Below are 57,671 nucleotides of genomic sequence, written 5' to 3' on the forward strand. Positions count from 1 at the left end.
TCTTTATAATACCGTCTAGATACTCTTTTGGCTTTAGCCCCTTTTTCTTAGCAACCTCCTCTATCTTCATACCATGCTCATCCGTTCCTGTTAGGAATTTGACATCATATCCCTGCACTCTTTTGTATCTAGCTATTGCATCCGCTGCTACTGTGCAATACGTATGCCCTAAGTGGAGATTTCCACTAGGATAATATATTGGCGTTGTAACATAATACTTTTTCTTACTCATTTTATATCCTCCTCTTTACTATAAAATAAAAAAACTTCGTCTCTATATGTCAATAGAGACGAAGTATATTCGCGGTACCACTCTAATTTGTTTTATCTCACGATAAAACACTTAATAGGTTACTATCATAACCTTGCTTTTTTAACGGTCGCAACCGATAAAGCCTACTTTTTTTCAGCCTTACAACTCAGGGGCCATCTTCAATTTAACGTCTGCCACCAGCTTTCACCACCTCTGGCTCTCTAAAGACATATTTTAAATCTACTCTTCCCTTCCATGTCATTACATATTCAGTTGTCAGTTTAAGATAAATATACTGCAATGTAAATATAATGTCAAGGGTAATTTCCTATTTTAGTTATAGATATTTACAAATTATCATAACTTAATAATATTAATAACCAATTTATTTAGTTAATATTCTTTATTACTTCCTTTTCTAATCTTGTGTAATTTTCCATTTTTAATTATGTAATATTGTTCTTTACCATCCATATAAGCTATTATTTGAGATTTATCATTTATATAAACTGATGGACTGTAGTTAAAAATGGTTTCATTTAGGCAACTGTATTCTACACTCTCATTTTCAAAATCCCATTTATATATGGTAGTTTGTACACCAGGTGTACCATATTCAGAAATCGTTTCTAATTTTTTATCATTATCAATATCTTTTTCGTAAGTCATACCATCAATTGTCATTACTATATTTGGAATATTATCTTTGATTGTTAAATATGATGTTCTAACATAATTAGCACCTATAATCTCGTTGAATTTGTACAGGTTCGTATTGCTTCTAAAATCAGTCTTGCTTAACAAAAGATAGCTTTTTGATAAATCATTTATTTTACTATATAACGAACTCCCTAAAATATAACTTTCATCACCTACAGTGATATATGAAATAACATAATCAACACCATCTATTCTATCATAACAGAGAGTTTGCTTTATGTCTTTGAGAGTATATTTGTATAAAATATTATTAAATTTATTAGCATCAGTAATCTTTAAATTTTTATCTAAGAATCCCATTTCCTTATAAGACAAATTATAGACATTATTTGTACAACTAGAAAACACAAATAAGCTTATAACACATAGTAAAAATATAAATATCTTTTTAGGACCTATCGCCATTTTATACACTTCTTGACCCCCTAGAAATTACTTGGTATTTTAATTTAGGCACATATATTCATATTTGTTTTCTTATTGTAAATAATTTTATCACACTAGTACTTTAAAAACACTTTTACTTCTCTTGACTCTACAGTAACTGTAAGCCTTATTATTATAGTCATAGAAAACATAGATTTGTCATAATCAATGTATTTCACACTAAATAATGGAGGTCTTGTTATGAATGAATTAGTTAAAAAAGCTGAAAATTATATAATAACCAACGGAACTACTCTGCAAAAAGCATGTCTTAATTTCATTAAATCAGATAGTGGAAAAGAAGATGTAATCAAGGAACTTAGTAAGTATCAAAATGAAGATGGCGGTTGGGCTAATGGTCTCGAATTTGAGTATCAAGGCAATGTTAGCTCTCCTTTTACAACTGCTGTTGCCCTTAATCTTATGTTAAAATTTGGTCTAAAAGATACGATTTTATATCAAGAAACTTATATGTACTTGAAAAATACTCAAAAAGAAAATGGAATGTGGGATGATGTCAAAGGAATGCTTAAGTTTAAAATACCTGGATACATGGGTCCGGGTATTTACACAGAATATAAGACAGGTATGGTCTTAAAAGGATTAATAAAATTAAATGAAAATGATAGAGGAATGATTGATAGTGCTATTAATTATCTTCTAGTGAATTTTGATGAGATTTCTAAACGTAATGATTTTTGGTCTGCTATTGCATATTCTAGTGCTTTTGCAATGTTACCTCATATTGATCAGTCTAAAAAAATAATGGGTTGGGCTTTGGGGATATTGATGCCTAATACAGAGGAATTTTCATTAACTCAAGTTATTGGAATGATTGACGATGATATTCCTTTACCTAATCAAGCTAAAGATATTGCCATAAAGATGCTTGTTTCAGGTCAAGAATCTGATGGTGGATGGCCACATAAATTTGGCACATACAATAGAGTATGGTCTGCGATATATATTTTAAGGTATTTTAAAAATATACAGGTTATATACTAAAACTATGAGATTGTCAGATTTGACAATCTCTTTTTTATGAATTTTAACCGCTCTATTTAAACAACATATTACATATAACCAAGGATGCTACTACTGCTCCCAAATGTGATACCATAGCTGCTTTTAATGTATGTCTAGTATTTTTAATCCCTACTGCTCCAAAATAAACAGCCATTGTATAAAATATAGTCTCTGCTGATCCCATCATTGTTCCTGCTACTCTTGCTATGAAAGAATCTGCGCCGTATGTTTGTGTGATATTTTTTACTAATGCTAATGAGCCACTTCCTGATATGGGCTTCATCACGATTAATGGCAATAATTCTTTGGGCATACCTATAAGCTTAGTTAATGGAGAACACATATTAGTCAGTATATCCATAGCTGAAGATCTTTTAAATATCCCTATTGCGATAAATATGGCTATTAGATACGGCATTATCTTAATAGTCGTTGTTAGCCCTTCTTTTGCTCCTTCTATAAAGCATTCGTATAGGTTTACTTCTTTGATGTAACCATGTATTAGTATTAGAGATATAATAGCTGGTATTATTGATATTGATATTATATTTAATATACTTATAATTTATCTCCCCTCTCTAATATTTTTACACTAATTATTGCAACTATCGTTGATACTGTCGTTGCTACTAATGCAGACCCTATGATATCTGTAGGATCACTAGCTCCTAAATCTGATCTGATTTTTACTACTGTTAATGGTACTAGCTGTATTGATGACATATTTATTACTAAAAACATACACATAGCATTTGTTGCTGTATTTTTTCTGTGATTTAATTTGTCCATCTCTTGCATAGCTTTAATACCTAATGCTGTAGCTGAATTCCCTGCCCCAAACATATTTGTTATCATATTCATTACTATCAAATTCATCGCTGGATGGTTTTGTGGTATCTTAGGAAAAAGTTTCATTGTGATTGGTTTTAGTAACTTACAAAGAAATGTTATTATTCCCGATTTTTTTGCTATGTTCATAATTCCTAGCCATAGAGACATTATTCCTATTAGGCTTATTGTAAATTTCACTGCCTCTTGCGAGTCATTCAATATTGCCTGGTTTACTGCTTCCATATTTCCAGTCAAAATGGCAGTTATGATTCCTATAAATATTAAAAAAAACCATATTTTGTTTATCAAATTGCCACTTCCTTTTGCCAAATTATTTTTATATATTAAATATATTAATAAAAAAAAAGTTTATAACTTTTTAAAATTTTATTTATGTTTTTGTTTCTATATTTTCATAGCAATAACATTTTCAGATAATATTTTCTATATATTGGCGTGTGTATGACGCATCTTTGATTTTTGTAATATTTTTTAAAATAAATTTTAAGCAATAAAATAAATTGCCTATATTGCATTTTAATGTTGACTTTTATTGGTATATCTGCTAATATTTAATGTGAGTGAAATATGTCGATTCTTGACTGAATATGATAGGGAGGTATGTCGTTATGAAATCCACAGGTATAGTTAGAAAAGTAGATGAGCTAGGCAGAGTTGTTATTCCAATCGAACTGAGAAGAACACTGGACATAGCCGTAAAAGACGCGTTAGAAATTTATGTTGATGGAGAGCAAATCATACTTAAAAAGTATGCTCCTGCATGTATTTTCTGTGGACAAGCTAAAGATGTTACGCAGTTCAAAGGCAAAAACATTTGTCCAGCTTGTTTAGAAGAACTTAAATAATTACTTATTTATCGTAAAATACTAGAACATAATTAAAATAGAAGAGTTGCTGTTAAGGCAACTCTTTTGTTTTGTCGAAAATTAAAAAATAATATCACCTTATATGTCTAAACTTTCTTTATAGATTACATTTTTCTGCACATTTCGTTCTTTTGCAACTTTTTTTATAGCATCCTTTTTTGCAAAACCTTTTTCTATGTACAACTCTATATGTTCCCTTATACTCATGTCTTTCCAAAAGCTTTTTTCTAATTCTTCTAGTTCGTCTTTTGATCTTCCTTCTATTATAATCACGAACTCACCTCTTATGTTTTGAGCGCTAAAATACTCTATCGCCTGCTCTATATTCCCTCTAAATACTTCCTGATATTTCTTTGTGAGCTCTCTTGATATTGATATAGCTCTGTTTCCTAATACGGTTAGTATATCTTTTAACAAATTTAACAGTCTATGAGGGGCTTCGTATAAAATTATCGTTCTATGCTCTACTTTTAACTGTTCTAGTTCTTTTTTTCTATTCTTTTTGGATAAGAAACCTTCAAATACAAATTTTTCTGTTGAGAATCCTGAAAGTGTTAATGCTATTATAAATGCACTTGCTCCAGGTAATGCATCAACTTCTATATTACTTTCTATTGCAAGTTTTACTAAATCTTCTCCTGGATCTGATATAGCAGGCATTCCTGCATCAGATACCAATGCTATGTTCTGTCCAGCTTCTAGCTTTTCTATGATTTTAGGCCCCATTTTTACTTTGTTGTGTTCATGATAGCTAATTAATGGTTTTTTTATATCAAAATAATTTAGTAGTTTTAATGTATGTCTAGTATCTTCTGCTGCTATGATATCAACTTCTTTTAGTGTCTCTAGTACTCTAAATGTTATATCTTTGAGGTTACCTATAGGCGTTGCACATATATATAGCTTGCCAAATTTAATCAATCATATCACCTTTTCTATATTATTATAAGCTGCTGTATATATCTTTAATCTCTTCGGTATACGTCCCGTCATCTTTGTATACATATAGTGGGTCTAATAATCTTAACTCTGGTTTTGCGCCTTTTATACTTTTTATTAATAGTAGATTGGGTTTTTTACCAACTTTAGGGTGTACAAATCTAATAATTTTAGGCTCTAGTTTATATTTTCTTAACATCTCTATTATATCAACTAATCTATGAGGTCTATGAACCATGAAGAATGATCCTCCATTTTTAAGTAGATTATTGGCTGATTTTACTACATCTTCTATTGTACATCTTACCTCATGCCTTGAGATACTCTTACTTTCATTTGGATTTATTATTCCTGTTCCTGCAGGCATGTACGGAGGGTTACTTGTAACCACGTCATATTTATGCATACCTAAGCTTGTATAAGCTTGTTTAAGGTCTATGTTGTGAATCTTTATATATTCAGTAAGCTTGTTCATCACAACCGTTCTATGGGCCATTTCAGCGATTTTAGGCTGTAGTTCTACTGCCTGTATACTCTGTGGTTTTCTTTTTCCCCATAATATTAGTGGAATTATCCCAGTTCCAGTGCCCAAATCAACACATTTTGAATTCATTTTAAATGTAGTAAAATTAGCTAATAATACGGCATCCATTCCAAAGCAAAAACCTTCTTTATTTTGTATTATCTTCAAGCCTTTTAGTTGTAGATCATCTATTCTTTCATTTTCATATAACTGCATATTTACACCTCTTTGTTACTTTATATTTATTATATCCATGTTTATAAAAAAGACCCCCTTAGGGTCTTTCAGACTGTAGACAAAAGCCCAATTTCTGCGTTGACTTCAAATTTCCGTTGCTCACTTACCTCTAAGTAAGCTTTGCTACTCAATTTGAACACGCCTTAAAATTGAACTCTTACTAAAGTCTGCTATCTTGATGACTTTGTCATCAAATCTAAAAGACCCTCATAGGGTCTTTTTTGATGTACATAATTATTCTTGAACTGGTGCATCTACTGGACATACATTAGCACAAGCGCCACAATCAATACAGCCATCTGCATCTATTACATATATGCCATCTCCTTCAGAGATAACTCCAACTGGACATTCAGCCTCACAAGCACCACAACTTATACAAGAATCTTCAATTTTATAAGCCATTAAAGACACCTCCTTAGAAATTTCTTAAAATCTTCTTATTTATTTTAACACGTATCTTATATTTATAAAAGCTTTTTATTTATAAATCTATCCTGTATAAAATATTACTTGTGAGTGATTATTTTAATGTCTTTATTCCTCTATTTCTAGGTCTTCTACTTTTATAGTATGAATCTCATCTGAGCCATCTTGCATCTTTACTTTTACCTTTGCCTGTTCTAATAATGGATTAGTATCAAGTACTACTCCTTTACCTAAACAACACTTTACTTTGCAACCATTGCATGGCATTTTCTTCAATGACTGTTCGTAAGTATCATGCTCATATTTTAAGCAACACATAAGTCTTCCACATATGCCTGAGATTTTAGTTGGATTTAATGATAAACTTTGCTCTTTTGCCATTCTTATTGAAACTGGTTCAAAATCTCCTAAAAACAACGAACAACATAGTGGTCTTCCACATGTTCCTAATCCACCTATCATCTTTGCTTCATCTCTAACTCCTATCTGCCTTAGTTCTATTCTGGTTCTAAATATTGCAGCTAAATCTTTAACTAGCTCTCTAAAATCAACTCGTCCATCTGCTGTAAAATAAAATATAACTTTGTTATTATCGAAGGTATATTCTACATCTATAAGCTTCATATTTAATCCATGCTCTTCTATCTTTTTTAAGCAAACTTCTAGAGCTTCTGCTTCTTTCATCTTATTTTCTTTGTGTTTTTGTATATCTTCATCACTTGCAACTCTTATAACATTCTTGAGTGGAGAAACAAGTTCTTCTTTTGCTATTGTCTTTGGTCCTACTACAACTTGACCAAACTCTATACCTCTGACAGTTTCCACTATTACATAATCTTCTTTTTTTGCTTTTGTGTCAACTGGATCAAAGTAATATATTTTACCTGCTTTCTTAAATCTAACACCTACTACGTTCACCATATAATACCTCCTGTAGCTTCAGAAGCATAACATCTATATTGAGTTTAATATTAACATTTGCTTTTATATTATATTTCGCTTCTTCCACTATATCTATAATATCCGTCAATCTATTCTTTGTTAAACGGTATGACTGTTCATATAGTACTTCTAATTTATCTTTATTTATTATTATATTATTTATGCCCTGATTTGATAAGCTTATTATCAACAAATCTCTTAGCCATATCAAAAGCATATCTAATGTTTGTTCTAAATTATCTTTGTTTTCAACGAAAAATTCTGTTGTTTTAAATATGTTATATTCATTATTAGATATTAATCTCTCTACTAGTGAAATAACATTACTTCTTAACTCTTTAAATTTCTCAGTTCTACATTCATTTAGCGCCATTCCCATTATTCCGTTTGAAAATGATGCTATAAACTTGGCTTCTTCTCTTTCTACTTGATATTTGTTAATTAACGCATGTTCTATCTTCTCTCCTTCTAAGGAAAAAAAAGTGAATATCTGCATCCTTGATACTATTGTTTCTAATAAATTATAACTATTTACACAGGTCATTATAATAATAGCATGTTTTGGCGGTTCCTCTAATGTCTTTAAAAAGCAGTTCTGCGCTTCTACTGTCATGTTGTTAGCATCCTTAATTATATAGATTTTTTTATCTCCCTCATTCGGAAGTAAATTAATGCTACTTTGTATTTTATCTATCTGCGCCTTCTTTATGCTTTTGCCTTCTGCTTTTATGACATGGAAATCAGGATGGTTTAAGCTATCAAATTTAATACATGATGGACAACTATTACATGGAGTATCACCTTTTTTGCTACACAGTAGTGTCTTGGCAAAAATCTTTGCTGTTGTAAATTTACCTAGTGATTTTGTCCCTCTAAATAAATATGCATGTACAACTTTACCGCTCTTTATTATATTTTTAAGCTGGGCTATTATTTTTTCATGTCCTATTATATCATCATAGTTCATTTTTATCTCCTATTTGTTAAGTTTACATGTAGATATCTATTATCAAACCTCGTATATCGTCTAGCCTTTTCATTATATCTATTCTATCTTTCTCATTATTAAGAACTTCTTTTGTCAACTCTTCCATCTGTGTATTAACTTTTTTAACTACTGCGTAGACTCTATGTCTCCCTCTTCTATCTAAAAAACTATTCTTTGAAAATTTAACCATAGAGTCAACAGACTCTCTCAAAAACTCTGATACTAATTTTTTGTATGCTATTACTTCTTTGATATCTACATTTTTAACTATTCTTTCTGATTGTATGTCTATTTGTTCTAAAAGAACTCTAAGTTTTTCTTTTACTGACATATCGCCTAGCTTTGAAAACTCATCTTTAAATGTCTTTTGTATATTCTTTGGTTTTTTATTTGATTCGTTTTGTTTTATTTCCAAGGTATTAGCCTTGCTGACAACGTCACTAACCTTCATATCGGTCTTCTCCCCTTATATGATTTTATTATACTTCTTAAAATTTATTAAATTGTTCAACATCAATAACAAAAACCGTTGCTCCTCCAACCTGAACTTCTACTGGATAAGGCACGTAACTCCCCATAGACCAAGCTGTTGTTGCAGGATATGACGTGACTTGTTTTCTGCTTTTACATAGCTTTTTAATTATCTGTAATACTTCATTTACTTTTTCTTTTTCAACTCCTATAATCAATGTTGTATTGCCTGCTCTCAAAAAACCACCAGTTGAAGCTAGTTTTGTAACTCCAAAGTTATTCTTCATTAATTCGTCTAGCAATCTGTGGGCATCATCATCTTGTACTATGGCTATAACTAATTTCATAATAACACCTCTCCTTTTATAATTGACATAATTATAGGTTGTAAATTTTTATGCTATCTTACTTATATTATATCAGCTATTCTTATAAAATATCAAATTTTTGATATTCTTAACGCTCTTTTAATAGTATGTGTTATTGTCTGCTTTCTATGAGCTTTTTTACATAGTAATATATTTCACTATGTAAATCTTCGATACTTCTAATTTGTTCATCTTTTACACATTCTATCCTTTTCCAATTATAATCTTTAGCTATTTCAACAGCGTTATAATATGATGATTCTAGATAAGATTCATTCCTTTCGTGTATATCCTTGCTTTCTACGCTTCCACTAATTTTATTTGCTCTATCTTTTATTAATTTTTTACTGTATTCTACAGGCATATCTAAAAATATAACACAATCTGGTTTTGGCAAACCATATATATCGTATTCTAGATTGTGAAGCCAATCTAAAAATTCTTTCTTATCTTTTTTATCATTTATTTTTGCTGCTTGATGTACCATATTTCCTGTTGTATATCTATCGGTAAGTATTATTCCACCATTATTGTAATAATCACCCCATATAGTTTTATATGAGGCATATCTATCTGCCGCATAAAATGTTGATGCAATATACGGGCTGATTTCATTTGGATTTTCTCCAAATTCTCCGTTGAGATACATCTTAATTAATGATGATGACTCACTTTCGTAATTAGGAAACTGTATCTTCTTTATGTCATAACCATCTTCTAATAATCTCTCATACAGTTTCTTGCTCTGTGTTTCTTTTCCACTACCATCTACCGCATCTATTGCAATTAATATACCTTTCATAATTCCTCCCATGTGCTTTTATTTATCGTTAGTTATTATTTCAACACTTTTACTTGTAATCCTTCTTCATCTACACCGAGTATTTGTATATTATGTCGGTATAGTTTATTCAAATCTTTTACTATTTCTTGATTTATTTTCTCTCCCGGGCAAAGTATAGGTATCCCTGGAGGGTAAGGTACTATAAAATCAGCAGATATTCTCCCCTCTGAATCTTCTATTTTAATACTTTCGCTATCTGTATAAAACGCTTCGTATGGAGTAACACATATCTCACTTTTCTTATTTTGTAAGTATATAGGTTTTAGGTTATTATTGTGCTTTGCTTTATTTTTTGCTATATCTTGTATTGCATTTTTTAAAGCTAATAAATCACAAATATTATCACTTACAGTAACCATAGCAAGTATATAGTTGGTATCCGACATCTCTACCTGCAATGCGTAGTCTTTATTTAGTATAGCTTCTAACTCAGTCCCTGTTATACCTAAATCTATGAGGCTTATCAGCAGCTTTGTATTATCAAAATCATATATTTTATTTGATTTTTTTTTATCGAATATTTCTACTCCTTTTATCTTTTTTATATCTTTTTTTACTTTTTCTATACTTAATAGAAGCTTTTCTAACTTCTCATTCCCATGTTCGTCCATGTATTCTACTGATTCTTCTATTGATGTCATAAGTAAGTATGATGGGCTTGTGGTTTGATATATTTTTAGCATCTTCTTTAATTTATTGATATCTACTCTATCTGAACACACATGCACGAGTGATGTTTGTGTTAAAGCTGGTAGTGTCTTATGTGTACTTTGTACTACTATATCTGCACCTGCATCTATTGAGGATAGCGGTAACTTTTTATGAAACTTTAAATGTGCCCCGTGTGCCTCATCTACAATCAATATTCTGCCATAGTTATGAACTATTTTAACAACTTCTAGTATATCATTACAAACACCATAATATGAAGGATTGGTAATGATTACAGCTTTGATTTCTTTATCTCTCTTTAGTTTACTTGATAAAACTTCTAAGTTTATATTTCCTACTATTTGATTCTCTTCATCCAACTCTGGATATATATATGTTGGCTTTAACTTTCCTAATATCATTGCATTATATACACTTATATGACAATTTCTCTGAACTAGTACTTTGTCATTTGGATTAGTTACTGAAAGTATAGACGCATAAATACCAGCTGTTGACCCATTAATACAGTAAAATGTCTTTTTTGCACCATACACACTACAAACATAATCTTGGCTATCTTTTATTATGTTCTTTGGGTTGTGAAGATTATCTGTTCCTTCTACTTCTGTAACATCTAGTTTATAAATTTCAGATATTTTATACAGTTGTTTCCCTTTATGCCCAGGCATATGGAATCTATTTTTAACATGCTCGTTATATTTCTCTAATCCTCTTTTTAATGGCCTCATAAATGTCCTCCAAAAAACTGTTTGTATTATAAAAAGGACTGTCCCAAATTATTGTGAGGCGCCCCTTAGTTAAATAATCTTATTTAGCTAAACAAATCTAGCCCATATATGCTTTATGCCTGTTATATAATTTATATAATTTGCATCTTTTTCTGTAACCACTTTACAGATTTCTTTCTCACAGTTAACACATATATAAGACTGTAATATTTTTATACAGTTGACATGTTTTCTTCCACATATTGAACATTTATGTATAACCATATATATCCTCCTTTATTATTTTTGGATAATATTATGATTTTAGACTATATACATTATTTTTATTCAATATGCATGTTTATAGTTACAAAATTAACTTGTATAGTTTTATATTTCTGTTAGCTTTTTTTCCTTTTCTGATCTCATTTTCTTTTCTATCGCGCTTATAAAGCTATCTGTGGGCTGAAATATAACTCCACATTTTTTATTATTTTCTGTAAATTGTACATAGTAGATTGTGTTTTTAACTCCTCTAATTATAAATTTATTTAGCACTATATTCTTTGTATCTTTTATTTCTTTGTATGGTTTTATAAAATCAATATCTTGTAATTTTATTTTTAGAAGCGTTTTACTCTTACTTCCTATCTTCTTCTCAAATATTAAACTCCCTTGTAAAAGAACATAAACATAACTAGATAAAAGTTTTGTAATCAACAAGCTACATGTAACAATAGAAGCTGTAAGCACTATTACTGCTGCTAGCGAAGCATACTCAAGCTTATTACATAGTGTTATAAGATAATTTACACAAACTATAGCTACTAATACTATAATAATAATCTCCCATAATGATTTGTTTTTTTTTGTTACTTCTTCCTTTTTAAAATCAATCATATATTCCACCTCTCGCTAAACAATCACCCCATTATCAAAATGGTGCGACTACCTTTGGCACGTTTTTAAATTTTATACAAACACCGCTTATAAAGCTATATTTAACATTATAATATCATATATATATTAGAGTATTCAAATATATATGCATCTTTTATTTAATCATATATTTCGATACCTCGATATCGTATAGGCTATTCCCTTGTGAATCTATAGCAACTATTGCTGGAAATCTTTCTACTTCAAGCTTTCTTATAGCTTCTGTCTTTAAATCTTCATAAGCTATTATTTCTGATGATTTGATACAGTCAGATATTAAAGCTCCTGCTCCTCCTATTGCTGCAAAATATACCGCTTTGTTTTCTATCATTGAATCTATAACTTCCTTAGACCTTTTTCCTTTCCCTATCATCCCTTTTAACCCCAACGATAATAGCTTATTACTATATGCATCCATCCTATAACTAGTTGTCGGTCCAGCCGAGCCTATTACTTGATTTGGCTTTGCTGGACATGGTCCAACATAATATATTATAGAATCCTTCACATCAAAAGGTAGTTCTTTGCCGTTATCTATTGCTTCTACTAGCCTTTTGTGCGCTGCATCTCTTGCTGTATATATTGTTCCACTAATATATACCCTATCACCTGCTTTTAATTCGTCTACCTTAGAAACACCAAAAGGTGTTGTAATTGTTATATTATCCACTTTCTCACTTCCTCATTATAAGCTTATTTCACTATGTCTTGCAACATGGCAGTTTAAGTTTACTGCTACTGGTAGCCCTGCTATATGCGTTGGATACGTTTCTATGTTTACTGCTAGTGCTGTTGTGCTACCTCCTAGCCCCTGCGGCCCTATCCCTAGATTGTTTATATCTTGTAAAAGCTCCTTTTCTAGTTTTTTGATATGTTCTTCTTTATTATGCACTCCTATATCTCTTAAGAGTGATTCTTTTGCAATCAGACATGCTTTTTCCATTGTTCCACCTATTCCTATTCCAACAACTAATGGTGGACATGCATTTGCTCCACGTTCTCTTATTGTATCTATTACAAATTTTTTTACTCCATCTATACCATCTGAAGGTTTTAGCATTTTTAGCGCTCCCATATTTTCGCTTCCAAAACCTTTTGGTGCAAACTTTATTTTTAAAATATCACCTTTAACCATCTTGTAGTGTATTATTGCTGGTGTATTATCATTTGTATTAACCCTAGCAATCGGATCTGCTACTACTGACTTTCTTAGATATCCATCTTCATATCCAAGGCGTACTCCCTCATTTATTGCATATTCTATTCCTTTGCCTGAGACATATACATCTTGTCCTATCTCCACAAAAAAAACTGCCATACCTGTATCTTGGCATATAGGAACTACTTTTTCTTTTGCAATATCAGCATTGGCAAGCATTTTTTCTAGTATATCCTTCCCTATCGGAGATTGTTCTGCATACAAAGCATCCTTTATTGATTTTAATACATCTCTTGATAGTATGCAATTTGACTGTATGCACATATCTCTAACTGTATTTATTATAATTTGTGGCTTTATTTCTCTCATATTTTCTTCGTTACACAAACTAGAATTGTTCATAGAAAATTAATAACTACAAATAATTTAGATTAACGTAACTACTCCTCTCTTGTCATTATGTATTCATTTTATTTTATCAAATTAAAATAATTTGTACAAACTATACTCCATTAAATGATATAATATTTAATAAATGCATAGGAGTTGATTTCATGGATTATGCTATTTTATCTATGATTGTTTTAATAGTTTTGGTTATTGAAGTAAGTATGTTTATTGATATAAGAAAACATTTCAAGAAATCTCTTATTATAAAAGAACCAAAGAAAAAATCTAAATCTAATCTTAGTAAGTTTAAAAATTTTGCAAAGTAAAAGGGCTGTCTATCTAACTAACAACCCTTTCTTTCTGCAACATTATATATCTTTATCATCTTTATTGTCATCTATATTATTCTCTATATCTACTTGTTTACTCTCTTCTATGCCATAATCGTACTCATCGTCTTCTATCTCTTCGTTATTTTTCGCTCTTGTTATTGATGCTATTATTTCTTCTGTATTAGTTAGTATTGTGATATCTTCCCCTAGCTCAACATCCCCTACCTTGTAGCTTTTATTCATTGCCATTTGTGATATATCGACTAATACATTATCTGGCACTTGATTTGGATAACACTCAACTTCTATTTTTTGAAGTTGTTGCTGTAATATATGATCACTATCTAGACTCTTTCTACCTGCTATTAGTATAGGTATACTTGTTGTTATTTTTTCACCTATATCAATTTTTTGCAAATCCAAATGAATAATTTCATTGGTTAATGAATCTCTTTGTACTTCTTTAATTATTGCAGGAAAACTAGTATTTTCTATTGCAACTTCTACTATAGCATTTTCTCCAAAATTTCTTATTACATCTTTTATATCTTTTTTACTAAATTTGAGTGTATGATTTATAAAATTATGCCCATATATTACGCTCGGTATGAATCCTATGTTTCTAATTCTATTGCAAGCATTGGAACCAATTTCATTTCTCATAATAGAATTAATACTCTTATTATTCACCTCGTAACCCTCCTTTTATTATTTATCATAATTATGTCCAAATATTGTGTTTCTATACTTATGACTTTTATAAAAAGAAGGCCTTTCTTACGCTATAATATATAATTTAATACTAACAGTAATATAACCCCCGGTATCCCCAAAAATCCTACTACTAAAGCTGTTATTGGATTAATCCCTATTGTGAAACCTATGAATTTACCTACAAAATTGAGCGCAAGTAACACTACCCCTCCAATAAGTCCGTTAATCAGTAATTTTATGATGTATTTTAAGGGTATTATCAATATCCATCCTACTAGATATAGCAATATTAACCCAAATGCATACGCTAATATTACATTTAGTTCAACTCCCATTCATCAATCACCTCGTGCTTGTATTTGTTTGTGTCCCATGTTTAACTAATTAAGGCTGTCCTATTACTATCTATATTTATAAATACATCAATTTATTACTTATATTTACTTAGGCATATTCTTGTGCTCTTATTCTTTTTAATAGATAAAAATATTTTATCTTTGCTGCTTCCATATTATATATTGCATAGTCTATCAACTCTGGCTCTGTTACGTTGTTGAAATATATCTGTGCTTTTTCCCATTCATCCTTTGCTTTTTGAAGATTCATTTTATCGGTCTCTTTCTTTTCATCTTCAAAAGCTTCTACTATTTTTTTAAAAAATGCGTTGTCTTTTAATTGTTTAACTTTACTTTTTTTGTTATCAATATTAGCTACTATATTATCCACTCTAACCCCTCCTATTATTTATACAATGATTATTTACTATTTCCTAATTAGTTATACGTGGGTTTTATGGATATTATTACTAAGAAATGATTTATTTTTGTAAGAAAAAAATAAAGAGCTGCCATAAGACAATTATCTCTTTGACAGCTCTTTGTTTATTTCTTTTCTATAGGTATCCATATTTCAAAGTACGCTTTTTCTGGTGTTCCTCCGTAGATTTCAAACTCAGGTCCATCTACTCTTTCGTATTCTGACATTGGAAGCCACTCACTATAAAATCTTTTGTTTATTCGTTTAATCTCTTGACTAGTTTTATCCCATGATGTTTCTTGTGATGCAAATACAACATATGTCTGCTGTGGTATTACAACTTTTGTATATCCTGTGGTGTCACTATCCTTTGTAACGATGCCACACAACATATAACAAAATGTATCTTTTCTTGACTTTCTATGATTCATAACTGCATGCACTTTGCACATGTCCTTTGGTAAAACCTCCGGTTGCTCTTTTACTCTCTTTTGAAGTTCTTCATATGACCCATTTCGCTGACACTCGTTCCAAAATTTTCCTACTTCCTCGACTACTTTATCTGCTGAAGTTGTAGTCTCAATACCAAATACCTCAAATGATTCCTTTTTTTCAATGCGATAATCCATTTCAATCTCTCCTTTTACTGATATATGAAAAGATATTTGTGGGAATGCCTTTAGTATTGCACAATTCTTACGCGCCATAGTTGGAGTTATACCATGTAAAGATACAAACGCTCTTGTAAATGATACTGGTGATTCGTAGCCATATTTTAGTGCTATGTCAATAATTTTTGTGCTACTATTTTTAATCTCCAAAGCAGCAAGTGTGAGTTTTCTCCTTCTTATATACTCTCCTAAAGAAATATCTGCTATAAAAGAAAATAATCTCTGAAAATTATATGATGAACAACATGCCTTCTGAGCAACTATATCCATATCAATTTTTTCTGTGATATTTTCTTCTATATAATCTATTGCACGTTTCATTTTGTTAATACAATCCATTGCCACATCTCCTTTCTAAGTAAATTATATCTAGATATCAATTTATAATCGCAACTTTCCTTGCACAATATCGTCTATATATCTATTACATAAAAAAGGACTGATATGCATATATAACAGTCCATCGATGTGCTTAGTACAAATTCTTATAATTCTAAATTATATCTCTCTTCTATTTTGAAGCGCTTTTGATAATGTCACTTCGTCTGCATACTCTAAATCTCCACCTACCGGTATTCCGTATGCTATCCTTGTCATCTTGATACCTGTTTGCTTTAATAGTCTACTGATATACATAGCTGTTGCTTCTCCCTCTATAGTTGGATTGGTAGCTAGTATAACTTCTTTTACCGTACTATCTTGTAATCTTATTAAAAGCTCTTTTATTTTAATCTCTTCTGGTCCTATACCATCCATTGGTGATATACTTCCATGTAATACATGATACATACCATTGAACTCTCTAGTTTTCTCCATAGCCACTACATCCTTCGGTCCTTCTACTACGCATATAATAGACTTATCTCTTTTTGCTCCTTGGCATATATTACACGGGTCTTTTTGTGTGAGGTTATTGCATATACTACAGTATTTTATATTTCTTTTTGCATTTACTATTGCATTTGCTAGACTCATAGCCTCTTTGTTACTCGCATTGAGTATATGGTAAGCTAGCCTTTGAGCTGTCTTCTTACCAATACCAGGAAGCTTAGATAGCTCTTCTATTAATATTGCTATAGGTTCAGCATAATAATCCATTTTTTCACCCTTTTTCTTTGTTCGTTTGGTAAACTAAACTGTTTATATTATAACATATCTAAACTAAAATATATTAATAAATAAAGAGAGCATTTTAAAATGCTCCCTTACTTACTAAAACATCCCTGGAATATTCATACCGCCTGTTACTTTGCCCATTTCTTTATTTACCATTTCATCTGCTGTTCTTATAGCTTCATTTACAGCTGCTAGTACTAAATCTTCTAGCATTTCTACGTCATCTGGATCAACTACATCTTGGTCAATTTTTATTTCTAATATTTCTTTTTTACCATTAGCCTTAACCTTAACAGCTCCACCGCCTGAGCTAGTTTCTACTTCTCTTTCTTCTAGCTCTGCTTGCATTTTAGCCATCTTTTTTTGCATTTGTTGAACTTGTTTCATCATATTACCCATATTTGGCATTCCTCTAAATCCACCTTTAGCCATTTTATCTCCTCCTAATTTATCTATTATTTTACTTCTACAATATCCTCTGTAAATAATTGTTTTGTCTTATCTATTAGGGATTCTTTTCTTTTATTTTCCTCAGTATCATAGCTTTGACCATCAAGTATATATTTAACTGAAACATCTGTGTTTAAGCTATCTGATAAAAATCCCTCTACATACTTTTTGTTATCGTCTGTTTCTAACGCATTTTTAAAGAATTCACTTTCTTTTTTAAACGAGATTATAACATTATTATTCTTTACATCTTCTACCTCTCCATGACTTATGAGTGTAAATACTTTTATCTTCTCTTTTTTCATCTTGTTAATTATATTCTTCCAGTTTTGTTTTATGTCCTTTAATATATCTACATTTTCGTGTGTCTGCTGTTTTATCTGCTCTTTACTCTCATTTTCTTTTGGTAATACCTTTTTAGCTTCTTTTTTTTCTTCATTTCTTTTTTTAGGTAGTGGTTTTTCTACGGCTTGCCTGTTATTATTGGTTGTTATTTTTATATTTCCACTGGCTATTGTTTGTTCTATTTTGTCTATTCTACTTACTATTCCTTCAAACGATTTATCATCTTCTGGATTGAGTATTTTTATCATCGTCACTTCTAGTATTATCCTAGGTTGTGTTGTCTTTTTAACTTTGTTTTCTGCTTCTGACAACAAGTTTATTATTCTTGTTATCGTTGCTATACTTATATTTTGACTTTGTTCTTTAATCTTGATTTGATTATCTGTTGATATATCTATTATATCTTCTGGTTTATCTACTGCTTTACAGATTATCAGATTTCTATAATGTGCTATTAAGTCTTTTATGAATTGACCTATATCTTTACCATCATTTATTATATCATTAATCTGCTTTAGCGTCATATATATATCTTGATCTATTATACTCTGACTTACGCCAAAGACTGCATCATTGTTTACTGCTCCCATGATTGACAACACATAATCATATGTAAGTGTTTTATCTGTCAATGAAATACACTGATCTAGTATGCTAAGTGCATCTCTCATTGCGCCATCACAATTTCTAGCTATTAATCTAAGTGCTTTTTCTTCAACAGAGATACCTATTTTATCACATATCTCTTCCATATTTTTCACTACATCATCGGTACTTATTCTCTTTAAATCATATCTTTGACACCTAGATAGAATAGTTGCTGGCAACTTGTGTGGCTCAGTTGTAGCCAATATGAATATCAAATACTGCGGTGGTTCTTCTAATGTTTTTAGTAATGCATTAAACGCACCTTTGCTTAGCATGTGTACCTCGTCTATTATATAGACTTTGTATTTTCCATTTGTAGGCGGATATTTTACCTTATCTTTTAAATCTCTTATATCATCTACACTGTTATTTGAAGCCGCATCCATTTCTAATACATCTAGGTTTGTACCACCTAGTAAACTAAGACATGTCTGGCATTCATTGCACGGATTACCATCCTTGCTATTAGGACAGTTAACTGCTCTAGCGAAGATTTTAGCCGTCGTTGTTTTACCTGTCCCTCTGGTTCCAGAGAACAAGTAAGCATGTGCTACGCTTTCATTTATTATTTGATTTTTTAATATTGTAACTATATGATCTTGACCATACATCCCCTCGAAATTTAGAGGTCTAAATTGTCTATATAAAGCTTTGTAACTCATAACATCACCCTATTCTAAATGATATGTATATTATCCCAAATTATCTAGAAAAAATCAAACAAATTAGTTTATATTAAAATAAATCCACAACACTCATAGTCATGGATTTATTTTAGCCGTACACCTAATTTCGACACATCACTCCAAGCGTTACTCAAACAGTTAACTCGGACCAGGCACCCCTACGGCACATGAAAGTGTCTACTTACCGCTGCTTCCTTCCGGACCTGACGGGGTTCATAGATTTTCATTGCGTAAGACCCGATCTTCAACGCCACTTATCTAAGGCAGACCTTACAATAAAGCGCCTCCACTAGGAATTCAACCCTGCTATAGCGGATTGCAGGTTACAGGGCACCGCTACCTCCCCATCTAGTACGGCAAACTTTAAATGGCGGAGAGAGAGGGATTTGAACCCTCGAGACGGTATTTGCCGCCTACCCGCTTTCCAGGCGAGCGCCTTCAGCCAGACTCAGCCATCTCTCCATATTTTTATTTAGTCTAACGAATATTAATTATACCTAAATTTAGCCGTTATGTCAACTTAAATCATGTGTAAATTTATGTCAAACGCTTTTTTTGCTAAATATTGTCTTTATCAATTTTGGATTATATGGCATAATATATTATAATCTATTTTTTAATCATTTTAAAAATAAATAGGAGGCTTTTATGTTAAGTACATCCTGTATTATATTTAGATTAGCCTTAGCTTTACTACTAGGTGGATTGATAGGCTTGCAACGAGAAGGGAAAAATAGACCTGCTGGTTTTAGAACTCATATCTTAGTTTGTATGGGATCTACTCTGGTCATGCTATGCGGTATATATTTATTCAATAATAATTATCACCTTAGTAATATAGATCCTACTCGTATGGGTGCTCAAGTTATCAGTGGCATCGGTTTTTTAGGTGCTGGTACCATTATTAAAGAAGGCTCTACTGTTAAGGGGTTAACTACTGCTGCGGGATTATGGACAGTTGCAGGCATAGGTCTAGCTGTTGGAAGTGGATTTTATATAGGCTCTGTGGTAACTACCTTTTTAATATTGGTTACTCTTGTTATATTTTCCAAGTTTGAGCCATTTATCAACCAATCCAAAATCTATTCTTATGTGAATATAACCACTATTAATACTCCTGGACAAATTGGTAAAATAGGTACTATACTAGGTGATTTGAAGATTTCTATTGATAATATAAGCATGGAAGAAACAAATAAGGACACATTGCTTATAGAGCTGACTATTAGTAACCCTTTGAATATACCAAATTACACTATTATAAAAAATCTAACTTTGATAGAAGGAATTGAATGTATTGATATAACTCCTTCTAAGTAATTTTCACATTTTACCTGATTTCATAATTGATATAACTAACCATACTCCCATCAATGCTGCAATTATATATCCTATCATCCCCAAAAACGATATGCCGTATATCTTAGAGCCTGTATTTGCATTTATAACTAATGAAGACCCTATTATCATAGATGCTATTACAAGACTTACTACTATTCTATTGATCATTTTACTAATATAGTTTATACTCTTCTCTAGCCTTAAGTGCTCTAACTTGATTTTTAACTTTCCTGCATTCACTGCATTTAGTACTTCTAGTGTCTTTGAAGGTATTTTTAGCGTTTTCTTGTAAGATGTATATGCATTGTTGAGTTGCTTAAAAAGCTCTTTTTTGATATCCTTTTTTAAAAGCATATTGGACTGCATATACGGTATTGCTATGTCCATAATACTCATGTCAGGAGCTAATGATTCAATTACACCTTCTATTGTCATCATACCTTTTGCATACACTATAATACTCACAGGCATATTGATGTTGTTTTGTTTTGCTGCTCTTGTCACATCGTTTATTATCTGTACTATATTTATATTAACTAGTGATTCTTCTATATATTGAACATATATTTCTTCTATATCTGAATATAGCTTTCGTACATTAATCTTGCCTTTTTTTATACCTATTTTCATTACTGAATGAGTTATTTTTTGGATATCTCTTGTTCCAACTGCAATCAAAAGATTGTCAAATTCTTTTCTCATATTTTTATCTATTTGTCCTACAAGTCCAAAATCTAAAAATACTATTTTTCTATCACAAATTATTATATTTCCTGGATGTGGATCTCCATGAAAAAATCCATCTTCTAACACTTGTTTTAAGTAATTATGCGCTAATTTACGCCCTATTTCTTCTAAATCATATCCCTGATTTTGTAGTTCTTTAATATTCGTTATTTTGATACCCTGAATATATTCCATTACAAGTATATTATAACTACTATACTCCATAAATACTTTTGGGCATTTTACTATTTTTGAGTTTTTATTATTCTCATAAAATGTCTCTAGATTTTTTGCTTCTTGTACCAAATTTAGCTCTTTTTTTATTACTTCTATGAAGAAATCTATAGCTTCTTTTGCATCAATTACCTGCATCTGTGGAGTTATCTTCGCAAACACAGCTAACTTCCTTAGTATTTTCATATCGCTAAGCATAGTCTCTCTAACATCTGGCCTAAGTATTTTAAGCACTACGTTTTTTCCATTTTTAAGTACTGCTCTATGTACTTGTGCTATAGATGCAGAGGCTAGTGGTTGTTTGTCTATTTTTAGAAAAATATCTTCTATTTCATCATTATAATTATCTGTTAATATACCTTGTACTATTTCATATGGAAGTTGTTTAACATTATCTTGAAGTTTTTCAAACTCTTTTATATATATTTGGGGAATAATATCTGGTCTAGTAGATAAGATTTGTCCAAGCTTTATATATGTAGGTCCTAGTTCTTCTAATGCTTTTCTCAAATTTTCTGGATTTATTCTATCTTTTTTTATTCCGTATTTAACAAATATAGATAGAATTTCTTTTATTCGTCTCTTTTCTTTAATACGACTCATTGGTTAATATCAGAAATAAGCTTTATATAAAAGCTTATTTCTTCTCCAATTCATTTATTTTCTTTTTTACTTCATCAATTTCAGTTTTTGTCATGCTCTGAATATTGGATAATACGCCATTTAATTTATCTTCTGCTACATCCATGCTTTTAAAAGTCTTCTTTTTAAGCTCATCGGTTAGATCCTTGCCTTGTTTTACTGTTATCTCACCTTTTTTGACCATTTCCTCTACTAACTCTGCAGCTTTCTCATATGTGTAAGCAACAGACCCAATCCCCGCTAATAATATGTTTTTTAGACTAATCATAAATCCTCCTTAGAAAAATATTTTAACCTGAAATATTCATAAAGCTTTTATTTATAGTATATTGATCTTATGAATACTTCTAGTTTTAATTAATTCAAATTTATTTATTCCTAAGATTGGAATTTTTTATGCATATATGTCTAATTTATTTTTCTATAATAAAAATTACTCCATGGCTATCAGCTTCAGTTTTAAAACACCATCCATTTTCTCTATCTTTTGCATTATATCATCTAGGCTTTCTATTGCACTAGTCCTATCAAAGGTTACACTGACATTAGCTGTACTATTTATAGGTATATCTTGGTTTATCGTTAGTATATTGCATTTTGAATTTGCCATTACATTAAGTATGTTAGATAGTAAACCAGGTCTATGTGTTAATAACAACGCGATGGTTACTTTCTTTCCAATACTTCCCTCTGAAACAGCAAATACATAATCTTTATACTTATAAAAAGTACTTCTACTTATTCCTGCTTTTCTTACGGCTTCTGTTACTTCTTTCTCACTGCCTGTTCTAAGCAGTTCTTTAGCAAGTATTACTTTATCAAAAACTCCAGGTAATATGCTTTTATCTATTACTAAGTATTTATTATACATAATATATCCTCTCCTGTAAGTAATTAGTACGTGTGTGAAGCACACTTGTTCATCCAACTTTATGTTAACATCTAAATTATTTTAATACAAGTCATCAAATATTAAGTTAATGAAATAAATACATAGAGATTATATATGGGTTTATGATGAAAGTAATCTTTTAAAAATGCTAGTATAATATTTGCTCATCTATGGCTTTATCTGGTGGAACTATTGGTAATACAAGCTCTTGTACGTCTATAATACATTCAATAAAGACAGAATTTTTAGTCTTTAATCTTACTTTGTTCAATACTTTTTCTAAGTCATCTAAATTGTCGACTTGATAACTCTCAAAGCTATATGATTTTGCAAGCATAATATAATCAACATCATTGGTCATTTCTGTTTGTGAATATCTACCATCAGCAAAGTGTTTTTGCAATTGTCTTACTAATCCTAAAGAACTGTTATTTAGCATTATTATAATTATTGGCAAATTATATTTGGTAGCTGTACTCATTTCATTGCAGTTCATTCTAAAACTTCCATCCCCAGTAACCAATATTACTTTTTTGTCTGGTTTACCTAGCTTTGCCCCTAGCGCCGCTCCTAAACCATATCCCATAGCTCCAAGTCCTCCGGATGTCAAGAATGTTGCTGGCTCTTTAAATTTCCAGTATTGAGCAACCCACATCTGATGTTGTCCAACATCTGTTGAAATTATTGTGTCCTTATTATAGTATTTCTGTAATCTATTTAATATATTCTTAGGAGTAAAGTTTATACAATTTTGATTGTGTACGCCATCCCACTTTCTAATTAGAGCGATCCACTCTTTTCTATCTTTATACATTGTTTTTTTAATTAATTGACATAGTATATTCTTCACGTTTCCTGCTAGTGATATGTCACATTTCATATTTTTGTTTATTTCGGTATCATCTATATCTATGTGTATTATTTTTGTGTTTAAATAATGGCAATTTGTCCCTATTGCTCTGTCACTAAATCTTACTCCGATTCCTATAAGTAAATCGCTATTTTTTACAGCTAGGTTAGCTTCTCTAAATCCATGCATCCCAACCATTCCTAGTGATAAATTATCATCTCTTGGGTAACATCCTAGACCCATCAATGTATTAGCAACAGGTATTCCCGTCTTTTTTGCTAACTTTTTTAATTCATTTGAACTACCTGATGCTATTACCCCTCCTCCAGCATATATTATTGGTCTTTCTGCATTATCTATCATATCAGCTATTTGCTGAATACGATTTTCTGGTATTTGCTGCTTATTTTTTATTTCTTTATAAGCCTTTATATCTTCATCAATGTCTATATGCTGAATCAGAATATCTTTTGGTATATCTATTAAAACAGGTCCTCTCCTGCCACTATTAGCAATGTCAAATGCCTCTGCCATTATTTGAGGTAGATTAGTTATGTCTTTAACTAAATAGTTATGTTTAGTTAACGTCATAGTAACTCCTGTTATGTCAACTTCTTGAAAAGAATCACTTCCCAATAACTTCGTTGTTACTTGACCTGAAATAACGACTAATGGAATAGAATCCATATACGCTGCTGCAATACCTGTTATTGCATTTGTCACCCCCGGCCCTGATGTAAGAAAACATACACCAACTTTACCAGTTGTTCTAGCATATCCATCTGCTGCATGAACACATCCTTGTTCATGAGCACATCTGACGTGTTTAATCTCGCTCTTCATTTTATATAATTCATTGTATAATGGTACTACTGCTCCACCTGGATAACCAAATACTGTATCTACGTTTTCTTTTCTTAGATAGTGCAACACGATTTCTGCTCCATTAAGTCTCATATATATTCACCTCTTTCGATAATCTTACTAATATAGTAACTTTAATTACCCGATCCAAGACATCATTTCTCTTAGTTTCTTCCCCACATTTACTATAGAATGTGATAATTCTTGTTGTTTTAATGCACTGTACTCAGGCCTATTTATGCTATTTTCTGTAATCCAATCTTTTGCAAATTTTCCTGTCTGTATTTCTTCTAAAACTTTTTTCATTTCTCTTCTTGTATCTTCTGTTATTATTCTGTTTCCTATCTTATAATCTCCATATTCAGCTGTATCACTGATGCTAGCTCGCATCTTTTCAAAGCCTCCTTCATAGAACAAATCTACTATAAGTTTCATTTCGTGCAAGCATTCAAAATATGCTATCTCTTCTTGATACCCAGCTTCTACTAGAGTATCAAAACCTGCCTTTATCAACTCTGTTACTCCTCCACATAGCACAGCTTGCTCTCCAAATAAATCTGTCTCTGTTTCTTCTTTAAAAGTTGTTTCTATAACGCCTGCTCTAGTTGCCCCTATTCCATTAGCATATGCTAACGCTAGTTCTTTTGCTCTTGATGTATAATCTTGGTATATCGCTATTAAAGCCGGTACTCCTTTACCTTCTGTATATACTCTTCTAACTAAATGTCCTGGTCCTTTTGGAGCTACCATAAATACATCTACGTTTTTGGGTGGTACTATTTGATTGAATTGTATATTGAATCCATGAGCAAATACTAATGCTACTCCTTCTTTTAAATATGGTTTTATACTCTCTTCATATACTCCTCTTTGCTTTGTATCTGGCAAAAGTATCATGATGACATCTGCTTGTTTAACTGCATCTGCTACTTCTACAACTTTCAGTCCTTCTGCCTGTGCTTTTGGCCATGACTTACTTCCTTTGTACAAACCTACTACTACTTGAACCCCACTCTCTTTCAGGTTCAATGCATGTGCATGTCCTTGACTTCCATACCCTATAATTGCCACCTTTTTATCTTTTAATATTTCTATATTAGCATCATCGTTATAATACATTTTTGTCATTTAATTAACCTCCTCGATATCGTATACATCATGAATTTTTTTCATTTGATTTATAATTCTTTTAACTCCAGTATCTTCATCTTCATATATAGTCAGTAGTAAATCCACACAATGGCTGTTTTCATATGATGTCATGTGAATATCTTTAATCCTATATTCTTTTTTTCTTAATATATTTGTCAACCTAACCATAGAATCTAAGCCATTGTTTAAAACAGCTTTTATAGATTTAGTCATTATTGCACCTCCTTTAGACATTGACTTAAGTTTTTACTTTTATAATTTATCTCTGCGCTTTATTAAAGAATAGAGATGTATCAATATAGGTTCAATTTAACTGCATATATAAAAAAATCTTTCATTCCTATATACATACTCGATTTATATATGTACATAGGGACGAAAGATTTCTTACGCGTTACCACCCTATTTGTAGTTAAAACTACCTCTCTATTGTTTGTAATAAACATAGCTATTTAACGCTAGCAACCGTCTTAATCTAATTAGTATAACCTTTCAATTAAGCAACTCAAGAGTGAGTATTATACTATCCTTAACACCTGATTCTCACCACCCATCAGCTCTCTGTAATTAAGATATAGTACTTTTTTCTCTGTCATAGTTTTAATATTCATGATTGTTTGGTTCTTTTAATTTTTAAATTATTCGTATTATATAACCCTATTAAAATTTTGTCAATAGAAATTTTGAATTTTCTGAATTTTTTTCACTAAGAATATATCACTTATCCAATTATTTGTTCGCTTATTGCTACTCCTGCTGGAACTATTGGTAATACCATCTCATCTTTGTCTATAGTACACTCTACTAATACAGCTTCATTATCATTTTGGCAATGTATCTCTATAGTAGTCTGTAAACCTTTTAGGTTGTCTACTTTGTAGCCATTGATTCCATACGCTTTTGCTAACTTAATATAATCCACTTCCCCTGTTATGTCTGTTTGTGAATATCTTTGACCGCTAAAAAGGGTCTGCCATTGCCTTACCATCCCTAAAGTGCTGTTATTAAAAAGTACTATTATTACTGGTAATTTGCATTTTGCAACTGTACTTAGTTCGTTGCAATTCATTCTAAAACTGCCATCACCTGTTATCAATACTACTCTCTTATCTTGTTTTCCTATCTTTGCACCTATAGCTGCTCCTAATCCAAATCCCATTGTTCCTAATCCCCCTGATGTTATAAACGTTCTGGGTTTTGTGAATTTCCAGTATTGAGCTGTCCACATCTGATGTTGACCAACATCTGTTACTACGATTGTATCTTGTTTATAACTATCTCCTAATGTTTTTAATATATTCTTTGGTGTAAAATCTTCATTTTTCACATCTTCTTGTTTATAACTTTGGACCTCTCTTAACCACTGATTTCTATCTTGAGGTTTTATATGTTTCATAACTTGATTTAATACTTCTTTGACATCTCCAATTATTGTCAATAAACTGTCTATATTTTTACTTGCTTCTGTGTTGTCTATATCTACATGTATAATCTTAGCTTGTGGTGCAAATTCATCTGCTTTTCCTATTACTCTATCACTAAATCTTGCTCCTAACGCTATGATTAAATCACTATTATTTACTGCTAAATTGGCTTCTTTAAACCCATGCATCCCAACTATACCTAAAGATAATTTATCATATCTATTAAAACATCCTAATCCCATAAGAGTATTTACTACAGGTATGTTTGAAGTCTTGGCTAAATTAGATAGTTCACTGTGTGCTCCTGATGATATTACGCCTCCTCCAGCATATATTATAGGTTTCTTTGAGTCATTAATCATTTGTGCCACTGCTTTAATTTCTTCACTATTTAAACTCATTAATTTACTATTTTCCAAAGGACAAAATCCTGTAAACTCAATCTGTTTTGTAAATATGTCTTTAGGAATATCTATCAATACAGGGCCAGGTCTACCCTCCTTAGCTATAGTAAATGCTTCTTCTAATATTTTAGGTAATTTCATCACGTCTTTAACAATATAATTGTGTTTAGTTATAGACATCGTTATGCCTGTTAAGTCTATTTCTTGAAATGAATCTCGCCCCAATAACTGCATTGGGACTTGTCCTGAAATGATAACTAACGGGACAGAATCCATATAGGCCGTAGCTATACCTGTGACAGCATTTGTAGCTCCTGGCCCAGATGTAACAATGCAAACTCCTACTTTTCCTGTCACTCTAGCGTATCCATCTGCACCATGCACACAACCTTGTTCATGTGCACACCTAATATGATTAAATTTATGTCTTACTTTGTATAATTCATCGTATAAAGGTATCACCGCTCCTCCCGGATATCCAAATATAGTATCTATTTTTTGTGTTTCTAAGAACTTTAATATAACCTCTGCCCCTGTTAACATCATTTTATTCACCTCTTTTTATATCCATGACATCATTTGTCTTAGCCTTTTCCCAACATTAACTATTGAATGTGACAACTCTTTTTGTTTTAACGCACTATATTCTGGTCTATTTATACTATTTTCTTCAATCCAATCTTTTGCGAATCTTCCTGTTTGTATTTCTTTCAAAACTATTTTCATTTCTTTTCTAGTTTCTTGTGTTATTATCCTGTTGCCTACTTTATAATCTCCATACTCTGCTGTATCGCTGATGCTAGCTCGCATCTTTTCAAAGCCTCCTTCATAGAACAAATCTACTATAAGTTTCATCTCATGAAGACATTCGAAGTACGCTATTTCTTCTTGATACCCTGCTTCTACAAGCGTGTCAAATCCCGCCTTTATCAGCTCTGTTACTCCTCCACAAAGCACAGCCTGTTCTCCAAATAAATCTGTCTCTGTCTCTTCTTTGAAGGTTGTCTCAATAACTCCTGCTCTCGTTGCACCTATCCCCTTTGCATATGCTAGCGCTAACTCTTTTGCACATGATGTATAGTCTTGTTGAACTGCTATTAATGCAGGTACTCCTTTACCTTCACTAAACACTCTTCTAACTAAATGTCCTGGTCCTTTTGGCGCTACCATAAACACATCTACATTTTTAGGTGGTACTATTTGATTGAATTGAATGTTAAAACCATGTGCAAATACAAGCGCATCTCCATCTTTTAGATGTGGTTTTATATTTTCAACATATACTCCTCTTTGCTTTGTATCAGGTAGTAATACCATCACTACATTGCTTTGTTTAACAGCTTCTGCTACCTCCATTACCTTTAAACCCTCTGCTTCTGCCTTGTCCCATGATTTACTTTCCTTGTATAGTCCTACTACAACTTCTAGCCCACTTTCTTTTAAATTTAATGCATGTGCATGTCCTTGGCTTCCATAACCTATAATCGCAACTTTCTTATCCTTTAATAATTCTAGTTTAGCATCTTTGTCATAATACATCTTTGTCATTTTAGTTTACCTCCTTGATATCACATACATCGTGTACTTTTTTCATCTGATTTATAGCTTGTTTTATCCCTAATCTTTCATTTTCGTATATTGTCAATACTAGTTCAGAATGGCAGTCTTCCGTTGAAGATGTCATCTTAATATCTTTTATCTTAAATTCTTTCCTTCTAAGTATGTTTGTTACTCTAACTAATGACTCTAATCCGTTGTCTAATCTAGCACTTATACATTTTGTCATTAATCCACCTCCTTCTATATTGGACTGCTTTATTTGTTTATCTCGCTGTTTTGCTAAAGAACAGAAGTGATAACTATGTCTAATATTATAATAATTTACAAATAAAAAAATCTTCCATCCCTATATACATACCAGATATATGTATATAGGGACGAAAGATTTGTTTCGCGTTACCACCCTATTTGTAACTAAAAAAGCTACCACTCTACTCAGGTCGATCTAGAAATCAACTAAATGAACCCTAGCTTTTTAACGTCAGCACACGGCTTTGCTTAATCGGATGTCCTTTCAACGAAAGCAACTCAAGAGTGATCATTATATATCATTTCTATCACTGGTTTTCACCTTATCACCAGCTCTCTGCAGATATCATTGATATTTTTCTCTCTGTCAAAGTTTTTGAATATTTAATCTTTTTAATTTATTAATGGTTATTATACAGAGATTATTTTGTTTTGTCAATAGGTTTTGAAAAAACAATTCTATTAGTTATCTTTAGTAGTACTATTTGGGCTAACTTGTAGGAAAGATTTCTACTCCCCTACAACCAATACCCTTTTCTCAATTCTTTTATATCTCTGTTAATAATTTGAAATTTTTTTATTCTTGGAGCTATTTTGATTACTATCAATAAAATAATTTAGCTAATAAACGGTCAATTTTTTCATCAATTCATCCATTTACTTCACCCCTGTTTATCTATATACAATCATCCCTACTATAGCTCCCATTGTTATATAAACTATAGGATGTTTTTTATATTTGTAAACTGCTATAAAAAATATAACAGTAAGTATTGCTGATTTTATATCAATTAAAACCAATTTTCCTATGTTACATATAGCAGCTAATATTATACCTATTACTACTATCCTTATACCACTTAACCCATATACAACATACTTATTGTTACTATATGCATTTATAAAATGTGATATTATTACTGCTATTATTGTACCCGGTAATACCACGGCTACAGTTGCAAGTATACCTCCAAGTATCCCAATCTTTGAATATCCTACAAATGTTGCTGTGTTTATGCCTATAGCACCAGGAGTAGATTGTGCTATAGCTATCATGTTGGTAAACTGCTCTGTTGTAAGCCATCCGTACTTTGCCGCTAAATCTTGTATTAATGATAAAACTACTAATCCACCACCTATTGTAAATAATCCAATCTTAAAAAAATTCATTATTATAAGCAAAAACTCCATATTATTATTCTTCCTTTCTATTAAAATACACTATCCCTGCTATAGCTGAAGCAATAATAATATAGATAGTTGATATGTGAAAAAACATCACCAGTGTAAATGCTAAGAGCGAAAGTATTGTTCCAAATGCATTCTTTATATATTTCTCTGACTTTTTAAACAGTCTAATAAATATATTTATCAATATTCCAAGAACTGCTATTTTTATGCCTTTTAATGCACTGCTAACCAATACATTATTTTGAAATTTTATAAGTATATTTGAAACTAGCATTATAATAATTACTGACGGTGTAATAAATCCAAGTATTGATGCTATTGCACCCTTTAAACCATTTATGTTATTTCCTATTATTGCTGATGTATTAGCTCCTATTACACCTGGCGCTGATTGCGCTAATGCATATGCCTGTAACATTTCTTCCTCTGTTATGCATTTCTTATTTTCTATCAATTCTTTTTCTGTCATTGGCAACATTGCATATCCTCCACCAAAGGTAAACATACTTATTTTAAAAAAACTAAAATAACATTGCCAAAAACTCATTTTTTTATCCATGCCTTCACCAACCATTCTTCTGTAACCTACTGTTTTTATCCACAATAAATAGTAAACCATGCGTTTTTTATCCACAGATTCTAGTGAACATGTTTATATTTTTTGGACTTCCTCAATATTAATATTAGCTTTGTACACTTTTCTATTTTCTAATGACCATACTCTTTCGGAGAATTCGCTTTCTCTTGTATTGCCTAAAGCTTTATTCATGTCATACATTCTTGCATCTATTATATCAAGCATATGTAATATCTCACCCTCAGGAATTTGAGGTTTTTTAGGGCTTCCAAACTCTGGTTCATAATGATGAGATAATACCATATGTTGAAGTAACATGGATATTTCGTTATCTATATCTTCCTCTCTTGCAACTCTATCTATGTTCTTTATCCCCATTATTATATGACCTAACAATTGACCTTCTGTTGTATACTCTGAAGCTACACCAAAATCATTAGCATCTATTTCTTGGATTTTAGCCATGTCATGTAAAATGATCCCAGCATACAGTAGATCTTTGTTTAGAAAATCATATATCTTACACACTTGTTCTCCTAAAAGTAACATAGTTTTTGTATGATATAATAATCCTCCTGCTACAGAATGATGATTTTTTGTAGCCGCTGGATAGATTAATAATTTTTGACGATTATCTTGTACTATTCTATTAGTTAATCTTTTAATATCTTCATTGCTCATATTGTTTATATATGTTTCTATACACATAAGCATCTCTTTAGGTTCTTCAGGAGCTACCAACACATAGTCACTAATTTTAATACCATCTTCCTCTTTTAGTAATCTAATTCTATTTATCTTAAGCTGTAATTTCCCTTGATAAACTGATATGATACCTCTAACTTTTATTATTGTGTTGTTTACATATTGTTTTTCATCATTATCTGTTACTTCCCATAGCTTTGCGTTTATTTCTCCAGTCTTATCCATAAGTGTAAAGTCAATGTATTTTTTATTTTTGCTTGATATTTTAACTAGTGATTGTTTTACAAGAAAAAAACTTTCTATCTCATCACCATTATTAAACTCTATAATTGTCTTTGTCAACTCTAATTCCCCCATTTTTAATCTATACACAATTGTGTACTTTGTCTTTATTATTGCACCTATTATAAATATTAACATAATATGATTATATTTTTAAGTCTTATGTTAATTATTTAGTTTCGCTTTAGTGTTCGCTTTAGTACACTAACTTTTTATTGACTTAATTAACCTTCCTAGTTATAATAAAGTAATATCTATTTTTAGACTGATGTATAATATATATCCAATTTATATCTGCCCCCTTGTATACTGTATCCACTCTGGAAACTCTGATAATTTCATAGTTATGTGTACATCATTAATTTTTACAGATAGTTCCTTGTTTTAATTTTAACTTTTCTATATATACTATATTTAACAGTCTAGCAATCATATCATACAAAATACTTTTATGGAGGAATTAATATGGCAAGAGATAGTTTTAAAAGTCGACTGGGAATTTTAGCTGCCGCTGCTGGTTCAGCTATCGGACTAGGTAATATTTGGCGTTTCCCTCATATAACTGGTACAAACGGAGGCGGTGCATTTCTCATTGTTTATTTAGTTTGTATTGTATTAATTGGTTTACCAATTATGATTTCAGAGTTTATAATTGGAAGAAGTACTAAGAAGAATGCTATAGGTGCTTTTAGGGAATTAGCTCCTAAAACACCTTGGTCCATTATAGGATGGATGGGACTATTATGTGCAGTAGTTATACTGTCTTTCTACGGTGTTGTTGCCGGATGGTGCATGCATTATGTATCTAATTCTATTACCAATAGTTTTGCTGGTAAATCAGTAACCGAATTATCTAATATGTTTACTAGCTTAATAAGCAGTAATTGGTTACCTATCATATGGCAACTCTTATTTATGGCTATAACAGGCTATATAGTAGCTGCTGGTATAAAAAATGGTATAGAAAAATACTCTAAGATATTGATGCCTTTAATGTTTTTATTAATTATAATACTAGACATAAGAGCACTAACTTTAGATAATGCAATGGAAGGAATCAACTTTTTATTTAAACCAAAATTTAACGAATTGACTTTAGATGCTGTATTCCTAGCTTTAGGTCATGCTTTCTTTACATTAAGTTTAGGAATGGGAACTATGTTAACATATGGTTCTTATATTAATGATGGTGAGAACTTAAAATCTACTGCTGTCAATGTCAGTATTGCAGATACGGTTATTGCACTGTTAGCAGGTATTGCAATATTTCCTGCTGTATTTTCTTATGGTATAAAGCCTGATACAGGAGCTGGTCTTGCTTTTATTTCATTACCTTTAGTTTTTGAACAAATGCCTTTTGGAAATATATTTGGAATATTGTTCTTCTCATTACTAGCAGTTGCTGCACTTACTTCATCTATATCTATTCTAGAAGTAATTGTTGCCTATTTTACCGAAGAATTTAATATGTCTAGAACTAAGGTTACTGTTTTTAGTACGTTATTTGTATCTATTATAGGAATTTTATGTTCTTTATCTAACGGAATTTTAAAGGAATACACAATTTTCGGCATGACGTTTATGAACTTCATGGAGTACTTATCCGCAAATATATTACTTCCTCTTGGAGGTCTGTTGATTTGTCTCTTTGTAGGTTATTATATGGATAAAAAGATAATAAAAGATCAACTAAGAAATAAAGGTTCTATAAGTTCTACATTTTTGGTGATATTCTTGTTGTTAGTAAAATTTATATCCCCAATTGCTATACTTATAGTCTTTTTGAAAGGTATTAATCTAATATAAATAAATCGGGGATGTCTGCAATGGACACCCCCTTTCTAATTTAAAATATAATTTTAAGCTTTTTCATTAACTTATCAACTTTTATAAATGCTCCTTGTTTTCTAAATAATCCTACTATTGTATTTTTTAGCTCTGGCGTGAGTTTCATGTCTTTATAGGATACACCATCTACTGAAAATACATTCTTTTTATTATTAATTACTATCTCTTTTTCTAATGGTTGCAAGGTACAAAAACCTACTCCATACTTGGTATCTGCTCCTGGTATTCCTAAATCTTTTGTACTCATTTTAAGATTTCTCCAAAGATAATCTTCTGGTATTGATTCACCCAGTGCTATTTGATGCTTACATGCTATTAGTGCTGCTATACCAGCTACTATTGGTGTACTCATACTAGTACCAGACATCTCAGCATATTTATTGTTTGGTGCACATGAAAGTACATTTACTCCTACTTGGCAAACATCTATGTGGTTCCCTTGTGTACTGAATAATGCAGATTTTAAATCTACATCTACAGCACCTACACAGATGATTTCATCAAATACTGCAGGATATCTCACTTCTTCTTTATACGAGTTACCCGCTGAGCATATTACAGCTATATTTGCATTTACTAAATCCTTTATTACTTTATGGAGTTCATCAAGTTTTGCTTTTTCTTCATTTTTTCCATCTGTTGAAATAGACATTGATACTATACTAACTTTTTTACCATCTAATGATCTATAGTTTTTTATCCATTTCATAGCTTCTATAATGTTTTTTATATCTATTTTTCCATTGCTATCGAGGACTTTTATAGGAAGAATTTGCGCTCTTGGTGCTATTCCTACATTAGAGCCTGCTATACTTCCTGCAACATGGGTTCCATGTCCATGTTTATCTGCTGTTATACTTCTGTTTATACTTCTGAGCTGAGTGAAATTTCTACCTTTTAGCACTCTTCCTTTTAACTCTGAATGTTTACTATCTACTCCAGTATCTATTACTGCAACTATTACACCCTGCCCATATATTCCTTGAGAATACATGCATTGTCTACCACTTAAATTCAAAAAGCTAAGGTCTTCTCTTCTTATTCCTCGCCTAATAGCGTTGACTTTAAAATCATCAATTTTAAACATCTTATCCCCTCAAGCTTTCCAATATTATATTATTTATGCTCAAATATTGAGAATAAATTTATGATTTATACTATAAAATATGTAACAAGTACGTATTTTGAAATAGATTTCTCTATATTTTTTAATATAACAGTTAATAAATTGGAAATTACAACTAAAGTATATTAAATAATTTTTTTATGTTTTTAATGTAAATTGTATTATTTTTAATATGTTTAATTTATATATTAATTTTTTTAATTTTTTTATTGATTTTATTGTTTCTATATGCTATTATATATTTATAGAAATCATACGAAAGGATTTGGTGTTATGAGTAAGAAACTATATCGTTCTAGAAAAAACGAGCAAATATGTGGTGTGTGTGCAGGCATCGCAGAGTACTTAGATATAGATGTAACTATTGTAAGAATTATAACTGTCATATCTGCTTTTATGTGGATTGGTTTTATTCCTTATATTATATGTGCGATAGTTATTCCTGTTAATCCGGACGAAGAGTACTCAAATCACACTTATGATGAATTTGACGAAAGAAAATCCAATCCTCACAGAAATAAGAAAATTTTAGGTATTATATTAGTATTTATTGGTGCATCAATTATTCTTGAAAGATTCTTAAGATGGTTCAATTTTAAATTGATCTTTTCAATCATCTTAATATTTGTTGGAATCTCCTTTTTAACTAGTTTAAAAAGAAACAAATAACATAACACCCTGTGTAACGGCATTGTCATTTTGACAGTGCCTTTATTTATAAACTACTAAATTATAGACTTGGTAGCATTGACAATATTTATTTATAGCGTATAATGTATATTATATAAAATATGGGGGTATCGCATGAAAAAATTATCAATAATAATACTTATATTAATTATTACAACATCCTTAATAAGTGGATGTAAAAAATCAGATGACACACTACATATACTTAAAAAGGTAGAAGCCGCTGAAATTTTAAACGCGAGATTTTCTTTTGCACATGATATCAGTTTTGATGATTGCATTAGTCAATTTAAGGAACTGTGTGTAAAGGACTATGATATTTCTGAACTGGAAGCAAGTAGAGAAGATTATGAAAGATATGTTAAAGAAGAAAAAGAATATAAGGAAAAAAATGGGGTGTCAGCTTTTGATTTAGATATGGTAATTGAGTTATCTACTGTTTATCAATCTGATAATAAAGTATATATATTCACTAAATCTGAAGTAAACAAAAATGATAATACTTTGAAACCACAAATTAACATAAAAAAATATATACTTGTTAAGGAAAATGACGATTGGAGAATAATAGGCGTAGATACACATTGGTTTGAAAAAGACGCAAAACATGCTAGTTATCCTACTTACGACAATAAGCCAATTGATTATATAAAAATTATGAAACCTTTTAAAAAATAATTATAACGAGTTTAAATCTCAAGACATTTTAAATGATTGTTCTTGAGTTTTTATTTTTAATTATTCATTAAATCAAATATAGTAATCTGTCTAACTGATGAATCCTCAATGTGAGATACTGTTAATCCGATTAACCTAACTGGTTTCATAAAGTATATGTTATCTATTATATCGCAAGCTATTTGATATATTTCATCTTTGTTCTGTAAGTAATATGGCATTGTTTTGCTTTTTGTATGAGAATTAAAATCAGATGTCTTATATTTTATAGTTACCGTTTTAGCATGAGATTTATCTTTGATAAGGCTTTGTTCTAATTGCAAAGAATAATCCTTTATAATTTTCTTGAATATATCTTTGTTTGTTGTATCTTCAATAAGTGTAGTTTCTCTTCCTATAGACTTTGATGATGTAGTCCTACTTACAATTCTTGTGTCTTTACCTCTTATTCTGTTATATATATCCTCTCCATGTTTACCAAGTACTTCTATAAGGTACTCTTTGGATAATCCATACAAATCTTCTATTGTAAAAACACCAAATTTATTAAACATTTCAACTGATTTTTTGCCAAGTCCATAAACTTTTTTTATTGATAATGGAAATAAAATATTAGGCATATCTTCTTCTTTTATTATTTTTATACCATTTGGTTTATTCCAATCTGATGCAACTTTTGCTAAAAACTTATTGTATGAAATTCCTGCTGATAGAGTTAACCCTGTTTCTCTCAATACTTCTCTTTTTATAGTTTTTACTATATTTATCGGATCATCCTCACTATTACTGACATCTAAATAGGCTTCATCTATTGATAGTGGTTCTATTGATGTCGTTATACTTCTTAGTATTCTAAATACTTTTTTGGACACTTCTTTATATCTACTCATCCTAACTGGCATAAATATGGCATCTGGACATTTTTTCCTTGCTATAAAAGTTGGCATAGCAGAATGTACCCCGTATTTTCTAGCTTCATAGGAGCATGTACTTACAACACCCCTCCCTTTTATACCACCAACTATCACTGCTTTGCCTCTTAGGTTATTATCATGCTGCTCTATCGCTGCATAAAATGCATCCATATCTACATGTATAATTTTTTTCATCAAATAAACCTCCACAAACAAACATTCCCCTTATATTATACCATAGGGGAATGTCTGTTCGCTATATTTATTTCAAATTATATATTTTTTCATACTTGTCTTTTAAATATTCTATGAAGCACTTAGGATTTAATCCTTCTCCAGTTACATCTTTTAATATGTCATTCGGCATTTTTGTACTTCCATATTTGTGTATTTTTTCAGTTAACCAGTCCTTTATTGCTTTAAAATTGCCTTCTTTAAGAGCATTATTAAAATTTATGTCTTTTTTCATAGCATTTACAAACTGCGATGCATATGCATTTCCCAACGCATATGATGGGAAGTAACCTATTAAACCATCTGACCAATGAACATCTTGCAAGACACCATCTGCATCATTATCTGGCGAAACTCCTAGATACTCATTCATTTTTTTATTCCATATTTCAGGTAAATCTTTTACCTCTATCTCTTTATTAATGAGCTTCTTCTCTATTTCGTATCTCACCATGATATGTAATGAGTAGGTAAGCTCATCTGCCTCTATCCTAATTAATGATGGTTTTACTTCATTTACACCTTCGTAAAATTCTTTTAATGTTACATCTTGTAATTTATCTGTGAATAACTCTTTAAGCTTTGGATATATAAAACCACAAAAGTTAATATTTCTACCTATGACATTTTCATATGCTCTTGACTGTGACTCATGTATACCCATAGAAACTCCTGTTGCTACTGATGATCCTACTAAATCTTTATCTATGTCTTGCTCATATAATGCATGTCCACACTCATGTATAGTGCCATAAATACCTGATAATAATATATTCTTAGTAAAATGTGATGTTAGTCTTACATCGTATGGATTGAGATTAAGCGTAAATGGATGTACACTTTCTTTGAACATACCAGCTTCAAAATCAAAGCCTAGTATGTCTAATAAATATTTGCTAAATTCTTTTTGTTTTTCTACATTAAAGCTTCTATTAGTAAAATCTGTTCTTATTTTTTTACCACTTTCTTTTATTCTTTTAACTAAGGGAACTATTTTTTCTCTTAGCGAGTTGAAAAAATCATCTAATATATCTACATTCATGCCTGGTTCATAATCATCTAATAATACATTATAGGGATTACCATCATATCCTCTGTATTCAACAAACTTTCTCTGATATTTAAATATTTTTTCTAAATATGGTTCAAATAATGTAAAATCTGATTTTTCTTTTGCATCCTCCCATACTTGCCCTGCTAAACTTCTGAGTTCACTATACTGAGCAAATTCATCTTTAGGTATTTTAGCCATTTGATCATATTCTCTTTTTATCTTGTTTAATGTTGCATATGTGATTTTGTCTAACTTATCCTTATTTTCATCTAGCAGTTTAAGACACTGCACCATATCATCACAAGTCATTACATTGTGAACCTCTCCCGATAATACACCCAATGTCTTAGCTCTCTCACCAGCCCCTTTTTTTGGTGCTCCTGTAGCCGAATCCCAATAAATAGTTGCACTTGCATATTCTAAAGCTCTTAGTTTTATTAATAACTCTTCAAATCTTTCTTTTGCTATTTTAAAATCCACATAACCACTCCTAGCTTAATGTATATTAGTACAGTAATTCTACATTTAACTTTGATAACCTTTATTTTGAATTGCGAATATTGATTACAATCACCTATAACGTTATTAAAATTAATATCAGCTCAAAGTCTTATTTCACATAACCTTTTTATATAGTCTTCTCAACTATTAACATAAAAACTAAAAAAGACTACCTTATAAGTAAAAAGGTAATCTAAATTATTATTTAATTTTCTTTTAAGTTTAAAACTGCATTTAGTAATACTCCTACTATAGCCGCCAAACTAAGCTCTGTTATTTTAACCGTTTGAGTTATTGGGATACCTATTACATTTCCTGTGTATCTTTTTAATAATGATGTACCTATACCTATAATCAATATTGAACCAATTACAACAATATTTTTTGTATTCATCTTAACTTTATTATTCCTTAGAGTCTTTACTCCTATCAATGCTATCATACTAAATAACATTACACTTATTCCACCCATGACACATTGAGGAATTGTTTTTAGAAAGCCTCCTACTTTTGCTATAAACCCTAATGCTATAGCAAATACAGCTGCTAATCTCAATATTGATGGATCATAATTTTTTGTTATTGCTAAAACTCCTGTATTTTCTCCATATGTTGTATTCGCTGGTCCCCCTATTAAACCTGCAAATAACGTAGCTAATCCATCTCCCAAAAGCGTTCTATTTAACCCTGGATCTTCTACAAAGTTTTTACCAACTACTTGACCATTTGTAGTTATATCTCCTATATGTTCCATGAAAACAGCCAAGATAACTGGTACTATTATCATTATTGCTCCTATTTCAAACTTAGGCAATGTGAAATTAGGAACACTAAAATATGATGCTGTTTTAAAAGCTTCTGCTGCTTCTGCTTCTATTAATCCACTTGCATTTGCTATTATATATCCAACTGTTACTGCAATCAATATAGAAAGTTGTTTTATAAACCCTTTTGCAAATAGTGTTATAGTAAGTGCTATCCCTAATGTTATAAACGCTATGATGTAGTTCGTTGATGCCATACCTATTGCTACTGGAACTAAGTTTAATCCTATTACTATGATCATTGGTCCAACAACTTGAGCTGGTAGATATTTTTTAATCTTGGCTACACCTATTTTTTTAACTAAGAAAGATAATGCTACATATATTAGCCCTGCTATGAATATTCCACCTTGTGCATATGTCAAATCTCCATTGTATGTTTCTTTTACTGTGTTAATAACTGCTATAAATGCAAATGATGAACCTAAAAAAACAGGTACTTTCCTCTTTGTTACTTGATGAAACATCAATGTTCCAACACCAGCAGATACTAATGCTACCGATGCATCAAGTCCTGTTAGAATAGGTACTAATACCGTTGCTCCAAACATTGCTATAAGATGTTGTAAAGCTAGTATTATTTTTTTCACTGGATTTGAATCAAATTCTTTTACACTTGTTATATCTTTTCTGTTTAATATATTTTCTGACATAAAAAAACCTCCTCGTTTTTGTTGTAAAGGAGAATTCTTATCCTCCTTTTTCAGCCTCACGGGACCGATTTAAAAGGCATATTTTATATTTAATCATAAAAAAATCTTGCATTATGGCAAGATGATATAATCATAATTTTGTATCGTCTTGCCAGCCTCACGGGACTGATTTAAAGATTCCTTCATACGATTCTAACATATTTCAGATTAATTTGCAATAAAAAAAGTCAAAGAACCATATATTACAGTTATACAATTCTTTGACTAAGTAATGTGTGGTTTTACCATGATCTCCATATTAGTATTCCTGCATGAAATTTCGTTCGTACATTTCACAACTTTCAAGATTGCATCTCTCTCCCATATTATGAATACAAGTTATTGATCCACATGTTTTAAATTTGAACCTATTTTTCTTATTTGTATCGTTTACTTTCTTTTTTATATTTGCTTTCAAATTCTTCATATTATCAGCCCTTCCATCTTGTTGTGTTTTAATTATAACATTATAAAAATCAAAAAACAATAAAAAACCATCATATTTTGCAAGTTTTTCATTGTTTCTTTCATTTTTAAAAGTTTTCATTCATTTTTGAAACATGATGAAGGATTTGATTTAATTTTAATTGTAATTATTCTGTATTATTTTCCAAGAACATAAAATGATTCTATTTTGACAGAACATTTTCAAAGATTGCATCATTTTTTTATATCTATGTTCATAATTATATCTGTATTTTTGACTACTTTATTTGTAAACTTCTCTATATCTTTTACTATTTCACCATTGGTTATAATAACTGGTGAAACTAATGATTTTGCATTCTTTCTTAGATATTCTACATCCAACTGCATTAGAATATCTCCTGCTTTAACTACATCTCCTTGTTTAACAAAGCTTTCAAATCCTTGTCCCTTCAAATTAACGGTGTCTATTCCTATGTGTATTAGTATTTCTAGTCCATCATTTGATTTAATCCCTACAGCATGTTTAGTAGGGAAAACCTGCAAAATTTCACCATCACATGGAGATACTACTTTATTGTCTAATGGATCTATTGCAACACCATCTCCGAGCATTTTTTGTGAAAAAACTTCATCCTCTACATTTTCTATATCTATTACATTACCCTCAATAGGAGATAATAATTGAACCTTAATATTCTTTTTAAATATACCTAACATTTAATCACCTCTTATAAGTGTTTATAATAATTATTATTTATTAATTACTTCGTTTAGAGCTTTTCTAATATGTCCATTATTTTTATTAACTATTTCTTGTGCAGTCTTTTTATCTAGCTTTGATTTTATCATGAAAATAGACAATTTTACGTCGTAATTAGTTTCTTCTAAATACTCCTTTGCTATACTTTCATCTACTCCTGTTGCCTCTACAACTATATTTTTACTTCTTTGCGTAAGTTTCTCATTTGTGGATTGCACATCAACCATCAAGTTTTCGTATGCCTTACCAATCTTTATCATAGACCCTGTCGTTAGCATATTTAGTACCATTTTTTGAGCTGTACCAGCTTTCAATCTTGTCGAGCCTGTTAATGCTTCTCCTCCTACTACTACAGCAATACCAACGTCTGCAATATTTTGTACTGGTGAATCACTATTATTTGTTACAGCTATAGTCACGGCTCCTATTTTTTTAGCAAAGTTCAATGCCCCTATTACATAAGGAGTTCTACCACTTGCTGTTATCCCTACTAATACATCCTTTTTATCAAAATTAATGTCTTTTAAGTCCTTTTCACCTAAATTAATATCATCCTCTGCTCCTTCTTTTGCTTTAAAAATAGCTTCGTAACCACCTGCTATGATACCATGAACCATCTGAGCCGGTACTCCAAAGGTAGGAGGGCATTCTGATGCATCTAGTATACCTAGTCTACCACTTGTTCCTGCTCCAATATAAATCAATCTGCCTCCATTATTAAAACTCTCTGTTATTAAATCTACTGCCTTTGCAATATGTTTGATCTCTTTTTCTACTGCAAAAGCAACTTTTTTATCTTCTTCATTAATCATACTTATCATTTCCTCTGTTGAGGCTATATCTATTCCAAATGTGTTTGGATTTCTTCCTTCTGTGGTCAAACTTTTTAAATCGATATTCATTTGCTACACCCTTTCTTGAAATATTATTACCAATATAACTATAATATCATGAAATATTATTTCTTTCTATAGTTATTTCTATTTATTTTCTTTTTTATTATAAAACTTTGTTTAATTATAATAAGATAAATGTTTGTTACTATTTTATTAACTTTCTTCTTTATTTTTAACTTTATTTGGTATCATTATAAATCTTTTACTACCTGTGCATACTAATTATTATATTCTTACACTATGAATATTACATTGCTTTTTGTACAAATTATTCGTGTTTTATGATATTATTACTATGTAGTGTTATTTTTAATTCGCTACTTCAAGCTTTAATTTAGGAGGTAAAAATAATGAAATATGACGTGATTATTGTCGGTGCAGGGCCAGCTGGTCTTTTTACCGCTTTAGAACTTGTTAACATAAATAAAGATAAAAAAATACTATTAGTTGAAAAAGGAAAAAAAGTAGAGAATAGAAAGTGTCCTAAAGAAGTAACACGTGAATGTATTGATTGTAAACCTTACTGTAATATAACTTCTGGTGTTTCTGGAGCTGGAGCTTTTTCGGATGGTAAACTTAGCTTAAGTCAAGAGGTTGGTGGTCTCTTGCCTGAATATATTGGTTATGATACTACTAAAGATTTAATAGACTATGTTGATAACATTTATCTTAAATTTGGAGCAGATACAGAGATAAATGGATTAATCGAAAGTAAAATGGTTCAAGATATTAGAAGAAAGGCTATAAGAGCAGGTTTAAAGCTTGTTGATTGTCCAATTAGACATCTTGGAACTGAAAAATCTCAAGAAATTTATAAGAAAATTCAAGATTATATTGTTTCAGAAGGAGTAGAACTAAGAGATAGTACGTATGTCAAAGATTTGATTATTGAAAACAATGAAATCCAAGGCGTTAAACTAATTAAATCACATGATCATATCAAAGGAAAAGATGATTCTATCGTAGATGTATATGGTGAAAAAGTTATATTATGTGTTGGTAGAAAAGGTGCTGATTGGTTAAAACAGATGTGTTTAAAGCATGGAATAAACCACAGTGCTGGAACTGTTGATATCGGTGTTAGAGTTGAAGTTAGAAATGAAATTATGGAACAAATAAATAATGTTCTCTATGAAGGTAAATTAATAGGTTATCCTAATCCTTTTAAAGATAAAGTTCGTACTTTTTGTCAAAACCCCGGGGGCTTTGTATCTGAAGAACGCTATGACAATCAACTATCTATAGTAAACGGTCACTCTTATAAGGAAAAGAAAAGTAAAAACACTAACCTAGCTATTTTAAGCTCTCACAATTTTAGATATCCTTTTAATCAACCTATTGAATATGGCAAAAAAGTAGCTGAGTTATTAAATATGCTTGGTAACAATAAGATTTTAGTTCAAAGATTTGGAGATATATTGGATGGCAAAAGAACTTGGGAAAAGGAATTACTTAGATCAAATGTTAAACCAACATTGATAGATGCTGTTCCTGGAGATCTTACTTCAGCTATTCCTTATAGACCTATGACTAATATAATCAATTTCATAAAGGCAATGGATGTTATTGTTCCAGGATTCGCTAGTACTGAAACACTCCTATATGGGCCAGAAATAAAATTTTATTCAAATAAAGTAACTATAGACAAAGAATTTAAATCAAATATTAAAAACCTACACTTCCTTGGTGATGGCTGTGGTCTAACTAGAGGATTAATGATGGCTTCTTGCTCAGGTGTTCAAATGGCAAGAATTTTGCTTGATGCAATTAAGTAATTATAATATATTTCATTGGAGATGATAAGATGGATTATGATGAAAGACGTCGAGAACTCTATCTAAAGAAAAAACGTAGGAGACAAGCTATGATGAAACGTCGACGTCGATTTTTTGGTACTTTGCTATTTTTAATTATTGTAAGTTGCTTTTTAATTTTTAGAAGTTGTGGAGATGAAAAAGAAGCTACACCTATTAATAAAAATATTACTAATGAAGACAACTCACCTAAAGATAATTTTACTGTATGTATAGATGCTGGTCATGGTGAATATGATTCTGGTGCTACTTCTAAAACATTTGATGTTGCCGAAAAAGACATTGTTTTAAGCGTAGCTCTTTCTACTGGTAAACTATTAAGTGATAAAGGAATAAAAGTAATATACACTAGAGAAAAAGATGAGATACCTTGGAAAGAACAAACAGAATCTCTAGTGGGTAGATCAAAGTTTTCTAATGAAAATAATGCAGATTTATTTGTATCTATTCATTGTAACTACTATAAAAACTCTACTGATGTTAAAGGAACAGAAGTTTATTGTTTTGAAAAAGAAACTAAAGATGAAAAACTCGCTCAAATTATTTCAGATAATTTAGCCAAGCTTAAATTTACTGAAAATAGAGGTATTAAATACAACTCTGATAAAAACCTTTACGTTGTCGAAAACACTAAAGCTACATCTGTATTAGTAGAACTAGGTTATTTAAGCAATACGGATGATACTGTGTTTTTAAAGGATTCTAAAGGACAGGCTAAATGTGCTGATGCAATTTCTAGTGCTATAATTGAATATAAAGATCTAATAACTAAAGAAAAAAAGGAATCTAAGTAGATTCCTTTCTTTTTTTAAACCATTGTTACTTTCAAGACTATATCATCAAAATATACTTTCGTTATTCCTTCATATCCTGAATCAAGTCCTATAACTATATAAGCGTTTCCTTTTGAATCTGTTTTAACTTTACATTTAGTGGAGAAATTTTTATATGCATATGATCTATCTAAAGAACCATTATCTTTTGCTATATTTCCTAGTAGAGGTAATTCACTTCCTCCTACGCTTTGATTGCCTTTGTCTATATTCATTCTGTAGTAGTTGCTATCATCTACTATAGGACATGGTTTTTTGCCAACTACTCCCCCTTTGACAAATACTGATTCTCCAGGTGCGCCTCCCACACCCATCATACTTTCTGCCTCGTTTGTAGCTATTTTAAAGCTAAGTTCTATCTCATACTCTGTATTTGGTTTTAACTCTATATCTTCTGCTATATTTTTAGTAATATACATGAATAAATCATCACTATGGTTATTACCTGCAAGATATGCACCCATACTTTCGTTGTTTGCTACGGGTATTTTTTTGTAATCGTAATCTAATTCATAAAAATCATATACATCTTTTTCTGCTGGCAAATCTGCAAATCCTGCTTGAAACCCTTGTAAATCATTATTAAAGTTGTACTCAATTGTCTGAGTAATTGACTGCTGTAAGTTATATTTAGAAATATTCATTTTTTCTGTTATTGCTGCAAATGACGAACTACTAAGTGCTAATATTCCTGCTAATGATACTGCTAATAACTTCTTTTTCATTTTTATTCTCCTCTCTATTATTCAAATAAAAACTACTACATTGATAACTCTTATGTCCAACCAAGTATAACAGGAACTTTTTATAAAGTAAACGTTAAAATGTTTTCATTTTTTGAAATTAATGGTATTGTAGCAATTAAAAAGAAGCGTCTGCCGTTGATGCAGCGCCCCTTGTATTCATTTTACTAATTAATCTTAGGTAATGCCATATAAATTGTTTTACTATCATAAAAACCTTCATAATATACTAGCTCTTTACTACCATCACTCTTTGTTATAAAATAAGGCATGTCCCATCTGAATGTACTAGGATTTATATTGCCTAGCTTTTCTGAAACCTGACTACCTGGCTTATGACACCATTGACCATCGCTACATTGTAATAAAAAATGATAGTCCCAACGTGTTTTACCACCTAATTTGTGCTTTCCTACACGTAAAGCAATCCTATACTCATCATCATTTACTGGTGACGTACTTGATGTTATAATACGTGCAGTTTTGTACAATCTTTGAAAATCTTTTTTAACATATTCTGCTATCTCATCTACTGATTTTCCAAAGTGATTTAAATCTGTTTCATAATATTGCTCTCCCGGATCTGATGCATTGTTAAATCTTGTTACATACCCATAACAATTCACATTCATGTGATACTCAAACCTATACGGCCAAGCTGCTCCATATGGTGAGCTTGCGATAACTATAGCTCCTAATGCTAGAATTGTTGCAATAACCAATACCAAACAAATCGCCTTTTTAAGATTTCTCATATTCGAACCCCTTTTCACAGTATAATATTTCAAATTATATCATATACTTTATGGTTTATCAAATATTTATGTTATTTCTTTTTATTTCTTAAATCGCTAAAAAATTGTTTTATCACTCTTGAACATTCTTCTTTCAAGACACCTGTTTTAACCTCAACTCTGTGATTTAATCTATAATCTTCTACTATGTTGTATATTGAGCCACATGCTCCGGCCTTCAAATCCATTGCACCTATTACTAATCTATCTATTCTAGCATTTACTATAGCTCCAGCACACATAGGGCAAGGTTCTATTGTCACATACATTGTACAGCCACTAAGCCTCCAACCCCCTAGTATTTTACATGCTTCTTTTATTGCCATAATTTCTGCATGTGTAGTTGCATCCTTAGATGTCTCCCTTAAATTATATCCTGTTGATATAATTTGATTATCTTTTACTATTATTGCACCTATAGGAACTTCTTCTTTTTTATATGCTTTTTTTGCTTCTTCTATTGCTTTTTTCATGTAGTATTCGTCCATATTTCTACCTCTTAGCTATATAACTTTAATCATCACTTGCTACTTTATTGCCATCTCCATCATATAATTGCGCTTCATCTGACTGAGTATCATCCCACATTTCATTTGCTGACCATTGTATATCTCCCATTGAGCTACCTGAAGCAACTATTATTGAACTATTTGCCTTTAGTATATATCCTTTTTGAAAGTGATATACTTGGTTATCTTTTATACTAATTAATTTCCACCCTGTCATATCTATATCAGATTGTGATTTATTTGTTATCCTTACTATATCTTCTTTATCATTAACATCTATTATCACGTCATATTTTATTGTATCATTATTTTTAGGTATTGTATTTTTATCAAAAAATTTCAATCTATAACCATCTATCATGCACACTATATCGCCCTGCTTGTCAGTTCTTAGAACTTTTATATTTCTTTGCTGTAGTTTTTTTAATACTTCTTCACTTGGCAATTTTAAACCACAGGAAATCACTGCATATTTAGGCTTTATAGTCTCTAATAGTTCTTTGCTTGTAGATATTTTATCTCCATTATTTCCAACAGTTATTAATTGTGCACCTTTTACCTTTTGTATAAACTTTTTTTCTCCATCTACTTTTAAATCACTTGTGAACAATAACTTAGTGTCAAATACACTCAGGTATACAACTGTACTTGCATTATTGATATCATTATTTTCTTTATTGCCTAATATTTTTATAGTTATTTTTTCATCTTGTACTATTTCTGGCTGACTACCATCTTTATTAACTGTTAGTACTAAGTCTTCTTCATTTGTTTTGTATATTGCAGCTTCTCCTTTTTTCCCGTTTATACCTGTACTTATGTACTCTTTAAAAGTATCAGTATTTGATAACCAATCACAGTCAACTATATATTGTATATCAAAGTTATTAAATACAGCATCGGCTCCTCCTATTCTTTTATCCTTTGAGTTTGTCAGCACAAATAACTCTATATCATCTACTTGGTGCTTTTTAAGATACTCTATTAATTTTTCTTCATGAGCTGAATCACCTGAGTCTATTAATGCATGAAACTTGCCATACTCTATCATTATTGCATCACTGTCACCTAAATCTATGTAATGAATTTTTACTCTATCTTCAAACGTATTAACTAATATACAATTGCTTTCTTTGTCATACTCTAAGGTAGCTCCAAAAGGCTCAAGAGCATCCCTTATAGGCATAAACAACTTTTCGTTCTTTACCGTTGTCTTTATCTTCTTCTCCACTTTTTCTCCATTTTTTATAATAAAATTTTGTTCAAGCGAAAATTCGACTAACATATTATTTTTACGTACTGTTGTAGATTTTGTATTTTGATTCCATCCAACCTTAGCTCCAAAAAACTCCATAACTGCTCTGAAAGGCACCTGTGCACACCCATTATCATCAATAAACGGATACCCTGTTTTATCATTAAATTCAACTAATTCTCCATTTATATTTACCTTTACTTGCTGTGCATATGTTGTCGCTGGTAAACAGAATAATATAATTACTAAAAAAAACCATATTTTCTTCAACTTATTTACCTCCTGTAATATTAGATTATATGCTAATTATATCATAATTTGTATTAAAATTTTAATACATAAAAAATGTGCTTATTTATTATAAATAAGGATATTTCAATCATTTGTATAAAAATAAACAATGATACACAAAAAACTAGCCTATTAAAAATTCAGTGTATTACATACCGTTAAATTTGGTCGTCGTTATTAATTAAAGTTTATTTAAGATTATTTTTATACAAAATATGCTTCCTCTACTAAGAAAAATTTCTGCAATGGGGGTGATTTATTAAGATTTTATACCTTTGTATAACAGAGTTACTCCTGTTCCTAAAAATAATACAGCTAACATTAGTGGAGTTTTTCCACCTGTTTCTACAACACTAGTACCATATCTACCTATTGATATAGTAATGGTTGTTAATTTATGCATTTCACTTACTGCAATAATATGGACTATCACAAATAATATAAATGCAAAAATACAGAACATACAACCACATATTACTTTTTTCAATACAACATCCCCTTTAAATCTAAGTTAGTGTTTAATGTAATTGTTTTCATATTTTACTATTTTTATAATTTTTATTATATCATAATTTTTAAACCTACATAAAGGATAATTTAGCTAATTGGAATCTACAACAAAATACTATACATTACATTTAATTGAAATTAATGAAATATAATGTATCATATGGTATAATCTAAGTAATTAATAAATTTAAGGAGGACTAAAGTTGAAAACAGATGTAGCAAGCATAAGTGACAACACTGTTTTAAACATACAAGAAGTTTTTAATCTTATTCAAAATTATAAGTATGAAGAAGCATTTTTATTATCATCACAAATAATGAAAAGAGGTATAGATGGAGATCAATTATTTCATGAATGGGTTAAAGCTCTAGCCGAATTTTATTCATGTGATAAAAAAAAGACAGCAATTGATTTGTTAGAAAAAGTAAAGCCTGAAAAAATCGAGAATGAAATTCACTTCAGGATAATTAATTCTTTAATGGTCTTTTACTCAGAAATTGAAGATGAAACAAACTTTTTAAAGTATAAGGAAAAGTTAGTGTCTAATCTTCATTTGCTTTCTAGTAATGATATTATACTTCAAATCTTAGGCAATATTGGCAATGGACATTATTCATTTGATAATTATGCTGAATCATTAGAATACTGTGAAAAAACAATAGCTGTAGCACAAAAACATTTTTTATTTAATTTTAGATTCTTTAAAATCATGATGGTTAAAATAATGAATATTTTTTATTTGGGAAAGGTTGAAAAGGCTAATGAACTTAAAAAAGATTTTGAGTCCTTACTCAAGTTAACCGATAAAATGAATCTTATGAAATATTTAGATAAAGCTATGAATAATTATTATGAGGGGGTGAAAAATAATGAAAAAAATACTAACTAAAATTTACAAGTTTCCATTATTATCAACTGCTCTTATTTTTACTATAGGTGTTAGTAGATTCATATGTATGTTTTCAAGTGAATTTCCTTTTGACCACTAGTACTTAAATGTTTTACTGCAACAGCACAAACAGCACTTAAATAAGTGCTGTTTTCTATTGTAGTTTTATATGTTAAGAGATAATTTGTCCCTAGTTAAAATTAAACGAATTGTGTTACATAAATTCATATAATTCTTATTGATCCACTTAAAGCTCTTTGTATAATTGTATAAGCACATTAATCTTAATATCTTCTAGCAGCTCATGAACTTCATATAAACTTTGTAGTTCTTCATATGGTTTTGTACTCCCACAAAGTAATAGTGTATCATTAATGTTCTTCCGCTACATGAATATAGATATCCAGTGCGACAATATAGCTACGAAACAAGATGCCCTGTATAAAAATTTATCTACCAACTTGAACGAAGATATATAAATTTTATGGGTAGCTGTCACGTAGCTGTCAATTCAAATCTTATAGTCTTGAAAAATGGTGCACCTGAGAGGAGTCGAACCCCCGACACATGCCTTAGGAGGGCACTGCTCTATCCTACTGAGCTACAGATGCACAACTAATAATACCTATATATGATATAATATTTTATTAATTTTGTCAAATATGCTTATTTCCCTTATATACAGTACTCTTTATAATAATCTTCTATAGTTATATTATCTTTCCTAGCCTTCATAAAAAAATAGGGTACCCAATATGTACCCTATAAATATTAGCCTTTACTTTAGAATAAAGCATTTTTTACAGTTCTTGGAAAAGGTATAACATCTCTTATGTTAGACATCCCTGTAAGATACATAAGCATCCTTGCAAATCCTAATCCATAGCCTGAGTGCTTAGTTGTTCCATATTTTCTAAGCTCTAGATACCACCAATAATCTTCTCTGTTAAGCTCTAATTCTTCTAATCTTTTTTCTAAGAAATCAAGCCTTTCCTCTCTTTGGCTACCTCCCATCAACTCTCCTATTCCTGGGACTAATAAATCCATTGCCGCTACTGTCTTACCATCATCGTTCAACCTCATATAGAAAGCTTTTATATCTTTTGGATAGTCAATTACAAATACAGGTCTGTTATATATCTTCTCTGAGATATATCTCTCATGCTCAGTTTGTAAATCTATTCCCCACTTCACAGGGTATTCAAAGTCTACATCTGCTTTCTCTAGTTTTTCTATTGCTTCTGTATAAGTCACTACTCCAAAATCTGAGTTAACAACGTGCGTTAATCTATCTATTAACCCTTTATCTATAAATTTATTAAAGAACTCTAACTCTTCTTTTGCATTGTCCATTACATATTTGATAATGTACTTAACCATATCTTCTGCTACTTTCATATTGCCATTTAAATCTGTAAATGCCATTTCGGGCTCTAGCATCCAGAATTCAGCCGCATGTTTGGTTGTATTTGAATTCTCAGCTCTAAATGTAGGGCCAAATGTATAGACATTTCTAAATGCTTGTGCATAACATTCTGCATTTAACTGTCCACTTACTGTTAAGTTTGATTCTTTTCCAAAGAAATCTTTAGTATCATCAACTTTTCCATTTTCATCTCTTGGTATATTATCTAAATCTAGCGTTGTTACTCTAAACATTTCACCAGCACCTTCACAGTCACTTCCTGTTACAAATGGTGTATTAGTATATACAAAGCCTCTTTCATTAAAGAATTTATGAATCGCATATGACGCCAAAGACCTTACTCTAAAAACTGCCGAAAATGTGTTACTTCTAGGTCTTAAATGCGCTATTGTTCTTAGATACTCAAATGAATGTCTCTTCTTTTGTAATGGATAATCCGCATCAGATTTTCCTTCTATTACAATTTTTTGTGCCTTTATTTCAAATGGTTGTTTTGCTCCTGGAGTAAGTTCAAACTTTCCCTCTACTATGATTGCAGAACTGATAGATAATTTCTTTATTTCCTCAAAGTTTTCTAAATTTTCCTCAAATACTATTTGAATATTCTTAAAAAATGTACCATCATTTAATTCTATAAACCCAAATTTCTTTGATGCTCTAATTGTTCTTATCCAACCAGCTACTTTGACTACTTTGTCATTGTATTCTTGTTGGTTTTGATAAATATCTTTGACTAATATCATTCTTTCTCCTCCTCAATTTAATTTTACATATTTGTAAACACAAAAAAACCTATCATCCCTACTATAGGGACGAAAGGCTATCTTCCGCGGTACCACCCTCATTATTACAAATATAATCTCTTTATCAGCACACTCATGCTGTCCATATTATAACGGTATGGTTCCGTCTAAGCCTACTCTCCAAAGATTTCGGTTAGCAACTCTGAGATGTTCTTCATTAATGGATTTTACATCAGTCTCTCACCATCACTGACTCGCTTGGGTTACCTTCCATAACTACTCTTCTCGTCTTAGTCTTTAATATTAAATACATTATAATATACATATACCATTATGTCAAAATTTATATTTAGTTATATAACCATTTTTTTGTTATGTCTTTCATATATTCATCTGTATATTCTTCACAAATATCAGTAAAATCAGGTGTACTAGCATTTTGGTATTTATATTTATTATAGTAATTTCTTAATATTTTATATAATACTTCTTCTCCATATTTTTTTTCAATTTCATGTAAATACATGGCTCCTTTGTTATATACAATTCCTCCATAGTCTACCCAATCATTGAATTCTTTCAATGGTTTAACAATTCTTTTATCTTTAATTCTATTCTTTACTCTATCATATTGTTTTTTAATACTATTGTTGAAATATTCTTCACCTTTTTTATCACCCATTAACTCATCAAAATACACTACCTCCGAGTAGGTTGTCAATGATTCATCTAACCAAGGTTCATCTACTTGATCATTTCCTACTACAGAATACCACCATTGGTGACCAGTTTCATGAGCTACTACTACTTCTAAAAATTTAACGTTGTTTTCATTGTATAATTCCTGACCTATATAAACTAATGCTGGATATTCCATCCCTGTTGGAAAATAAGTTTCTACTACTGAATATGTTTTGAACGGATACTTTCCAAAAATCTTACCGAATATCTGTATACTATTTTTCGCAAACTTCATAACTTTTTCATTTATACCTTTGTTTTTACTCAAATAATAACTCTTTATTAATACATCATCTACCATTTCTTCTTTAACTGTAAATCTGTCAGATGCAACGAACGCAAAATCTCTTCTTAAACCTGCTTTAAATTGCCAATAAGTATAGTCTCCCTCTTCTATTTTATTTTCCAAATCACCTGATGATGCTACTATTATTTTTTTAGGAGCACATATGGTTACTTCATAATTACTTGTATCACTATAAAAAGGGTCTCCTATATTATAATATGGTTCTAGATTCCAGCCATTTTTGTCAAATACACACGCTATGGGATACCAGTTGCCAAGATTATAAACATCTTTATAATATCCAAATCTGCCCTTTGCACAAGGTATTATTACATCATATTCTATGTTGATAGTAACTCTTTCTGATTGATTAAGAGCCTTTGATAATTTAATTTTAAGGAGTGTTTTATCTGATCCTTCAATTGTATAGCTAGCTTTTTTGTCTTCTATAGTTATACTTTTTATAGTTATATTTCCTGGTGAAAAGCCTGTCGGGTATGAATTTATAGCTGTCTTATATATCATTGGTGCCGTTCTCTTGTTATTAAAAGCATTTGGATAAATATGAAAGTATAGATTTTCTAAAACTACACTTTCATTATTACAATAATTTACAGTTTGTTTTACACTTAATTTATTTTTGTCATCATTAAGCTTCACATCTATTTTGTAGTTATTTACTCGCTTTGTATCTAAGGGAATATCCTTTTGTATAATGGCTTTCTTATCTATTTCACTCTTTTTTTGTTTATTTGTAACCAATGAAATTTTACACTCTTCTTTTATTTTTTCTAGTGTTCCATCATTATTTGCCATGTTATCGAAATAAGCTATAAAAATCATGAATAAACAAAATAAAAATAAAGCCTTTCGCTTTTTAATAAACCTCATGGTTTCACCACCTGCTGTATTTTTAAATACCAATACATCTTTTGTATTTCATCATTTAGTATAACCTCTTTTTCTAGTTTATATTAATTATTTAGTTATAGTGTTTTAGTTTGACTAAAGCAATATAAATACAAATTATTTATATTATTCTTCAAAACTCGATTTTTTTCCTTTTTTATTTCATTTTTTACATATTCTTATTTATGCAATTATTTAAAAGAACCCTTTGACATATAGCCAAAGAGTCCGTCAAATAGTTTATAGCTATTTCTTATCATATAAGTATTCATCTGCTAAGTCTCTAATACTTTTATCTGTATGTTTCTCGCATATATCTAAAAAATCAGTTGTTTTAGCATTTTTAAATCTAAAATTATTATAATACTCTCTTAGTATCTTATCTAAAGTTCCTGTTTCATATTTATTATCTATTTCTAATAAGAAAAAGAATCCTTTTTTATAAACTAATGCTGTGTAATCCTTCCAACTGTCAAAATCTTTTAAAGATTTTATTACTTTTTTATCTTCTAAGCTTTTTTCTTGATTCTCATATTGTTTTCTCTTCTTATCTACATGCATCTTGGCAACTTTTTTACTATATACCTCATTAAAGTATACTATTTCTGAATATACTGTCAATGATTCATCTAGCCAAGCCTCTTCAATTTCATCATTCCCTACTACTGAATACCACCATTGATGTCCTATCTCATGACATATAACTATCTCTAGTCCCATTAAGAATCTATCCTCGTTTTTGTAATAATTCTTGCTTATATATATCAATGATGGAAATTCCATTCCTGAATTATGATTTGTAGCTACTACAGATAAGGTTTTATATGGATACTTGCCAAATTTATTATTGAACACTCTTAAGCTATCTCTAGCATATTTCATTGCTTCTTCAATAACTTCGTTATCTTCCATTAAAAAATAGCTTTTTATTGTAGTGCCTTCTACAACTTCTTCCTTTACTATAAAGTCTTCACTAGCAACAAAGGCAAAATCTCTAATCATATCACCTTTTATATTCCAGTGTCTTTTATCATCTTTGATTTCATCCTTTATTTGTCCTGAGGCCGCTATAATCATGTTTTTAGGCGTCACTATATTAACTTCATAGTTACTAGTATCGCTATAAAAAGGATCTCCCACCATATAATATGGGTCTAGATTCCATCCACTCTCATCATACACAGCTACTATCGGATACCAGTTTCCTAAATTATATATTCCCTCATGATATCCAAATCTACATATTATATTAGGTAAAGTCACTTCATACTGAAATTCAATAGTTATTTTATCATCTTTATTTAATTTTTCTTGTAATGGTATATGTAATAATGTATTATCTTCTCCTTTTATATCGTATTCAACATCATCATTGTCAATCTTAATACTCTTTAGATTTATACCACCTGTCGAAACACCATTAGGATACTTTATAAACGAATTTTTTTTTGTTATTGAATAGTTTTCAAAAACATTTGGATACAAATGGAAATATATCTCTTTTAAATCTACATCTTCATTATTATAGTAATCTACTACTTGTTTCACCTCTAACTTTTTTTCTTCCGTCATCATATTAACATCTATCTTATATCTATTTATTTTTTCGTAATCAACATTATTTGTATCTTTAACTATTAATGCTGGTTCTGTTTGGTCCGTTGTATAGATGAAACTTATTAATACAAATATTGCTATAGTACAAATAACACCAATAAATACTCTTATTTTTTTTGACATCCCTTAACCTCCTAATATATCTTTAGTTTATTTTATATTTAAGTAAATTGTTTAAATTATTCTATTAAATTTAAAATTTTCCTTTTATTTTTTTGTTAAATTTTATTAATATATTAATTTTACATACGAAAAAACTCTTTGCATTTAATCAAAGAGTCCCAATAAAAATTATTTTATAGATATCTTTGTTACTTTTTATCGTACAAATATTTATCAGCTAAATCTCTAATACTTTATCTGTATGTCTTTCACATATTTATTTTTCATTTCTACTAACAAAAATGCTCCTCTTTGATAAACTAATGCACCATAATTTTTCCAACTCTCAAAATCTTTTAAATGGTTTATTACTATCTTGTCTCTTAAACTACTCTCAACATTTTTAATTATAGATAAAAAAAAGAACTCGTATAATGCACCTGAGTTCTTTGATTTGTATAAATTACTTAGTTATTTTATCCATACCTCTAAAGTACGGTCTCAATACTTCTGGTATTGTTACTGTTCCATCTTTTTGTTGATAATTTTCTAATATAGCTGCTGTTGTTCTACCAATAGCTAAACCAGAACCGTTTAATGTATGAACAAATCTTGTCTTGTTAGTCTCTTCATCCCTAAATTTTATATTTGCTCTTCTAGCTTGGAAATCTTCAAAGTTACTACAAGATGAAATCTCCACATATCTATTGTAACTTGGCATCCATACTTCTAGATCGTATGTTTTAGCTGAAGAGAACCCTAAATCTCCTGTACATAACTCAACAATTCTATATGGTAAGTTTAATAATTGTAACACTTTTTCTGCATTAGCTGTCAGCTTTTCAAGCTCATCATATGAATTGTCAGGATTTACTAATTTAACTAACTCAACTTTATTGAATTGATGATTTCTAATTAAACCCCTTGTATCTCTTCCTGCTGAACCTGCTTCTTGTCTAAAACATGGTGTATATGCCGTAAAGTTTATAGGAAGTTC

Annotated in this window: 61 protein-coding genes, 2 tRNA genes, 1 other RNA gene, 1 pseudogene and 4 other annotated features (2 of these 69 running past the window's edge); of the genes and pseudogenes, 10 read left to right on the forward strand and 55 right to left on the reverse strand. The window is 30.4% G+C overall.

The genetic code is table 11. The features are described from left to right. Both metG and P3X86_RS17280 read right to left on the reverse strand, forming a co-directional pair. A protein-coding gene (gene metG / locus P3X86_RS17275) for a methionine--tRNA ligase (RefSeq protein WP_483293976.1) crosses the window boundary here: on the reverse strand, positions 1-232 show its 5' end (the start). Its footprint begins 1,724 nt before the window's first position; 232 of the gene's 1,956 nt are visible here — the first part of the coding sequence; it begins with the start codon at positions 230-232; its stop codon lies beyond the left edge, outside the window. A gap of 51 nt (positions 233-283) precedes the next feature. Continuing rightward, positions 284-518: a binding site (T-box leader), on the reverse strand. 128 nt (positions 519-646) lie between these two features. After that, the gene (locus P3X86_RS17280; protein ID WP_483293977.1) at positions 647-1,387 is read right to left on the reverse strand and encodes a hypothetical protein; all 741 of its coding nucleotides are present in this window, start codon (positions 1,385-1,387) and stop codon (positions 647-649) included. A gap of 213 nt (positions 1,388-1,600) precedes the next feature. On the opposite strand from P3X86_RS17280, the gene P3X86_RS17285 reads away from it, so the two are divergent. Further along, positions 1,601-2,404: a prenyltransferase/squalene oxidase repeat-containing protein gene (locus tag P3X86_RS17285; protein WP_483293978.1), complete on the forward strand. Its 804-nt coding sequence runs from the start codon at positions 1,601-1,603 to the stop codon at positions 2,402-2,404. A gap of 52 nt (positions 2,405-2,456) precedes the next feature. Here the strand turns inward: P3X86_RS17285 and P3X86_RS17290 are convergent, their stop codons facing one another. Together P3X86_RS17290 and P3X86_RS17295 are read right to left on the reverse strand one after the other, a co-directional pair. Further along, complete coding sequence (locus tag P3X86_RS17290) at positions 2,457-2,843, reverse strand: nucleoside recognition domain-containing protein (RefSeq protein ID WP_483293979.1); 387 nt, start codon at positions 2,841-2,843, stop codon at positions 2,457-2,459. 140 nt (positions 2,844-2,983) lie between these two features. Continuing rightward, positions 2,984-3,565, reverse strand: a complete 582-nt coding sequence (locus P3X86_RS17295; RefSeq protein WP_483293980.1) for a nucleoside recognition domain-containing protein — start codon at positions 3,563-3,565, stop codon at positions 2,984-2,986. Positions 3,566-3,885: 320 nt separating this feature from the next. On the opposite strand from P3X86_RS17295, the gene P3X86_RS17300 reads away from it, so the two are divergent. Next, positions 3,886-4,122, forward strand: coding sequence for an AbrB/MazE/SpoVT family DNA-binding domain-containing protein (locus P3X86_RS17300; RefSeq protein ID WP_483293981.1), 237 nt, complete (start codon positions 3,886-3,888; stop codon positions 4,120-4,122). Positions 4,123-4,221: 99 nt separating this feature from the next. On the opposite strand, the gene rsmI is transcribed toward P3X86_RS17300, so the two are convergent. The 13 genes and pseudogenes from rsmI to P3X86_RS17365 all read right to left on the reverse strand — a co-directional run bounded on the left by rsmI (position 4,222) and on the right by P3X86_RS17365 (position 13,733). Further along, positions 4,222-5,064, reverse strand: coding sequence for a 16S rRNA (cytidine(1402)-2'-O)-methyltransferase (rsmI, locus tag P3X86_RS17305; protein WP_483293982.1), 843 nt, complete (start codon positions 5,062-5,064; stop codon positions 4,222-4,224). Between the two features lie 22 nt (positions 5,065-5,086). Beyond that, entirely contained in the window at positions 5,087-5,821 is a 735-nt protein-coding gene (locus P3X86_RS17310) for a tRNA1(Val) (adenine(37)-N6)-methyltransferase (protein WP_483293983.1), read from the reverse strand. Positions 5,822-6,076: 255 nt separating this feature from the next. Beyond that, positions 6,077-6,247, reverse strand: coding sequence for a DUF362 domain-containing protein (locus tag P3X86_RS17315; RefSeq protein WP_483293984.1), 171 nt, complete (start codon positions 6,245-6,247; stop codon positions 6,077-6,079). Between the two features lie 141 nt (positions 6,248-6,388). Further along, positions 6,389-7,192, reverse strand: a pseudogene (locus tag P3X86_RS17320) (PSP1 domain-containing protein); the annotation flags it as partial. Further along, the gene (locus P3X86_RS17325) at positions 7,170-8,180 is read right to left on the reverse strand and encodes a DNA polymerase III subunit (protein ID WP_483293985.1); all 1,011 of its coding nucleotides are present in this window, start codon (positions 8,178-8,180) and stop codon (positions 7,170-7,172) included. The gene P3X86_RS17325 and the pseudogene P3X86_RS17320, both read right to left, overlap by 23 nt. A gap of 22 nt (positions 8,181-8,202) precedes the next feature. Next, positions 8,203-8,652 (reverse strand): YaaR family protein, encoded by a 450-nt coding sequence (locus P3X86_RS17330; protein ID WP_483293986.1) that lies wholly within the window; start codon positions 8,650-8,652, stop codon positions 8,203-8,205. A 37-nt stretch (positions 8,653-8,689) separates the two neighbouring features. Then, positions 8,690-9,019, reverse strand: coding sequence for a cyclic-di-AMP receptor (locus tag P3X86_RS17335; protein ID WP_483293987.1), 330 nt, complete (start codon positions 9,017-9,019; stop codon positions 8,690-8,692). Between the two features lie 133 nt (positions 9,020-9,152). Next, positions 9,153-9,842 (reverse strand): dTMP kinase, encoded by a 690-nt coding sequence (locus P3X86_RS17340; protein WP_483293988.1) that lies wholly within the window; start codon positions 9,840-9,842, stop codon positions 9,153-9,155. 35 nt (positions 9,843-9,877) lie between these two features. Beyond that, on the reverse strand, positions 9,878-11,287 hold the full coding sequence (locus tag P3X86_RS17345) for an aminotransferase class I/II-fold pyridoxal phosphate-dependent enzyme (RefSeq protein WP_483293989.1): 1,410 nt from the start codon (positions 11,285-11,287) through the stop codon (positions 9,878-9,880). A gap of 87 nt (positions 11,288-11,374) precedes the next feature. Further along, positions 11,375-11,551, reverse strand: a complete 177-nt coding sequence (locus P3X86_RS17350; protein WP_483293990.1) for a sigma factor G inhibitor Gin — start codon at positions 11,549-11,551, stop codon at positions 11,375-11,377. A gap of 105 nt (positions 11,552-11,656) precedes the next feature. Next, a complete protein-coding gene (locus P3X86_RS17355) occupies positions 11,657-12,166 on the reverse strand; it encodes a hypothetical protein (RefSeq protein WP_483293991.1) in 510 nt (169 codons plus the stop codon). Positions 12,167-12,320: 154 nt separating this feature from the next. Then, complete coding sequence (locus tag P3X86_RS17360; protein ID WP_483293992.1) at positions 12,321-12,875, reverse strand: Fe-S-containing hydro-lyase; 555 nt, start codon at positions 12,873-12,875, stop codon at positions 12,321-12,323. Positions 12,876-12,890: 15 nt separating this feature from the next. Continuing rightward, on the reverse strand, positions 12,891-13,733 hold the full coding sequence (locus tag P3X86_RS17365) for a fumarate hydratase (RefSeq protein WP_483294047.1): 843 nt from the start codon (positions 13,731-13,733) through the stop codon (positions 12,891-12,893). A 185-nt stretch (positions 13,734-13,918) separates the two neighbouring features. On the opposite strand from P3X86_RS17365, the gene P3X86_RS17370 reads away from it, so the two are divergent. Continuing rightward, positions 13,919-14,080 carry a hypothetical protein gene (locus P3X86_RS17370; protein WP_483293993.1) on the forward strand — a complete coding sequence of 54 codons (162 nt, stop codon included), beginning with the start codon at positions 13,919-13,921 and terminating at the stop codon, positions 14,078-14,080. Between the two features lie 42 nt (positions 14,081-14,122). Here P3X86_RS17370 and P3X86_RS17375 read toward each other — a convergent pair whose 3' ends face one another. The 9 genes from P3X86_RS17375 to P3X86_RS17415 all read right to left on the reverse strand — a co-directional run bounded on the left by P3X86_RS17375 (position 14,123) and on the right by P3X86_RS17415 (position 19,934). Further along, positions 14,123-14,776, reverse strand: a complete 654-nt coding sequence (locus P3X86_RS17375) for a 50S ribosomal protein L25 (RefSeq protein ID WP_483293994.1) — start codon at positions 14,774-14,776, stop codon at positions 14,123-14,125. A gap of 92 nt (positions 14,777-14,868) precedes the next feature. After that, positions 14,869-15,135: a pro-sigmaK processing inhibitor BofA family protein gene (locus tag P3X86_RS17380; RefSeq protein WP_483293995.1), complete on the reverse strand. Its 267-nt coding sequence runs from the start codon at positions 15,133-15,135 to the stop codon at positions 14,869-14,871. A gap of 109 nt (positions 15,136-15,244) precedes the next feature. Then, positions 15,245-15,526, reverse strand: coding sequence for a DUF2508 family protein (locus P3X86_RS17385; RefSeq protein ID WP_483293996.1), 282 nt, complete (start codon positions 15,524-15,526; stop codon positions 15,245-15,247). A 155-nt stretch (positions 15,527-15,681) separates the two neighbouring features. Next, entirely contained in the window at positions 15,682-16,566 is an 885-nt protein-coding gene (locus P3X86_RS17390) for an AraC family transcriptional regulator (RefSeq protein WP_483293997.1), read from the reverse strand. Positions 16,567-16,725: 159 nt separating this feature from the next. After that, positions 16,726-17,325 (reverse strand): recombination mediator RecR, encoded by a 600-nt coding sequence (recR, locus tag P3X86_RS17395; protein WP_483293998.1) that lies wholly within the window; start codon positions 17,323-17,325, stop codon positions 16,726-16,728. 114 nt (positions 17,326-17,439) lie between these two features. Beyond that, entirely contained in the window at positions 17,440-17,775 is a 336-nt protein-coding gene (locus P3X86_RS17400; protein ID WP_483293999.1) for a YbaB/EbfC family nucleoid-associated protein, read from the reverse strand. Between the two features lie 23 nt (positions 17,776-17,798). Continuing rightward, positions 17,799-19,448 carry a DNA polymerase III subunit gamma/tau gene (gene dnaX / locus P3X86_RS17405; RefSeq protein ID WP_483294000.1) on the reverse strand — a complete coding sequence of 550 codons (1,650 nt, stop codon included), beginning with the start codon at positions 19,446-19,448 and terminating at the stop codon, positions 17,799-17,801. A gap of 116 nt (positions 19,449-19,564) precedes the next feature. Further along, an RNA gene (gene ffs / locus P3X86_RS17410) (signal recognition particle sRNA large type) lies at positions 19,565-19,829 on the reverse strand. Positions 19,830-19,840: 11 nt separating this feature from the next. After that, a tRNA-Ser gene (locus P3X86_RS17415) sits at positions 19,841-19,934 on the reverse strand. Positions 19,935-20,120: 186 nt separating this feature from the next. On the opposite strand from P3X86_RS17415, the gene P3X86_RS17420 reads away from it, so the two are divergent. Beyond that, a complete protein-coding gene (locus P3X86_RS17420; protein ID WP_483294001.1) occupies positions 20,121-20,792 on the forward strand; it encodes an MgtC/SapB family protein in 672 nt (223 codons plus the stop codon). A gap of 3 nt (positions 20,793-20,795) precedes the next feature. Here P3X86_RS17420 and P3X86_RS17425 read toward each other — a convergent pair whose 3' ends face one another. The 12 genes from P3X86_RS17425 to P3X86_RS17480 form a co-directional block, all read right to left on the reverse strand. Then, the gene (locus tag P3X86_RS17425; RefSeq protein ID WP_483294002.1) at positions 20,796-22,376 is read right to left on the reverse strand and encodes an ABC1 kinase family protein; all 1,581 of its coding nucleotides are present in this window, start codon (positions 22,374-22,376) and stop codon (positions 20,796-20,798) included. Positions 22,377-22,410: 34 nt separating this feature from the next. After that, positions 22,411-22,683, reverse strand: coding sequence for a phasin family protein (locus P3X86_RS17430; RefSeq protein WP_483294003.1), 273 nt, complete (start codon positions 22,681-22,683; stop codon positions 22,411-22,413). A 165-nt stretch (positions 22,684-22,848) separates the two neighbouring features. Beyond that, positions 22,849-23,286: an ACT domain-containing protein gene (locus tag P3X86_RS17435; protein WP_483294004.1), complete on the reverse strand. Its 438-nt coding sequence runs from the start codon at positions 23,284-23,286 to the stop codon at positions 22,849-22,851. A gap of 169 nt (positions 23,287-23,455) precedes the next feature. Continuing rightward, positions 23,456-25,114, reverse strand: coding sequence for a biosynthetic-type acetolactate synthase large subunit (gene ilvB / locus P3X86_RS17440; protein ID WP_483294005.1), 1,659 nt, complete (start codon positions 25,112-25,114; stop codon positions 23,456-23,458). Between the two features lie 45 nt (positions 25,115-25,159). Continuing rightward, the gene (gene ilvC, locus P3X86_RS17445) at positions 25,160-26,149 is read right to left on the reverse strand and encodes a ketol-acid reductoisomerase (protein WP_483294006.1); all 990 of its coding nucleotides are present in this window, start codon (positions 26,147-26,149) and stop codon (positions 25,160-25,162) included. After that, positions 26,150-26,386, reverse strand: a complete 237-nt coding sequence (locus P3X86_RS17450) for an ACT domain-containing protein (RefSeq protein ID WP_483294007.1) — start codon at positions 26,384-26,386, stop codon at positions 26,150-26,152. It lies immediately after the preceding gene. Between the two features lie 155 nt (positions 26,387-26,541). Continuing rightward, positions 26,542-26,778 (reverse strand) — a binding site (T-box leader). Between the two features lie 116 nt (positions 26,779-26,894). Continuing rightward, positions 26,895-28,547: a biosynthetic-type acetolactate synthase large subunit gene (gene ilvB / locus P3X86_RS17455; RefSeq protein WP_483294008.1), complete on the reverse strand. Its 1,653-nt coding sequence runs from the start codon at positions 28,545-28,547 to the stop codon at positions 26,895-26,897. 15 nt (positions 28,548-28,562) lie between these two features. After that, a complete protein-coding gene (gene ilvC / locus P3X86_RS17460) occupies positions 28,563-29,549 on the reverse strand; it encodes a ketol-acid reductoisomerase (RefSeq protein ID WP_483294009.1) in 987 nt (328 codons plus the stop codon). A 1-nt stretch (position 29,550) separates the two neighbouring features. Then, positions 29,551-29,787, reverse strand: coding sequence for an ACT domain-containing protein (locus tag P3X86_RS17465; protein ID WP_483294010.1), 237 nt, complete (start codon positions 29,785-29,787; stop codon positions 29,551-29,553). A gap of 144 nt (positions 29,788-29,931) precedes the next feature. After that, positions 29,932-30,190, reverse strand: a binding site (T-box leader). Positions 30,191-30,482: 292 nt separating this feature from the next. After that, positions 30,483-31,001, reverse strand: a complete 519-nt coding sequence (locus P3X86_RS17470) for a chromate transporter (RefSeq protein WP_483294011.1) — start codon at positions 30,999-31,001, stop codon at positions 30,483-30,485. 4 nt (positions 31,002-31,005) lie between these two features. Then, positions 31,006-31,620, reverse strand: coding sequence for a chromate transporter (locus tag P3X86_RS17475; RefSeq protein ID WP_483294012.1), 615 nt, complete (start codon positions 31,618-31,620; stop codon positions 31,006-31,008). A 33-nt stretch (positions 31,621-31,653) separates the two neighbouring features. Next, complete coding sequence (locus tag P3X86_RS17480) at positions 31,654-32,640, reverse strand: 3'-5' exoribonuclease YhaM family protein (protein WP_483294048.1); 987 nt, start codon at positions 32,638-32,640, stop codon at positions 31,654-31,656. A gap of 390 nt (positions 32,641-33,030) precedes the next feature. On the opposite strand from P3X86_RS17480, the gene P3X86_RS17485 reads away from it, so the two are divergent. Beyond that, entirely contained in the window at positions 33,031-34,371 is a 1,341-nt protein-coding gene (locus P3X86_RS17485; protein ID WP_483294013.1) for a sodium-dependent transporter, read from the forward strand. Positions 34,372-34,411: 40 nt separating this feature from the next. On the opposite strand, the gene P3X86_RS17490 is transcribed toward P3X86_RS17485, so the two are convergent. Next, positions 34,412-35,500, reverse strand: a complete 1,089-nt coding sequence (locus P3X86_RS17490) for a S8 family peptidase (protein ID WP_483294014.1) — start codon at positions 35,498-35,500, stop codon at positions 34,412-34,414. 312 nt (positions 35,501-35,812) lie between these two features. Here P3X86_RS17490 and P3X86_RS17495 point away from each other — a divergent pair, with 312 nt between their 5' ends. Together P3X86_RS17495 and P3X86_RS17500 are read left to right on the forward strand one after the other, a co-directional pair. After that, positions 35,813-36,208, forward strand: coding sequence for a PspC domain-containing protein (locus P3X86_RS17495; RefSeq protein WP_483294015.1), 396 nt, complete (start codon positions 35,813-35,815; stop codon positions 36,206-36,208). 135 nt (positions 36,209-36,343) lie between these two features. After that, entirely contained in the window at positions 36,344-36,907 is a 564-nt protein-coding gene (locus tag P3X86_RS17500; protein WP_483294016.1) for a hypothetical protein, read from the forward strand. Between the two features lie 56 nt (positions 36,908-36,963). Here the strand turns inward: P3X86_RS17500 and P3X86_RS17505 are convergent, their stop codons facing one another. From P3X86_RS17505 to murQ, 6 genes are all read right to left on the reverse strand, one after another. Next, a complete protein-coding gene (locus tag P3X86_RS17505; protein WP_483294017.1) occupies positions 36,964-38,019 on the reverse strand; it encodes a DNA polymerase IV in 1,056 nt (351 codons plus the stop codon). A gap of 64 nt (positions 38,020-38,083) precedes the next feature. After that, positions 38,084-39,589: a carboxypeptidase M32 gene (locus P3X86_RS17510; RefSeq protein WP_483294018.1), complete on the reverse strand. Its 1,506-nt coding sequence runs from the start codon at positions 39,587-39,589 to the stop codon at positions 38,084-38,086. Positions 39,590-39,815: 226 nt separating this feature from the next. Next, positions 39,816-41,087, reverse strand: a complete 1,272-nt coding sequence (locus P3X86_RS17515; RefSeq protein WP_483294019.1) for a uracil-xanthine permease family protein — start codon at positions 41,085-41,087, stop codon at positions 39,816-39,818. Positions 41,088-41,385: 298 nt separating this feature from the next. Continuing rightward, positions 41,386-41,673 carry a hypothetical protein gene (locus P3X86_RS17520; protein WP_483294020.1) on the reverse strand — a complete coding sequence of 96 codons (288 nt, stop codon included), beginning with the start codon at positions 41,671-41,673 and terminating at the stop codon, positions 41,386-41,388. 113 nt (positions 41,674-41,786) lie between these two features. Then, complete coding sequence (locus tag P3X86_RS17525; protein WP_483294021.1) at positions 41,787-42,272, reverse strand: PTS sugar transporter subunit IIA; 486 nt, start codon at positions 42,270-42,272, stop codon at positions 41,787-41,789. A gap of 33 nt (positions 42,273-42,305) precedes the next feature. Continuing rightward, positions 42,306-43,217 (reverse strand): N-acetylmuramic acid 6-phosphate etherase, encoded by a 912-nt coding sequence (gene murQ, locus P3X86_RS17530; RefSeq protein ID WP_483294022.1) that lies wholly within the window; start codon positions 43,215-43,217, stop codon positions 42,306-42,308. Positions 43,218-43,561: 344 nt separating this feature from the next. On the opposite strand from murQ, the gene P3X86_RS17535 reads away from it, so the two are divergent. Continuing rightward, positions 43,562-44,986, forward strand: a complete 1,425-nt coding sequence (locus tag P3X86_RS17535; RefSeq protein ID WP_483294023.1) for an NAD(P)/FAD-dependent oxidoreductase — start codon at positions 43,562-43,564, stop codon at positions 44,984-44,986. A gap of 29 nt (positions 44,987-45,015) precedes the next feature. Beyond that, positions 45,016-45,819, forward strand: coding sequence for an N-acetylmuramoyl-L-alanine amidase family protein (locus tag P3X86_RS17540; protein WP_483294024.1), 804 nt, complete (start codon positions 45,016-45,018; stop codon positions 45,817-45,819). 14 nt (positions 45,820-45,833) lie between these two features. Here P3X86_RS17540 and P3X86_RS17545 read toward each other — a convergent pair whose 3' ends face one another. The 5 genes from P3X86_RS17545 to P3X86_RS17565 form a co-directional block, all read right to left on the reverse strand. Next, entirely contained in the window at positions 45,834-46,583 is a 750-nt protein-coding gene (locus P3X86_RS17545) for a hypothetical protein (protein WP_483294025.1), read from the reverse strand. Between the two features lie 185 nt (positions 46,584-46,768). Continuing rightward, on the reverse strand, positions 46,769-47,356 hold the full coding sequence (locus tag P3X86_RS17550; protein ID WP_483294026.1) for a hypothetical protein: 588 nt from the start codon (positions 47,354-47,356) through the stop codon (positions 46,769-46,771). Positions 47,357-47,427: 71 nt separating this feature from the next. Continuing rightward, the gene (tadA, locus tag P3X86_RS17555; RefSeq protein WP_483294027.1) at positions 47,428-47,883 is read right to left on the reverse strand and encodes a tRNA adenosine(34) deaminase TadA; all 456 of its coding nucleotides are present in this window, start codon (positions 47,881-47,883) and stop codon (positions 47,428-47,430) included. A 25-nt stretch (positions 47,884-47,908) separates the two neighbouring features. After that, positions 47,909-49,429, reverse strand: coding sequence for a stalk domain-containing protein (locus P3X86_RS17560; protein WP_483294028.1), 1,521 nt, complete (start codon positions 49,427-49,429; stop codon positions 47,909-47,911). 280 nt (positions 49,430-49,709) lie between these two features. Beyond that, positions 49,710-49,937, reverse strand: a complete 228-nt coding sequence (locus tag P3X86_RS17565; RefSeq protein WP_483294029.1) for a hypothetical protein — start codon at positions 49,935-49,937, stop codon at positions 49,710-49,712. Positions 49,938-50,163: 226 nt separating this feature from the next. On the opposite strand from P3X86_RS17565, the gene P3X86_RS17570 reads away from it, so the two are divergent. Next, positions 50,164-50,850 carry a tetratricopeptide repeat protein gene (locus tag P3X86_RS17570; protein WP_483294030.1) on the forward strand — a complete coding sequence of 229 codons (687 nt, stop codon included), beginning with the start codon at positions 50,164-50,166 and terminating at the stop codon, positions 50,848-50,850. Between the two features lie 534 nt (positions 50,851-51,384). Here the strand turns inward: P3X86_RS17570 and P3X86_RS17575 are convergent. The 5 genes from P3X86_RS17575 to serS all read right to left on the reverse strand — a co-directional run. After that, positions 51,385-51,461 (reverse strand) — tRNA-Arg (locus P3X86_RS17575). Between the two features lie 172 nt (positions 51,462-51,633). Further along, complete coding sequence (gene asnS, locus P3X86_RS17580; protein ID WP_483294031.1) at positions 51,634-53,019, reverse strand: asparagine--tRNA ligase; 1,386 nt, start codon at positions 53,017-53,019, stop codon at positions 51,634-51,636. A gap of 62 nt (positions 53,020-53,081) precedes the next feature. Continuing rightward, positions 53,082-53,320: a binding site (T-box leader), on the reverse strand. A gap of 48 nt (positions 53,321-53,368) precedes the next feature. After that, positions 53,369-54,937 (reverse strand): M1 family metallopeptidase, encoded by a 1,569-nt coding sequence (locus tag P3X86_RS17585; protein ID WP_483294032.1) that lies wholly within the window; start codon positions 54,935-54,937, stop codon positions 53,369-53,371. Between the two features lie 264 nt (positions 54,938-55,201). Continuing rightward, entirely contained in the window at positions 55,202-56,695 is a 1,494-nt protein-coding gene (locus P3X86_RS17590; RefSeq protein ID WP_483294033.1) for a M1 family metallopeptidase, read from the reverse strand. Positions 56,696-57,137: 442 nt separating this feature from the next. Continuing rightward, a protein-coding gene (gene serS / locus P3X86_RS17595) for a serine--tRNA ligase (RefSeq protein WP_483294034.1) crosses the window boundary here: on the reverse strand, positions 57,138-57,671 show its end. Its footprint extends 741 nt past the window's final position; 534 of the gene's 1,275 nt are visible here — the last part of the coding sequence; its start codon lies beyond the right edge, outside the window; it ends in the stop codon at positions 57,138-57,140.

The organism is Abyssisolibacter sp. ZYX002 (genome assembly GCF_056892235.1).

Coding starts and splice junctions, on each gene's coding strand:
- P3X86_RS17515 (WP_483294019.1), bottom strand. CDS start 41,087: ATGTCAGAAAATATATTAAACAGAAAAGATATAACAAGTGTAAAAGAA.
- P3X86_RS17540 (WP_483294024.1), top strand. CDS start 45,016: ATGGATTATGATGAAAGACGTCGAGAACTCTATCTAAAGAAAAAACGT.
- P3X86_RS17425 (WP_483294002.1), bottom strand. CDS start 22,376: ATGAGTCGTATTAAAGAAAAGAGACGAATAAAAGAAATTCTATCTATA.
- P3X86_RS17450 (WP_483294007.1), bottom strand. CDS start 26,386: ATGACTAAATCTATAAAAGCTGTTTTAAACAATGGCTTAGATTCTATG.
- asnS (WP_483294031.1), bottom strand. CDS start 53,019: ATGATATTAGTCAAAGATATTTATCAAAACCAACAAGAATACAATGAC.
- P3X86_RS17590 (WP_483294033.1), bottom strand. CDS start 56,695: ATGTCAAAAAAAATAAGAGTATTTATTGGTGTTATTTGTACTATAGCA.
- P3X86_RS17475 (WP_483294012.1), bottom strand. CDS start 31,620: ATGGTTTACTATTTATTGTGGATAAAAACAGTAGGTTACAGAAGAATG.
- tadA (WP_483294027.1), bottom strand. CDS start 47,883: ATGGACGAATACTACATGAAAAAAGCAATAGAAGAAGCAAAAAAAGCA.
- P3X86_RS17535 (WP_483294023.1), top strand. CDS start 43,562: ATGAAATATGACGTGATTATTGTCGGTGCAGGGCCAGCTGGTCTTTTT.
- P3X86_RS17345 (WP_483293989.1), bottom strand. CDS start 11,287: ATGAGGCCATTAAAAAGAGGATTAGAGAAATATAACGAGCATGTTAAA.
- P3X86_RS17365 (WP_483294047.1), bottom strand. CDS start 13,733: ATGAGAGAAATAAAGCCACAAATTATAATAAATACAGTTAGAGATATG.
- recR (WP_483293998.1), bottom strand. CDS start 17,325: ATGGATTATTATGCTGAACCTATAGCAATATTAATAGAAGAGCTATCT.
- ilvB (WP_483294008.1), bottom strand. CDS start 28,547: ATGATGTTAACAGGGGCAGAGGTTATATTAAAGTTCTTAGAAACACAA.
- P3X86_RS17370 (WP_483293993.1), top strand. CDS start 13,919: ATGGATTATGCTATTTTATCTATGATTGTTTTAATAGTTTTGGTTATT.
- P3X86_RS17290 (WP_483293979.1), bottom strand. CDS start 2,843: ATGCCGTATCTAATAGCCATATTTATCGCAATAGGGATATTTAAAAGA.
- P3X86_RS17495 (WP_483294015.1), top strand. CDS start 35,813: ATGAGTAAGAAACTATATCGTTCTAGAAAAAACGAGCAAATATGTGGT.
- P3X86_RS17350 (WP_483293990.1), bottom strand. CDS start 11,551: ATGGTTATACATAAATGTTCAATATGTGGAAGAAAACATGTCAACTGT.
- dnaX (WP_483294000.1), bottom strand. CDS start 19,448: ATGAGTTACAAAGCTTTATATAGACAATTTAGACCTCTAAATTTCGAG.
- ilvC (WP_483294009.1), bottom strand. CDS start 29,549: ATGACAAAGATGTATTATGACAAAGATGCTAAACTAGAATTATTAAAG.
- P3X86_RS17520 (WP_483294020.1), bottom strand. CDS start 41,673: ATGAAAACTTTTAAAAATGAAAGAAACAATGAAAAACTTGCAAAATAT.
- murQ (WP_483294022.1), bottom strand. CDS start 43,217: ATGAATATCGATTTAAAAAGTTTGACCACAGAAGGAAGAAATCCAAAC.
- P3X86_RS17525 (WP_483294021.1), bottom strand. CDS start 42,272: ATGTTAGGTATATTTAAAAAGAATATTAAGGTTCAATTATTATCTCCT.
- P3X86_RS17340 (WP_483293988.1), bottom strand. CDS start 9,842: ATGAAAGGTATATTAATTGCAATAGATGCGGTAGATGGTAGTGGAAAA.
- P3X86_RS17585 (WP_483294032.1), bottom strand. CDS start 54,937: ATGAGGTTTATTAAAAAGCGAAAGGCTTTATTTTTATTTTGTTTATTC.
- P3X86_RS17400 (WP_483293999.1), bottom strand. CDS start 17,775: ATGGCTAAAGGTGGATTTAGAGGAATGCCAAATATGGGTAATATGATG.
- P3X86_RS17490 (WP_483294014.1), bottom strand. CDS start 35,500: ATGTTTAAAATTGATGATTTTAAAGTCAACGCTATTAGGCGAGGAATA.
- P3X86_RS17315 (WP_483293984.1), bottom strand. CDS start 6,247: ATGGCTTATAAAATTGAAGATTCTTGTATAAGTTGTGGTGCTTGTGAG.
- P3X86_RS17310 (WP_483293983.1), bottom strand. CDS start 5,821: ATGCAGTTATATGAAAATGAAAGAATAGATGATCTACAACTAAAAGGC.
- P3X86_RS17470 (WP_483294011.1), bottom strand. CDS start 31,001: ATGGAGTTTTTGCTTATAATAATGAATTTTTTTAAGATTGGATTATTT.
- P3X86_RS17430 (WP_483294003.1), bottom strand. CDS start 22,683: ATGATTAGTCTAAAAAACATATTATTAGCGGGGATTGGGTCTGTTGCT.
- P3X86_RS17390 (WP_483293997.1), bottom strand. CDS start 16,566: ATGGATTGTATTAACAAAATGAAACGTGCAATAGATTATATAGAAGAA.
- P3X86_RS17355 (WP_483293991.1), bottom strand. CDS start 12,166: ATGATTGATTTTAAAAAGGAAGAAGTAACAAAAAAAAACAAATCATTA.
- P3X86_RS17465 (WP_483294010.1), bottom strand. CDS start 29,787: ATGACAAAATGTATAAGTGCTAGATTAGACAACGGATTAGAGTCATTA.
- P3X86_RS17480 (WP_483294048.1), bottom strand. CDS start 32,640: ATGGGGGAATTAGAGTTGACAAAGACAATTATAGAGTTTAATAATGGT.
- P3X86_RS17545 (WP_483294025.1), bottom strand. CDS start 46,583: ATGAAAAAGAAGTTATTAGCAGTATCATTAGCAGGAATATTAGCACTT.
- P3X86_RS17485 (WP_483294013.1), top strand. CDS start 33,031: ATGGCAAGAGATAGTTTTAAAAGTCGACTGGGAATTTTAGCTGCCGCT.
- P3X86_RS17500 (WP_483294016.1), top strand. CDS start 36,344: ATGAAAAAATTATCAATAATAATACTTATATTAATTATTACAACATCC.
- P3X86_RS17335 (WP_483293987.1), bottom strand. CDS start 9,019: ATGAAATTAGTTATAGCCATAGTACAAGATGATGATGCCCACAGATTG.
- P3X86_RS17285 (WP_483293978.1), top strand. CDS start 1,601: ATGAATGAATTAGTTAAAAAAGCTGAAAATTATATAATAACCAACGGA.
- P3X86_RS17420 (WP_483294001.1), top strand. CDS start 20,121: ATGTTAAGTACATCCTGTATTATATTTAGATTAGCCTTAGCTTTACTA.
- P3X86_RS17550 (WP_483294026.1), bottom strand. CDS start 47,356: ATGAGAAATCTTAAAAAGGCGATTTGTTTGGTATTGGTTATTGCAACA.
- ilvC (WP_483294006.1), bottom strand. CDS start 26,149: ATGACAAAAATGTATTATAACGATGATGCTAATATAGAAATATTAAAA.
- ilvB (WP_483294005.1), bottom strand. CDS start 25,114: ATGAGACTTAATGGAGCAGAAATCGTGTTGCACTATCTAAGAAAAGAA.
- P3X86_RS17330 (WP_483293986.1), bottom strand. CDS start 8,652: ATGAAGGTTAGTGACGTTGTCAGCAAGGCTAATACCTTGGAAATAAAA.
- P3X86_RS17380 (WP_483293995.1), bottom strand. CDS start 15,135: ATGGGAGTTGAACTAAATGTAATATTAGCGTATGCATTTGGGTTAATA.
- P3X86_RS17325 (WP_483293985.1), bottom strand. CDS start 8,180: ATGAACTATGATGATATAATAGGACATGAAAAAATAATAGCCCAGCTT.
- P3X86_RS17300 (WP_483293981.1), top strand. CDS start 3,886: ATGAAATCCACAGGTATAGTTAGAAAAGTAGATGAGCTAGGCAGAGTT.
- P3X86_RS17435 (WP_483294004.1), bottom strand. CDS start 23,286: ATGTATAATAAATACTTAGTAATAGATAAAAGCATATTACCTGGAGTT.